The organism is Siccirubricoccus deserti, from assembly GCF_014283215.1.
Lineage (GTDB): Bacteria > Pseudomonadota > Alphaproteobacteria > Acetobacterales > Acetobacteraceae > Siccirubricoccus > Siccirubricoccus deserti.
On record NZ_JACOMF010000009.1, the window covers coordinates 56,887 to 113,646 of the forward strand.

48 protein-coding genes (1 of these 48 only partly in view) are annotated in these 56,760 nt (G+C 71.9%); 24 read left to right on the forward strand and 24 right to left on the reverse strand.

Going from position 1 to position 56,760, the window contains the following annotated elements; genetic code table 11:
* On the reverse strand, positions 1-152 hold the 5' end (the start) of the coding sequence (locus H7965_RS10105; protein WP_186770456.1) for an MFS transporter. Its footprint begins 1,135 nt before the window's first position; the window shows 152 of its 1,287 coding nt (coding positions 1-152); its start codon is at positions 150-152; its stop codon lies off the left edge, out of view.
* Between the two features lie 295 nt (positions 153-447).
* Between H7965_RS10105 and H7965_RS10110 the strand changes: the two genes are divergently transcribed.
* The 5 genes from H7965_RS10110 (at position 448) to H7965_RS30825 (ending at position 9,657) form a co-directional block, all read left to right on the forward strand.
* On the forward strand, positions 448-990 hold the full coding sequence (locus H7965_RS10110) for a transposase (RefSeq protein ID WP_261394142.1): 543 nt from the start codon (positions 448-450) through the stop codon (positions 988-990).
* Between the two features lie 104 nt (positions 991-1,094).
* Positions 1,095-2,447 (forward strand): diaminopimelate decarboxylase, encoded by a 1,353-nt coding sequence (gene lysA, locus H7965_RS10115; RefSeq protein ID WP_186770458.1) that lies wholly within the window; start codon positions 1,095-1,097, stop codon positions 2,445-2,447.
* The gene (locus tag H7965_RS10120; RefSeq protein ID WP_186770459.1) at positions 2,444-5,047 is read left to right on the forward strand and encodes a TIGR02302 family protein; all 2,604 of its coding nucleotides are present in this window, start codon (positions 2,444-2,446) and stop codon (positions 5,045-5,047) included. Before lysA ends, H7965_RS10120 begins: the two co-directional genes overlap by 4 nt.
* Before the next feature lie 2 nt (positions 5,048-5,049).
* The gene (locus tag H7965_RS10125; protein WP_186770460.1) at positions 5,050-5,424 is read left to right on the forward strand and encodes a VOC family protein; all 375 of its coding nucleotides are present in this window, start codon (positions 5,050-5,052) and stop codon (positions 5,422-5,424) included.
* A 93-nt stretch (positions 5,425-5,517) separates the two neighbouring features.
* Complete coding sequence (locus H7965_RS30825) at positions 5,518-9,657, forward strand: calcium-binding protein (protein WP_229682569.1); 4,140 nt, start codon at positions 5,518-5,520, stop codon at positions 9,655-9,657.
* 245 nt (positions 9,658-9,902) lie between these two features.
* On the opposite strand, the gene trxA is transcribed toward H7965_RS30825, so the two are convergent.
* The 6 genes from trxA to tsaE form a co-directional block, all read right to left on the reverse strand.
* Positions 9,903-10,232, reverse strand: coding sequence for a thioredoxin TrxA (gene trxA / locus H7965_RS10165; RefSeq protein WP_186770461.1), 330 nt, complete (start codon positions 10,230-10,232; stop codon positions 9,903-9,905).
* Positions 10,233-10,339: 107 nt separating this feature from the next.
* Positions 10,340-13,744, reverse strand: coding sequence for a double-strand break repair helicase AddA (gene addA / locus H7965_RS10170; RefSeq protein WP_186770462.1), 3,405 nt, complete (start codon positions 13,742-13,744; stop codon positions 10,340-10,342).
* A gap of 6 nt (positions 13,745-13,750) precedes the next feature.
* The gene (gene addB, locus H7965_RS10175; protein WP_186770463.1) at positions 13,751-16,825 is read right to left on the reverse strand and encodes a double-strand break repair protein AddB; all 3,075 of its coding nucleotides are present in this window, start codon (positions 16,823-16,825) and stop codon (positions 13,751-13,753) included.
* Between the two features lie 22 nt (positions 16,826-16,847).
* The gene (locus H7965_RS10180) at positions 16,848-17,576 is read right to left on the reverse strand and encodes a nucleotidyltransferase family protein (RefSeq protein ID WP_186770464.1); all 729 of its coding nucleotides are present in this window, start codon (positions 17,574-17,576) and stop codon (positions 16,848-16,850) included.
* Between the two features lie 70 nt (positions 17,577-17,646).
* Complete coding sequence (locus H7965_RS10185) at positions 17,647-18,624, reverse strand: aminoglycoside phosphotransferase family protein (protein ID WP_186770465.1); 978 nt, start codon at positions 18,622-18,624, stop codon at positions 17,647-17,649.
* Entirely contained in the window at positions 18,621-19,094 is a 474-nt protein-coding gene (tsaE, locus tag H7965_RS10190) for a tRNA (adenosine(37)-N6)-threonylcarbamoyltransferase complex ATPase subunit type 1 TsaE (RefSeq protein ID WP_186770466.1), read from the reverse strand. The genes H7965_RS10185 and tsaE overlap by 4 nt, the downstream gene beginning before the upstream one ends.
* 143 nt (positions 19,095-19,237) lie before the next feature.
* Between tsaE and H7965_RS10195 the strand changes: the two genes are divergently transcribed.
* Positions 19,238-20,281: an NAD(P)/FAD-dependent oxidoreductase gene (locus H7965_RS10195; RefSeq protein ID WP_186770467.1), complete on the forward strand. Its 1,044-nt coding sequence runs from the start codon at positions 19,238-19,240 to the stop codon at positions 20,279-20,281.
* A gap of 3 nt (positions 20,282-20,284) precedes the next feature.
* Here H7965_RS10195 and H7965_RS10200 read toward each other — a convergent pair whose 3' ends face one another.
* The 4 genes from H7965_RS10200 to groES form a co-directional block, all read right to left on the reverse strand.
* Complete coding sequence (locus H7965_RS10200; RefSeq protein ID WP_186770468.1) at positions 20,285-21,094, reverse strand: class I SAM-dependent methyltransferase; 810 nt, start codon at positions 21,092-21,094, stop codon at positions 20,285-20,287.
* A gap of 244 nt (positions 21,095-21,338) precedes the next feature.
* Positions 21,339-21,542: a cold-shock protein gene (locus tag H7965_RS10205; protein WP_186770469.1), complete on the reverse strand. Its 204-nt coding sequence runs from the start codon at positions 21,540-21,542 to the stop codon at positions 21,339-21,341.
* 314 nt (positions 21,543-21,856) lie between these two features.
* On the reverse strand, positions 21,857-23,500 hold the full coding sequence (gene groL / locus H7965_RS10210; protein WP_186770470.1) for a chaperonin GroEL: 1,644 nt from the start codon (positions 23,498-23,500) through the stop codon (positions 21,857-21,859).
* Between the two features lie 99 nt (positions 23,501-23,599).
* On the reverse strand, positions 23,600-23,911 hold the full coding sequence (gene groES, locus H7965_RS10215) for a co-chaperone GroES (RefSeq protein ID WP_186770471.1): 312 nt from the start codon (positions 23,909-23,911) through the stop codon (positions 23,600-23,602).
* Positions 23,912-24,206: 295 nt separating this feature from the next.
* Between groES and H7965_RS10220 the strand changes: the two genes are divergently transcribed.
* Positions 24,207-24,494, forward strand: coding sequence for an usg protein (locus H7965_RS10220; protein WP_268239713.1), 288 nt, complete (start codon positions 24,207-24,209; stop codon positions 24,492-24,494).
* Between the two features lie 155 nt (positions 24,495-24,649).
* On the opposite strand, the gene H7965_RS10225 is transcribed toward H7965_RS10220, so the two are convergent.
* Both H7965_RS10225 and H7965_RS10230 read right to left on the reverse strand, forming a co-directional pair.
* Complete coding sequence (locus H7965_RS10225) at positions 24,650-25,360, reverse strand: TVP38/TMEM64 family protein (protein ID WP_186770473.1); 711 nt, start codon at positions 25,358-25,360, stop codon at positions 24,650-24,652.
* Entirely contained in the window at positions 25,357-26,130 is a 774-nt protein-coding gene (locus tag H7965_RS10230; RefSeq protein WP_186770474.1) for a glycosyltransferase family 2 protein, read from the reverse strand. The genes H7965_RS10225 and H7965_RS10230 overlap by 4 nt, the downstream gene beginning before the upstream one ends.
* Positions 26,131-26,209: 79 nt before the next feature.
* Here H7965_RS10230 and H7965_RS10235 point away from each other — a divergent pair, with 79 nt between their 5' ends.
* From H7965_RS10235 to H7965_RS10250, 4 genes are read left to right on the forward strand one after another with little or no spacing between them, the layout of a single operon-like run.
* Positions 26,210-27,337 carry a COX15/CtaA family protein gene (locus tag H7965_RS10235; protein WP_186770475.1) on the forward strand — a complete coding sequence of 376 codons (1,128 nt, stop codon included), beginning with the start codon at positions 26,210-26,212 and terminating at the stop codon, positions 27,335-27,337.
* 1 nt (position 27,338) lies between these two features.
* The gene (locus H7965_RS10240) at positions 27,339-31,844 is read left to right on the forward strand and encodes a PAS-domain containing protein (RefSeq protein ID WP_186770476.1); all 4,506 of its coding nucleotides are present in this window, start codon (positions 27,339-27,341) and stop codon (positions 31,842-31,844) included.
* A gap of 19 nt (positions 31,845-31,863) precedes the next feature.
* Positions 31,864-33,300, forward strand: coding sequence for a metalloprotease TldD (gene tldD / locus H7965_RS10245; protein ID WP_186770477.1), 1,437 nt, complete (start codon positions 31,864-31,866; stop codon positions 33,298-33,300).
* Positions 33,297-33,740 carry a GNAT family N-acetyltransferase gene (locus tag H7965_RS10250; RefSeq protein WP_186770478.1) on the forward strand — a complete coding sequence of 148 codons (444 nt, stop codon included), beginning with the start codon at positions 33,297-33,299 and terminating at the stop codon, positions 33,738-33,740. The genes tldD and H7965_RS10250 overlap by 4 nt, the downstream gene beginning before the upstream one ends.
* A gap of 9 nt (positions 33,741-33,749) precedes the next feature.
* Here H7965_RS10250 and H7965_RS30830 read toward each other — a convergent pair whose 3' ends face one another.
* From H7965_RS30830 to H7965_RS10260, 3 genes are read right to left on the reverse strand one after another with little or no spacing between them, the layout of a single operon-like run.
* Complete coding sequence (locus H7965_RS30830; protein ID WP_261394143.1) at positions 33,750-33,881, reverse strand: hypothetical protein; 132 nt, start codon at positions 33,879-33,881, stop codon at positions 33,750-33,752.
* 50 nt (positions 33,882-33,931) lie between these two features.
* A complete protein-coding gene (locus H7965_RS10255; RefSeq protein ID WP_186770479.1) occupies positions 33,932-35,278 on the reverse strand; it encodes a glutamate--cysteine ligase in 1,347 nt (448 codons plus the stop codon).
* Between the two features lie 48 nt (positions 35,279-35,326).
* Positions 35,327-36,064, reverse strand: coding sequence for a 16S rRNA (uracil(1498)-N(3))-methyltransferase (locus H7965_RS10260; protein ID WP_186770480.1), 738 nt, complete (start codon positions 36,062-36,064; stop codon positions 35,327-35,329).
* A gap of 46 nt (positions 36,065-36,110) precedes the next feature.
* Between H7965_RS10260 and ubiA the strand changes: the two genes are divergently transcribed.
* Complete coding sequence (gene ubiA, locus H7965_RS10265; RefSeq protein WP_186770481.1) at positions 36,111-37,010, forward strand: 4-hydroxybenzoate octaprenyltransferase; 900 nt, start codon at positions 36,111-36,113, stop codon at positions 37,008-37,010.
* Entirely contained in the window at positions 37,007-37,669 is a 663-nt protein-coding gene (locus tag H7965_RS10270; RefSeq protein WP_186770482.1) for a class I SAM-dependent methyltransferase, read from the forward strand. The genes ubiA and H7965_RS10270 overlap by 4 nt, the downstream gene beginning before the upstream one ends.
* Before the next feature lie 176 nt (positions 37,670-37,845).
* On the opposite strand, the gene H7965_RS10275 is transcribed toward H7965_RS10270, so the two are convergent.
* Both H7965_RS10275 and H7965_RS10280 read right to left on the reverse strand, forming a co-directional pair.
* Positions 37,846-39,099, reverse strand: a complete 1,254-nt coding sequence (locus H7965_RS10275) for a hypothetical protein (RefSeq protein WP_186770483.1) — start codon at positions 39,097-39,099, stop codon at positions 37,846-37,848.
* Positions 39,080-39,829, reverse strand: coding sequence for an SDR family NAD(P)-dependent oxidoreductase (locus H7965_RS10280; protein ID WP_186770484.1), 750 nt, complete (start codon positions 39,827-39,829; stop codon positions 39,080-39,082). Before H7965_RS10280 ends, H7965_RS10275 begins: the two co-directional genes overlap by 20 nt.
* A gap of 151 nt (positions 39,830-39,980) precedes the next feature.
* Between H7965_RS10280 and H7965_RS10285 the strand changes: the two genes are divergently transcribed.
* Both H7965_RS10285 and H7965_RS10290 read left to right on the forward strand, forming a co-directional pair.
* Positions 39,981-40,964, forward strand: coding sequence for a cyclase family protein (locus H7965_RS10285; protein ID WP_186770485.1), 984 nt, complete (start codon positions 39,981-39,983; stop codon positions 40,962-40,964).
* Positions 40,965-41,037: 73 nt separating this feature from the next.
* Complete coding sequence (locus tag H7965_RS10290; RefSeq protein WP_186770486.1) at positions 41,038-42,045, forward strand: C-terminal binding protein; 1,008 nt, start codon at positions 41,038-41,040, stop codon at positions 42,043-42,045.
* Positions 42,046-42,144: 99 nt separating this feature from the next.
* Here H7965_RS10290 and H7965_RS10295 read toward each other — a convergent pair whose 3' ends face one another.
* From H7965_RS10295 to H7965_RS10305, 3 genes are all read right to left on the reverse strand, one after another.
* Positions 42,145-42,504 (reverse strand): hypothetical protein, encoded by a 360-nt coding sequence (locus tag H7965_RS10295; protein WP_186770487.1) that lies wholly within the window; start codon positions 42,502-42,504, stop codon positions 42,145-42,147.
* 237 nt (positions 42,505-42,741) lie between these two features.
* Entirely contained in the window at positions 42,742-43,035 is a 294-nt protein-coding gene (locus H7965_RS10300; RefSeq protein ID WP_186770488.1) for a GYD domain-containing protein, read from the reverse strand.
* Positions 43,036-43,399: 364 nt separating this feature from the next.
* Positions 43,400-44,842: an MATE family efflux transporter gene (locus tag H7965_RS10305; protein WP_229682570.1), complete on the reverse strand. Its 1,443-nt coding sequence runs from the start codon at positions 44,840-44,842 to the stop codon at positions 43,400-43,402.
* 95 nt (positions 44,843-44,937) lie between these two features.
* Between H7965_RS10305 and H7965_RS10310 the strand changes: the two genes are divergently transcribed.
* From H7965_RS10310 to H7965_RS10320, 3 genes are all read left to right on the forward strand, one after another.
* A complete protein-coding gene (locus tag H7965_RS10310; RefSeq protein ID WP_186770489.1) occupies positions 44,938-45,984 on the forward strand; it encodes an alpha/beta hydrolase in 1,047 nt (348 codons plus the stop codon).
* A 254-nt stretch (positions 45,985-46,238) separates the two neighbouring features.
* Positions 46,239-47,207, forward strand: a complete 969-nt coding sequence (locus H7965_RS10315; protein WP_186770490.1) for a tripartite tricarboxylate transporter substrate binding protein — start codon at positions 46,239-46,241, stop codon at positions 47,205-47,207.
* A gap of 111 nt (positions 47,208-47,318) precedes the next feature.
* The gene (locus tag H7965_RS10320) at positions 47,319-47,654 is read left to right on the forward strand and encodes a hypothetical protein (RefSeq protein ID WP_186770491.1); all 336 of its coding nucleotides are present in this window, start codon (positions 47,319-47,321) and stop codon (positions 47,652-47,654) included.
* A gap of 60 nt (positions 47,655-47,714) precedes the next feature.
* Here H7965_RS10320 and H7965_RS10325 read toward each other — a convergent pair whose 3' ends face one another.
* The gene (locus H7965_RS10325) at positions 47,715-48,476 is read right to left on the reverse strand and encodes an SDR family NAD(P)-dependent oxidoreductase (protein WP_186770492.1); all 762 of its coding nucleotides are present in this window, start codon (positions 48,474-48,476) and stop codon (positions 47,715-47,717) included.
* Positions 48,477-48,529: 53 nt separating this feature from the next.
* On the opposite strand from H7965_RS10325, the gene H7965_RS10330 reads away from it, so the two are divergent.
* Entirely contained in the window at positions 48,530-49,177 is a 648-nt protein-coding gene (locus H7965_RS10330; protein WP_186770493.1) for a TetR/AcrR family transcriptional regulator, read from the forward strand.
* Positions 49,178-49,191: 14 nt separating this feature from the next.
* On the opposite strand, the gene H7965_RS10335 is transcribed toward H7965_RS10330, so the two are convergent.
* Both H7965_RS10335 and H7965_RS10340 read right to left on the reverse strand, forming a co-directional pair.
* Positions 49,192-50,787: an ABC transporter substrate-binding protein gene (locus H7965_RS10335; RefSeq protein WP_186770494.1), complete on the reverse strand. Its 1,596-nt coding sequence runs from the start codon at positions 50,785-50,787 to the stop codon at positions 49,192-49,194.
* Complete coding sequence (locus tag H7965_RS10340; RefSeq protein WP_186770495.1) at positions 50,784-51,596, reverse strand: phytanoyl-CoA dioxygenase family protein; 813 nt, start codon at positions 51,594-51,596, stop codon at positions 50,784-50,786. Before H7965_RS10340 ends, H7965_RS10335 begins: the two co-directional genes overlap by 4 nt.
* Before the next feature lie 164 nt (positions 51,597-51,760).
* On the opposite strand from H7965_RS10340, the gene H7965_RS10345 reads away from it, so the two are divergent.
* The 5 genes from H7965_RS10345 (at position 51,761) to H7965_RS10365 (ending at position 56,657) form a co-directional block, all read left to right on the forward strand.
* A complete protein-coding gene (locus H7965_RS10345) occupies positions 51,761-53,557 on the forward strand; it encodes an IlvD/Edd family dehydratase (protein ID WP_261394145.1) in 1,797 nt (598 codons plus the stop codon).
* 293 nt (positions 53,558-53,850) lie between these two features.
* The gene (locus H7965_RS10350; RefSeq protein WP_186770497.1) at positions 53,851-54,141 is read left to right on the forward strand and encodes a hypothetical protein; all 291 of its coding nucleotides are present in this window, start codon (positions 53,851-53,853) and stop codon (positions 54,139-54,141) included.
* A 193-nt stretch (positions 54,142-54,334) separates the two neighbouring features.
* Complete coding sequence (locus tag H7965_RS10355; protein WP_186770498.1) at positions 54,335-55,084, forward strand: SDR family oxidoreductase; 750 nt, start codon at positions 54,335-54,337, stop codon at positions 55,082-55,084.
* 69 nt (positions 55,085-55,153) lie between these two features.
* Positions 55,154-56,005 carry a fumarylacetoacetate hydrolase family protein gene (locus H7965_RS10360; RefSeq protein ID WP_186770499.1) on the forward strand — a complete coding sequence of 284 codons (852 nt, stop codon included), beginning with the start codon at positions 55,154-55,156 and terminating at the stop codon, positions 56,003-56,005.
* Positions 56,006-56,108: 103 nt separating this feature from the next.
* Positions 56,109-56,657: a cysteine dioxygenase family protein gene (locus H7965_RS10365; protein ID WP_186770500.1), complete on the forward strand. Its 549-nt coding sequence runs from the start codon at positions 56,109-56,111 to the stop codon at positions 56,655-56,657.
* Positions 56,658-56,760 lie beyond the last annotated feature (103 nt).

A 56,760-nucleotide genomic window follows, 5' to 3' on the forward strand; every position in this document is an offset into this window, starting at 1 on the left:
GGCGCCAGCCCGAACTCGGCGGCGATGGCCGGGGCGAGGACGGGCAGGGTGAGAAAGGTGCCCATGCCGGCCAGATGCGTGCCGAGCAGCGCCAGCATCACCAGCCAGACGGAGGGGCCAGGGGGAAGGGCTGCGGCGGGTATGGGGGGCATGCGAGGGACATCCTGCCGCCGGTGCTGCGCTGCGGCAAGCCGCCGAACCTGAGTGTGCAATGCAGAATGGCCGGAGCGCACCTCTCCCGTCCTGGCCGGGCCTGCCTCCACCTTTCTCCGTCATGGCCGGGTCAGGCCCGTCATGGCGTGTGGGGCAAGGATGGCCGGCCGGGGGGCGATGGAGAGTGCATTGACTTCGCAATAATGTTCGTATTTTGTTCGGGTTTTGCGCGAGACCCCGGCCAATGCGCCACGTCACCCCCCGCCGCCCCTGGACCCCACTGACCGACGCCGAATGGGCCGCCCTCGCGCCGCACCTGCTGCGCGCCAATCCCTCCGCCCCGCGCGGCGCCGGACGGCCGATCGCGACCCGCGGGCGCGGATGGATGCCATGCTCTACGCCTGCGTCACCGGCTGTCCGTGGCATGACCTGCCGGAGACCGACGCCAGGCCCCTCAGCATCGCCCGGCAGTTCCGCCGCCTCGCCCATGCCGGGGTCTGGTCCGGGCTGCTGCGGGCGCTGGCGGCACCGGGGGCCCCGGCCATGCTGCGGGCGATGGAATACTGGATCTGCCGCCTCGCCCGCCGCGCCATGCGGCTGCTGGGGATGGCCGGCATCGGCCTCGCCCGCGGCCTTGGCCTGCTGAGCGCCCTGCCGATGCTGCCCTGGTTCATGCCGAACCGGGATTTGTCCCAGGCCCTGCATGCCTTCACCAATGCCGTGCTGGACCGCCTGCCGGAACAGCGGCCAAGACCGGGATTGCTCACGCTGCTCGGCAAATGCCTCCAGCACGCCGGCGGCCGCCCGGTCTGGTCGAAGAAGCTGGCCCCGCCATGAGGCAAGACCCGGAGAAAACAAAGGAGGCTCGGGGGAAGTGCCTTCCTCCGCTCTTGCTTCCATCCCGCTTGTCCCACCCCCCTTCGGCACCGCACAATAGGACAATGGTCACCCCCCTCCCCGTCCTCGACACCGACCCCGACCCCAGCTTCGCCGAGCTTCTCGCCGCGCGGCCGCACCTTGAGATGCATGCCTTCGACGGGCTGGTGATGGAGGATGTCCCCCTCGCCCGCATCGCCGAGGTCGCCGGCACCCCCACCTGGGTCTATTCCGCCGGCGCGCTGCGCCGCCGCGCCCGGGCGCTGAAGGCGGCGCTGGACGGTGCCGGGCTGCGGGCCAGCGTGCATTACGCGGTGAAGGCCAACAGCAACCTCGCGGTGCTACGGGTGCTGGCGGCCGAGGGCCTCGGCGCTGATGTGGTCTCGGAGGGCGAGCTGCGCGCCGCCCGCGCCGCCGGCATCCCCGCCTCCACCATCGTCTTCTCCGGCGTTGGCAAGACCGAGCGCGAGCTGCGCCTCGCCCTCGCCGAGGACATCCTGCAGATCAACATCGAGAGCGCCGAGGAAGCCGGGATGCTCTCGGCGCTGGCCGCCTCGCTCGGCCGCACCGCCCGGGTGGCGCTGCGGGTGAACCCCGACGTGGACGCCCGCACCCACGCCAAGATCACCACCGGCAAGAGCGAGAACAAATTCGGCGTCGCCATCGACGACGCGCCTGCCCTCTACGCCCGCCTCGCGACCCTGCCGGGGATCGAGCCGGTCGGCGTCGCCACCCACATCGGCAGCCAGATCACCAGCGGCATGGCCGCCTACCGCGCCGCCTATGCCTGCCTCGCCGAGCTGGTGCAGGCGCTGCGCGGCGCCGGGCTGCCGGTGAAGCATGTGGATTGCGGCGGCGGCCTCGGCATCCCCTACCGCGACGAGCCGGCGCCACTGCCGGAAGCCCTGGCCGGCGCCATCAAGACGACACTCGGCCCGCTCGGCCTGCCGGTGATGCTGGAACCGGGCCGCTGGATCGCCGGCCCGGCCGGGGTGCTGCTGGCCTCCGTCGTGCTGCAGAAGCAAGGCGCGGCGCGACGCTTCCTGGTGCTGGACGCGGCGATGAACGACCTGGTCCGACCGGCGATGTACGAGGCCTGGCACGGCATCCTGCCGGTCTCCCCGGTGGCGGCGGCCTCGCCGCTCACCCCCGCCGATGTGGTCGGTCCGGTCTGTGAGACCGGGGATACTTTCGCGCGGGGCCGGGCGTTGCCATCTCTGACACCCGGGGCGCTGGTCGCCTTCCTGGATGCGGGAGCCTATGGCGCGGCAATGAGCAGCACCTACAACATGCGGCCCCTGGCCGCCGAGGTCCTGGTCGATGGCGACCGTTTCGCGGTGGTGCGGGACCGCCAGGGCTTCGATGAGATGCTCGCCGGCCAGCGCCAGCCGGCCTGGCTCGGGAATCCGCAGCCGTGAGCGGGGGCGGGCCCGCCGGGCTGGCCGCGGCGCTCCGGCGCCGCCGCCGCCTCGCGCGGCTCGCCCTGGCCTGGGAAGGGGTCTGGCCGCGCGCCTGGCCGGTGCTCGGCATCGCCGGGCTGTTCGGCATTCTTGCCCTGCTCGATGTGCCGGCGCTGCTGCCGCCGAGGTTGCACCTGCTGCTGCTGCTGGGCTTCGCCGCGGCGCTTGGCTACGCCGCCTGGCGCGGCTTCCGCGGCTTCGCCCTACCCGGCGCGGCGGTGGCGGAACGCCGGCTGGAACGCGCCTCCGGCCTTCGCCATCGGCCGCTGGCGGCGCTGGCCGACCACCCGGCCGGCGACGACCCCGCCGCGCTGGCGCTGTGGCAGGTGCACCAGCAGCGCGCCGCGGCGCAGATCCGCCAACTCAAGGTCGGCACGCCGCACCCCGGCCTGCCGGCGCGCGACCCGGTCGCGCTGCGTGGCGCCCTGGCGCTCGGGCTGGTGGCGGCGCTGGTCATCGCCGGGGCCGAGGCGCCGGAACGCCTCCGCCGCGCCTTCTCCCCCGCCTTCGCCGGCCCTGCCCCGGTGCCGGCGCTGCGGCTGGAAGCCTGGGTGACGCCGCCGGGCTATACCGGCGCCGCGCCGGTCTTCCTCGACGCCGCCGGCGGCAGTGCCACGGTGCCGGCCGGCAGCCGGTTGCAGGTCTCGCTCTCCGGCGGCAGCCCGGCCGGGGGTTCCGCACCGGAGCTGGTAACGCCGGAGGGTACCACCGCCTTTCGCGCCCTGGACGGCAGCAGCTTCACCGCCGAGACGGCGCTGAACCAGGGGGTGCGCCTCGCGGTGCGGCGCGACGGCGCCGAGCTGGCGCAATGGAGCCTGGCGGTGCAGGCCGATGCGCCGCCGAGCGTCGAATTCGCCGAACCGCCCGCCCGCGCCGCCCGCGGCCTCGCCACGCGGCTGCCCTGGCAGGCGGAGGATGACTGGGGCCTCGCCACGCTGCGGGCCGAGTTGCTGCTGGTGGCGCGGCCCGATGCGCCGGCGATGGTCCTGGAACTGCCGCTGCCCGGCGGCCGGCCGAAGCAGGCCCGCGGCAACGCCCAGCCCGACCTTTCCGCCCATCCCTGGGCCGGGCTGGAGGTGGAGGCGCGGCTCTTCGCCCGCGACGGCGCGGAGCAGGAAGGCCGGTCGGAGCCGGCCCGGCTGGTGCTGCCGGAACGCAGCTTCAACCATGCGGTGGCGAAGCGGCTGATCGCGCTGCGCAAGCGGCTCTCGCTGGAGCCCGGCCAGCGCGGCCCGGCGCGGCGGGAGCTGGAGGCGCTGGCCGCCGCGCCGGACGCCTTCGAGCACGACACCGCGACCTATCTGGCGCTGCGCATCGCCCGTTCCCGCCTCGTCTTCGACCGCAAGCCGGAGGCGGTGGCCGAGGTGCAGGAGCTGCTGTGGGAGACTGCCCTGGCGCTGGAGGAAGGCCGCGACGGCCGCACGCTGCGCGCGCTGCAACAGGCGCGGGAGGCGCTGCGCCAGGCGCTCGACCAGGCCGAGCAGCTGCCGCGCGACGACCCGGCCCAGGCGGAGCAGCGGGCCGAGCTGGAACGCCGCATCCAGGAGTTGCGCGACGCCATCCGCCAGCACCTGGAAGCCCTGGCCGAGCGGCTGCAGCGGGAAAATGCCGAGGCCATCCCCTTCGACCCGCAATCCCGGCTGATGGACCAGCGGGAGATGGACCGCCGCACCCGCCGGATGGAGGAAGCCGCGCGCGAGGGCCGCACCGAGGACGCGAGGCGCGAGCTGGCCGAGCTGGAGGAGATGCTGAAGGCGCTGGAGGAAGGCCGCGCCCAGCGCGCCGAAAGCCCGGAACGCCGGCAGCGCCGGGAACGCGGCCAGCAGCAGATGGGCGTGGTGCAGGACATGGTGAAGCGCCAGTCCGAGATGCTCGACCGCAGCCACCAGCGGGCGGAGGAGGAGGAACGCGACCGGGCCCAGCGCAGCCGCCAGCAGCGCCAGCAGATGCCGGGCTTCCGCTGGCCGCCGGAGCCGCCCCAGGCGCAGCCCCAGCCGGGCCAGAGTCCGGAGGCCCAGGCCGAGCGCGACCAGGACGGCCGTCGCCAGCGCGCCCTGCGCCGCGCCCTCGGCGAGCTGATGCAGCAATTCGGTGACCTGACCGGAGAGGTGCCGGAAGGCCTCGGCCGCGCCGACCAGGCGATGCGGGAGGCCCAGGAGCACCTGCGCAACGGCGATGCGCGGGACGCCCAGCAGCGGGCGCTGCGCGCCCTGCAGGAAGGCGGCCGGCAGATGGCGCAATCCATGCAGCGGCAGTTCGGCCAGGGCCAGCAGGATGGCGAGGAGGATGGCGACCCGCAGGACATGGCGGGCGACCAGCAGCCGGGCGGCAATGGCCAGGACCAGGCGCAGGGCCAGGGCGAGGGGCGCGATCCGCTCGGCCGCCGCTCCCGCGACGTCAGCGGCACCGCCGACAATGGCGCCGACACAAGGGTGCCGGATGAGGCGGAGATGCTGCGCACCCGTCAGCTTCAGGAGGAGCTGCGCCGCCGCGGCGGCGAGCGCGAGCGCCCTGCCGAGGAGCTGGAATACATCGACCGCCTGCTGAAGCGGTTCTGAGGATGATCGACCACGCCTCCATCCCGGTCCGCGCGCTGGCGCCGGCCGGCGACTTCTACGACCGGGCGCTGGCGCCGCTCGGCCTGACCCGGCTGGTGGAGCGGCCGCGCCAGCTCGGCTACGGCAAGCGCTATCCGGAGCTGTGGCTGAACCTGCGGGAGGATCATGCGGCGCCCGAAGACCCGGGGCATCACCTCTGCCTGCGGGCGGCGGATGAGGCGGCGGTGCGGGCGTTCCACGCCGCCGCGCTGGCGGCCGGCGGTCGCAGCGACGGCGCCCCCGGACCACGCCCTGCGGCGATGACCGGCTACTTCGCGGCCTTCATCCGCGATCCGGACGGCAACCGGCTGGAGGCGGCGACCTTCCCGCGCGGGTGAGCGCGCGGCGCGGCTTCAGGCTTTCTCAACCGCCGCCCGGATAGGCTGGCCTCCCCGGCCCGCCGCGACATCCCCGGCGGCGGGTGGAGCTTCATGCCGACCGTCACGGGCACCGCCGGCCACAACCTGCTGCAAGGCACCGCCGGCGCCGATCTCATGCTCGGGCTGGCGGGCGACGACACGCTGCTGGCCGGAGCCGGGGGCGACAGGCTGGATGGCGGGGGGGGCCAGGACCGCGCGGTGGTGGATCGCTCCGCTGCCACCGCCGGGCTCACGGTCTTCGTGCTGGCGCCGCATCTGGTCAGCGACCTCGCCGGCACCAGTGCCACCGGCATCGAGGAGGTGTGGTTCACGGCCGGCAGCGGCGATGACAGCCTGATCGGCGGCGCCGGCGCGGATTCGCTGGCCGGCGGCGCCGGCAACGATGCGCTGCAGGGCGGCGCCGGGGCTGACACGCTGGGCGGTGGCGCAGGCGACGACACGCTGCTCGGCGGGGACGGCGTGGATCGGCTGAGCGGCGGCCTCGGCGCCGACCGCTTCGTGCTGCAGGGGATCGGCGCGGTCGGGAGCACCCTCGGCGCGATCGACCGCGTCACCGATTTCGCCGCGGCACAGGGCGACCTGCTGGTGCTGCGCGGCCAGGCGGTCGGCGGCGCCATCCTGCCGATCGCCACGCGCAGCTTCGCCGTCGCTGGCCAGCCACTGCTGCCGGTGGGCTTCGGCGGATCGCTGCCGGCGCGGGCGACACTGGCCGCCGGCATTCTGCTGCCGGATCGGACCGGCGGCCGCGCCTACACCCTCTACTGGCAGCCCGATACCACCGGTGGCTGGGTGCTGCTCGACGTCAACCGCGACGGCGTGCTCGGCGCCGGCGACCTGGTGATGCGCGTCGATACCACCGGCGGCGCGCCGATCACCGCGGCCAGCTTCATCGCCGGAACCTTCGCCACCACCGGCACCACTGGCGGCGACAGCCTGGTCGGCGGCAGTGATGCCGACAGCATCCTCGGCTTCGCCGGCGCCGACACCCTGGCCGGGCTCGATGGCAACGACACGCTGCTCGGCGGCGAGGGCGACGACAGCCTGGACGGCGGCGCCGGGCAGGACAGCCTGACCGGCGGCGAGGGCGCCGACTGGCTGGTCGGCGGCACCGGCAACGACACGCTGGACGGCGGCGGTGGCAACGACACCCTGTATGGCGGCACCGGGGATGATCTGCTGCTCGGCGGCGCCGGCGCCGATTTGCTGGAGGGCGGGGCAGGCGACGACAGCCTGGAGGGCGGCCTCGGCGCAGACAGGCTGACCGGCGGCGCCGGGGCCGACACGCTGCTGCTGCAGGCAATGGGTGAGGCCGCCTGGTCGACGCTGGGCACGATGGACAGCGTCATCGGCTTCAGCCGGGCGGAGGGCGACCGCATCCGCCTCAGCGACGGCTTCTGGGGCCTGGCGGATGGCCGCGGCGCCACCGCCGGCACCTATATGGGCGCCGATGGCATCGCCCGGCCGCTGGTGTTCAACGGCAGCACGCTGCGGCCGCAGGCGGCGCTGTCGGCCGGGATGGCGCTGCCGGCGCAGCCGCTCGGCGGGCTGGCGGCATATCAGCTCCACTGGATACCGGCGCTGGTGGCGGGCCAGCCGGCGGGTGGCTGGCTGGTGCTCGACCTCGACCGCAACGGCAGGCTGGATACCACCGACCTGGTGGTCCGCTTCGGCGGCGCCGGTGCCGATGTCACCATCGGCGCGGCGGATTTCTACGATGGCACGCTGCTGAGCCTCGCCGGTGGATATGCCGTCGCCGGCACCGCCGGGGACGACACGCTGACCGGCGGCAGCCTGGGCGAGAGCTTCATCGGCAGCGCCGGCAGCGATCTGATCCAGGGCGGCGCCGGCGCCGGCAATGCGCTGAGCTACGCCGGCTTCAGCGGCCCGCTAGCGGTCACCTTCACCGGCACCGGCGCCGGCACCACCGCCAAGCCCGGCGGCCGCGCCGACAGCTTCACCGATATCCACGCGCTGACCGGCACCGCCGGCAATGACACGCTCGACGCCAGCGCGGCCGTCAACGGCTTCTACGCGCTGACCCTGGAAGGCCGCGCCGGAAATGACCGGATCATCGGCAATGGTACCACTGGCGTGCAGCTCTCCTACGCCAACAGTCCGGCGGCGGTGGTGGTTGACCTCGCCCTCGGCACCGCGACGGATGGGTGGGGCGGCACCGATACCCTGCTCGGCATCCGCCGGGTGCTGCTGGCCAGCGCCTTCCACGATACCGTCAGCGGCTCGGCCTTCGACGATGTCTTCCTGTCCGGCCGGGACGGCAACCGCAGCATCGACGGCCGCGGCGGCATCAATGAATACCGCTACGCCGGCAGCGGCGCCGTCACCATCGTGCTGGCCCGCACCAGCCATGGCGGCATCCTCGAATCCGCCTATGCGCTGAAGCCCGGCGGCATCGACCGGCTGAGCAACATCCAGGCCGCCGTGGGCGGCGCCGGCGACGACAGCATCCTCGGCTCCACGGCGGATGAGCGGCTGGCCGGCGCCGCCGGCAACGACATGCTGGATGGCGCCGGCGGCCACGACATCGTCTTCTACGATGTGATCGCCCCCGGCTCGGCGTTGCCGGCTCAGGGCGTGGTGCTGAACCTGGCGACCGGCATCGCCACCGACCCCTGGGGCGGCACGGATACGCTACGGAACATCGAATCCGCCTGGGGCACGCAGCTTTCGGACGACATGACCGGCCGCGCCGTGCCGGGGATGACGACCTTCCTGCGCGGCATGGCCGGCAACGACATGCTGCGTGCGCCTTACGCCGGCACGCTGGTCGCCGCCGATTACGCCGGCGATCCCGCCGGCATCATCGCCGACCTCGGCACCGGCCAGGTGCAGGATGGCTGGGGCCGCATCGATACGCTGGTGCTGATCGGCCATCTGCGCGGCAGCGGCTTCGCCGACCGCATCACCGGCAATGCGGGCAACAATCTGGTCTTGGCCAATGAGGGCGACGACACCGTGCTGGGCGGCGCCGGCAACGACACCCTGCACGGCAATGCCGGCGCCGACAGGCTGGATGGCGGCAGCGGCAACGACAACCTATTCGGCGGTGAGGACGACGACACGCTACTCGGCCGCGAAGGCGACGATACGCTGTCCGGCGACGAGGGCGATGACAATATCGCCGCCGGCGCCGGCAATGACCATCTGTTCGGCGGCGAAGGTGACGATACGCTGCTCGGCAGCGAGGGCGCCGATGTGATCCAGGGCGAGGCCGGCGACGACCGCATTGAGGGCGGTGCCGGCAATGACTACCTGTTCGGCGGCGCAGGCGCTGACACGCTGCTCGGCGGCAACGGCGCCGATGTGATCCAGGGCGAGGCCGGCGACGACCGCATCGAGGGCGGTGCCGGCAATGACTACCTGTTCGGCGGCGCGGGCGCCGACGCGCTGCCCGGCGGCGACGGCGCCGATGTAATCCAGGGCGAGGCCGGCGACGACATCATCGAAGGCGGTGCCGGCCTCGACTACATCTATGGCGGCGAGGACAACGATATCCTGCGGGGCGGGGAAGGCGCCGATGCGCTGTATGGGGAGGAGGGCGACGACTCCCTCATCGGCGGCCCGGATTCCGTCTTCGACATGCTGGTCGGCGGGCCGGGGAAGGATACGCTGGACGGCGCCTCGGGCTTCGGCGAATACGACCACCTCTACGGCGGGCCGGGCGATGATGTATTTTACGTCGACACCCCGGCCGATCTGGTGTTCGAGCTTCCCGGCGAAGGCTACGACACGGTCTACGCCGACATTGTCGGTGCGGGCTATTACCTCTCCGCCAACATCGAGGCGGTGGTCCTGCTCGGCACCACGCCCTTTGGCATCGGCAACCAAGGCGACAATCTGCTGATCGGCAATGGCGTGGCGAATTGGCTGTTTGGTGGCGCCGGCAACGACACGCTGGACGGCCAGGGCGGCGACGACGTGCTGTTCGGCGAAGCCGGTGCCGACACCTTCATCATCAGTCGCGGCACCGGGCAGGGGGTGATCGGCGACTTCACCCCGGGCGTGGACCGCATCGAGCTGCGCGGCATGGGCGTCGCCGATTTCGCCGGGCTGCTGGCGCTGACGGTGCAGTACGGCCAGCACCTGCTGGTCAGCTTCGCTAGCGGTGATACGCTGACCTTGCAGGGTGTCGCCAAGGCGGCGCTGCAGCCCGGCGACTTCGTCTTCGGCTGAGCGGGCCTGGACAGGACCGCTGCCCAATGGGGACAGCGGTCCGCTCTGGCCTGGCAAGCTCCCGAAACCCCGGACGGTGTCCGGGACCGCCACCTCTCCGCCATGGCCGGGCTTGACCCAGCCACCGCCAACTATCTGGTCTTGCTGGACGTCCAGATGCGTGGGTCAGGCCCGCGCAGGGCGGGGTCGGGGGCGTATCGCTCCTTTTCGCAGCCTGCCAGGGCCGGGCCGTCGCCCCGGCTGGCTCAACCGATATTGCCGGCGATCCAGTCCTTCAGCGCGCCCTTCGGCAGGGCACCGACCTTGGTGTCCAGCAGCTTGCCGTCCTTGAACAGCAGCATGGTCGGAATGCCGCGCACCGCATACTCGTTCGGCGTCATCGGATTTTCGTCGATGTTCACCTTGGCGATGGTCAGCTTGCCCTCATACTCCTTGGCGATGTCGTCCAGGATCGGGCCCACCATCCGGCAGGGGCCGCACCATTCCGCCCAGAAATCGACCAGCACCGGGCCAGGGGCGGCCAGGACATCCTGCTTGAAGCTGTCGTCGGTGACGGCCTTGGTGAGTTCGCTCATCGATATGGCCTCGCTGCGGGGCGATGCGCCCCATTATCGCCGCAAAGTCGGGCGCCGGGGCGGCCGGGTCAAGGTTTGCGTGGGGGCGAAGCCGGCATGCGCCAGGGTCATGCCGTGGGCGCATGCCTATCGAGCAACCCCTCCGGCAATGGCATCAGCCGAGCGCCATAGGTCCAGACCAGGGCGCCATCGACCGACCGTCCGGGGAAGGCCTGGCGCAGCACCGCCCGGTAGGTCGCCATCTGCCGCAGGTAGAGCGGCGGCACATCCTCCGCCGTCGCCGGCGGCGGGCGGTTCGTCTTGTAATCCAGCACCAGCACCCGGTCCGACGTCACCACCAGCCGGTCCACCTGGCCGGCGATGAGCTGGCCACCCACTTGCCCGGCGATCGGCGCCTCCGCCAGGCTGCCGGGGGCGAAGGCGGCGGCGATGGCGGGGGTGTCCAGCAGCGCCAGCACCTCGGCCAGGGTCTCCGCCTGCTCCGCTTCGGTCAGCCCATGGCCGGGGCGGGCCAGGAAGCGCCGGGCGGCGGCGGCCCGCTCCCCTTCCGGCCGGTCGGGCAGGTGCTGCAGCAGCGCATGCACCACCCGGCCGCGGCGGAAGCGGCGCCCGCCGGGGTCGGCCGTGCCATGCGGCGCGGCGACCGGGGTCTGCTCCTCCCCAGGCAGGGCGGAGGGATTGATGGCCGCCTCGGCCGCCTCGGGCGGGGCGGGGCGGGTCACCCATTCGGGCAGCGGGCCGGTGTCCTCGGCGGCCTCCCCGGCGCGTTCCGCGGCGGCCGGCAGGATCTGCTGGCAGGCATGGCGCAGGGCCGGCAGGCCGGCGAAGTCGCAGGCGGCGGGGGCGCCGAAGGCGGCGGCGTCGAACGCCACCTCGGCGGCGCCGGCCAGCCGGCCGAAGCCCTGGGCGACCTGGGCGTACCAGCCCTTCGGCGCATCGCCCCAGCCGCAGACCAGCAGCCGGTCCTCGGCCCGGGTCAGGGCGACGTAGAGCAGGCGGTTCTCCTCCTCCTGCCGCCGCACCTCGTCGCGGGCGAGCACCTGGGCATAGGCCGCCGCGTGGAAGGTCTTGTTCGGCGCCCAGAGCGGCAGCTCCACGCCATCCAGCGCGCCCCAGCGGATCGCCTGCGGGCCCTTGCCGCTGCCGACATCGGGGAGGATCACCACCGGCGACTGCAACCCCTTGGCGCCATGCACCGTCATGATGCGGACGGCGTCGGCGGCGCCTTCAGCCTCCCGCTTGATCTCGGCGCCACCCTGGCGAAGCCAGTGAACGAAGCCCTGGAGGCTCGGCGGGTGCCGCGCCTCGAAGTCCAGCGCGGCGTTCAGCACCTCATCCAGCGGGTCGACCGCATCGGGGCCGAGCCGGGCCAGCAGCCGGGCCCGGCCGCCGGCCTCGCCCAGCACCGCAGCGAGCAGGGCGTGCGGGGTGACAAGATCGGCCCGGTCGGCAAAGCCCGCCAGCCAATCCGCCGCCGCGGCCAGCGCGCCGATGCCGCCGCGATGCCGCATCAGCGCGCCCCAAAGCGTGCCGGTGCGATCGTGCGCCAGGCCGAAGAGCTGGTCCTCGTCCAGGCCGAGCAGCGGGCTCTTCAGCAGCGCCGCCAATTGCAGATCGTCATCCGGCAGCAGCAGCACGTCGCAGAGGGCGAGCAGGTCCTGCACCGCGATCTGCTCGACGAGCTTCAGCCGGTCGACGCCGCCGACCGGTACCCCGCGTTCCTTCAGCGCCCGCACCAGCCGCTGCTGGAAGGCGGTGCGGCGGCGGACCAGCACCAGGATGTCGCCGGGGCGGATTGTCCGGCCGCGGGCCGGCAGATCCTCCCGCCCCACCATCGCGGCGATGCGGGCGGCCAGCGCCTCGGCCAGCAGGGTGGGCGCATCGGCAACGCGCTCCGGCGCCTCTGGCACCAGCCAGGCGGTGGGCTTGGGCTTCTCCGCCGGGCGCAGCAGCGGCCAGAGCTCGACCATGCCGGCCTGGCCCTCGCGGTCGGCGCGGTGGACGAGGGTGACGCCATCCTCGACGACGCCGGCGCGGGCGTCGCCCTCGGCGAAGACCGCATCGACAAGCGCCAGCACCGACGCGGTGGAGCGGAAGGAGACGTTCAGCTCCACCTTGCGGAAGCTGCTGCCCTGGGCGGTGATGCGGCGCTGGTAGCGGCTTTCCCAGGTGCCGAAGCCGGAGGCGTCGGCGCCCTGGAAGCCATAGATGGATTGCTTGATGTCGCCGACGGCGAAGATGGTGCGCAGGCGATCGCTGTCGCGCCTTGCGCCCTCCCCGGCGAAGAATTCCTCGGTCAGCGCCGCGGCGATGCCCCATTGCGCCGGGTTGCTGTCCTGCGCCTCGTCCAGCAGCACATGGTCGAGACCGCCATCCAGCTTGAACAGCACCCAGGCGCTGCCGGGGTCCTGCAGGACCCGCTGGGCGATGGCGATGAGGTCGTCATAGGCCAGCAGGCCGGAGGCGAGCTTCCGCGCCTCGAACTGCCCGAGCACCGGGCCGGCCAGGGCGAGCAGCGCCTCGGTCGCCTCCAGCAGGCGGCAGGCGGCGAGCTTCTGCTGCAACGCCAGAATGCGCTCCGCCTCGGCAGCCAGTACCGGCTCGTCCAGCAGGAATTTGCGCGGCTCGCCGGTCTTGGTGAGGAACAGGGCGCACCATTCCTGCGCGCGCAGCGCCCGTTCCTCATGACCGAGCGCCAGGAATTCGCGGACCCCGGCGCCGAGCTCGCGCGGCTGCTTGTTCTTGTGGTTCAGCAGCGCCGCCGCGGTTTGCGCCACGGAGTCCGGTACCAGGCAGAGCGTCGCGGTCACGCCGTCGCCGTCCTCGCCGTCCGCGAGGCCGAGCAGCTGCGCCAGCCGCAGCCGCAGCCCGGGCAGGCCGTTGCTGGCGCGCAGGCAAAGGCCCAGCCGCTCCCGCTCCCGCATCAGCGCGGCGATGGTCCTGGAGAAATCATCGGCGCTGACGAGGCCGGCGAGCAGCGCAAGCTGCGCCTCCGGCGCCTGGCCGGCCAGCACCGCCTCCCGCGCATCGGCCAGCAGGCTGGCGGCGTCCATGTCCTCCAGCACGCCGAATTGCGGCGGCAACCCGGCTTCCAGCGGGAATGCGTGCAGCAGCGACTGGCAGAAGGAATGGATGGTGCTGATGCGCATGCCGCCGGGCAGTTCCAGCACCTCGGCAAACAGGGTGCGGGCACGCCGGCGCAGCACCTCGCCCGGCTCGCAGCCGAGCGCCGCGAGCTGCGCATCCAGCACCGCATCATCCGCCACCGCCCAGTCGCCGAGCCGGCGGGCCAGGCGCGTCGCCATCTCCGCCGCCGCCGCCTTGGTGAAGGTCAGGCAGAGGATGCGGTTGGCGGCCTGGCCGTCCTGCAACAGCAGCCGCAGCACCCGGTCGGTCAGCACCTTGGTCTTGCCCGAGCCGGCGGAAGCGCCGACCCAGGCCGAGAGCCGGGGGTCGGAGGCGATGCGCTGGGCCAGCGCGGCCTGTTCGCGGGGAGCGAGGGCGGTGGTCATGCGGGCCTACCCCTCCGCCGCGTCTTCCGCGCCGGCCCATTCGGCGCGGCGCGAGAGATGGTCGTAATCATCGCCCGCCGGCTCCCGCCCCGGATGCGGCCAGGCGAGGAAGGGCGCCTCGCCAAGCAGGAAGCGCTGGGCGAGCGCCTGCACCTCCTCCAGCGCCGCCTCGGCCAGATCGGCGATCTCCTGGGCGTTGTCGCAGACGGTGGTGACCTCGCCAGGGGTCGGGCCGCCGGTCAGCCGCCAATAGTCGAGCCGTCCGGCATCGCCGGTGACGGTGGGGAAGCCGCCGCGCGCCACCATCGCCGCCTCCAGCACGAGTTGCGGCTTGTGGCCTTCCCGCACCTGCTTCGCGCTGGGCACCGAGCCGGTCTTGTAGTCGAGAATGGCAAGCTTGCCATTCGGCAGCACGTCGATCCGGTCGGCCCGTGCGGTCAGCCTTACCTGTCCGCCCAGCAGCTTCAGCTCGCCTTTCAGCTCCACTTGGCTTTTGGTGGTGACCTGCCGCAACTCGGCCTCCGCCGCCACCGCGAAGCTGCCGATGCGCGCGAGCCGCGGCCGCCAGAAGGCGGCGAGGCCGGGGCGGGCGCCGGCCGCCTCCAGCGCTGCCGTGGCTGCGTCCCGGAACAGCGCCGCGGCCGCCGCCTCGCCCGGCCAGACGCCGAGGCCCTGGATGAAACGGGCCATCGCCGCATGCACGAGGTTGCCGTAGTCGGCGGCGCCGACATCGGCATCGAGCGGATCGAGCGCGCGCAGCCCGAGCACCCGCCGGGCGTAGAAGGCATAGGGGTCGGCCAGCAGCGTCTCCACCTCGGTCACCGCGATGCTGCGCGGCCGGGCGGCGCGCGGCGGGCGCGGCGCCGGGCGGTCGCAGGGGGTGACGCGCGCCGGCCGGTCCAGCCGCGCCGCCCAGCCATGCGCCGGGCTGGCCGGCAGCGCCAAGCCTTGCGGCGTCGCTTCATCGGTCTGGCCGCGCAGGAAGGTCTCGATCCGGGTCAGCCAGCGGGCCGGCACGGTGGGGGCGCCGCCGCGCCGCCCAGCGCGGGACAGCACCGCCTCCGGCGCGGCGCAGGCGGCCAGCAGGAAATCGGCGCAGACCCGGCCGATGCGGGCCTCCGGCTCCGGCAGGCCAAAGTCGCGGCGCATCGGCCGGCTCATCCAGGGGCCGGGGTCGGTGGCCAGTGGCCAGACCGTCTCGTCCAGCGCGCCCAGCACCACCCGGTCGAAGGTCAGCAGCCGGGCTTCCAGCAGGCCGAGAATCTCGACCCGCGGATGCGGCCCATGGTCCCGGCCCCGGGTGCCGCGGATGCTGGGGGCGGCGGCGCCTTCCATCGTGGCGTCGAACAGCGCCGGCCAGGCGGCAGGCGCCATCGGCGGCAGCGCCGCCATCGCCGGGCCCAGCGAGGCGAGATGCCCGGCCAGCGCCTCCCCCTCCTCGCCGCCATAGAGGCGGAGCCCGCCGGGCCGCGTCTCGGTGCCGGCCAACGCCTCGGCCGCCGCCAGATGCGCCGCCAGCAGGTCGGCCGGCGGCCGGGCCGGGCTGTCCGGCAGGCGGGCGAAGCTGCCGAGCGCTTCGGTCAGCCGGTCGAGCAGCGCCGTCACCTCGGCCAGCACCGCGGCATCCCGCTCGCGGGAGAGGCCGGCCAGCGCCGCCTCGCGCAGCCCCTCCAGCCCCGCGGCCGGGCGCGGCCCACGCAGCGCCGCGTGCTCCAGCCGCCTGACCGCCGTCACCCAGCGGCCGCGCGGCCAGCCGCCGGCGCAGAGGGGGTGCTTCAGCGCGGCCAGCAGCGGCACCGGGGCGAATCCGGTCGCCACCATCCGCGCCAGCAGCCGGAGGAAGGCGCCAGCCGGGGTCTGGCCGAGCGGCTCGCCGGCCGAATCATCGGCGGCGACGCCGTGCCGGGCCAGCTCCGCGGTGACGCGGCGAGCCAAGTCGCGGTCCGGCGTCACCAGCGCGACATGCGCCTTCGGGTCCTCCAGCGCCTCGCGCAGCGAGAGGGCGATGGCGGCGGCCTCGGCCTGGGCATCCGGGGCGACCAGCAGGGAGAGGCCCTGCATCGCGGCCCGCCATTGCGCCGGGCGGCGGGATTGCCACGCCGGCAGGCCGGCGGCTGGGCGCAGCGCCATGCCCAGCAGTTCGGGCCGGCCTTCCGGCACGCCGGGCGCCGCCGCCGCGCAGCCCGGCCAGGGCCGCACATCCTCCCGTGTCGCGCCGAGCGACTGCAGCAGCCGCTGCTGGCCGCAATAGGGGTGGGTCGGGGCCTCGCGGATGGCGTCCCACACTGCCTCGGCCGAGAGCCGGTCGACGCCATGCAGCACCACGCAGCCCTGCGGCAGCAGGTGCGCGACCACCCGCAGCAGCCCCGCCGCCGCCGGGATGGTGCCGCCGACGCCGATGCCGGCGGCGATCACCGGATCCGCCGGTGGCGCGTCCTCCCAGGCGCGGGTCTGGGCCCGCAGCGCCTGGGCTCGGCGCATGCCGATGTCGAGCAGCCCCTCGGTCTCCAGCCATCCCTGCCAGGCGCCCATGACGCCGCGCAGGAAGGTCAGGGTAATCTGCCAGTGCTGCGCATGGGTCTCCGGCACCAACGCCTGGAGGCGTTCCAGCCAATGCTCGTTCAGCGCCTCCGGCGGGCTCTCGGCCAGCAGGTCGAGGTCCTTCTCCTCCAGCGCGATCTCGTCCAGCAGCGTCGCCAGCGCCCCGGCCAGGGACCAGGCCTGCTCCGGCGTCGCCGCCCCGCCGCGGTCGCGCGGCAGGCGCTGGACGAAGCCGGTGAGCACCGCCTGCCGGCGCAGCGGCTCCACCGCCGGCGGCAGGTCGAGCAGCGCCGGCAGGGCCAGCTCGTCGGCATCCTCGGTCGAGAGGCCGGCCAGCGCCCGCATCCGCGGCAGCAGCAGGGCCCTGCCATCGGCAGCGCGCAGGAAGGCAACCCGCAAGGCGCGGGCGGACCGGCGGGTGGGCAGCAGGATGGTGGTGCGGGAGAGGCGTTCCGGCGCATCGCCCGGTACCTGCCGCAGCACGCCATCGGCGAGGCAGTCGAGGAAGGGCAGATGGGCAGGGATGTCGTAGAGGCTCATGACCCTGGCCTGGCATGCCCCATCAGAACGGTGCCTTCACCAGCCCGGCCCGCATCGCCGCCTCGGCACGTTCCAGGTCAAGTGGGGTGGAGAGGTGGAACCAGACCCCATCGTGCACCAGGGCGAAGAGCCGGCCGGCCTCGATGGCGCGGTCGTACAGGCGGTTCAGGCTGAAGGCACCCTCCGGCGCATCATCGAACAGCGCCGGCGCCAGGACCTGCACCCCGGCGAAGACATAGGGCGCCAGCTCCAGCTCCTTCGGCCGGCGCAGCCGGCCGAGCGGGTCGAGCAGGAAATCGCCGCGGCCGATCTCGCCATCGACCTGGGCGCAGCGCACCAGCAGCAGCAGCCCGTCCATGCGCGCCGGGTCGAAGGCGGCGGCCATCCGGGCCAGCGCCGGGGTCGGGCCGTCCAGCCAGACGCTGTCGCCATTGGCAACGACGAAGGGCGCGCGGCCGAGCAGCGGCAGGGCGCGCGTCACGCCGCCGCCGGTCTCCAGCAAACTCGCCTCATGCTGCAGGGTGACGCGGGGCGCCTCGCGCCGCTCCACCGCCTCGGCCACCTGATCGGCGTGCCAATGGGCGTTGACCACGGCCTGCCCGATGCCGGCATCCCGCAGCCGGTCCAGCGCGCGGTCGAGCAGACTCCGGCCGTGCAGCACCAGCAGCGGCTTGGCGGTGGTTTCGGTCAGCGGCCGCATCCGGAGGCCGAGGCCGGCGGCCAGCACCATGGCATGGGTAGGGGTGATCATGGCCGGCTCCAACCGGTGGGGGATTGCAGGGCGCGGCGTGAATGGACGCGGAGGCGGGCGGCGGCGGGGCTCATCCGGACTCCGGATTGCGGCGCAGGGCATGAGGCACATGCGCATCCAGGAAGTCGCGCAGCGGGGCGCAGGCGGGTTGCGACAGGGCACGCTCCAGCAGGGCCCAGCAGCGCGGCCCGTGCTTCAGGTAATGCGGCTTGCCGTCGCGCCTGTCGAGCCTGACCCACAGCGCCGCGACCCGCAGGTGGCGTTGCGCCCCATGCGCCGCCATGGCGCCGAGGAAGGCGCCGCGGTCGAGGCCGGGGCGCGCCGCGAAATACCGGGCAATGGCGGCGCGCCGCACCTCCGGCGCCACATCGCGCCGGGCATCCTCGACCAGCGAGACCAAGTCATAGGCCGGGTGGCCGGTGGCGGCGTCCTGGAAGTCGAGGATACCGGTGCGGCGCGGCCCCTCGCGTCCCGGCAGGCGCATCAGATTCGCCGGGAAATAGTCGCGGTGGACGATGCCGCGGGCCTCGGCATAGGGGGCGAGCATGGCATGCAGCGCCGCCGCCAGTTCCTGCCGCACCGCGGCGCCCGGCGGGGCACCGAAGGCGGCGGGCCACCACCAGTCGAGGAAGGTCGCCGCCGTCGCCTTGGTCATGGCGGCGGCGTCCCAGGCCGGCAGGCCGGGCGGCACCGGCGCCGCATGCAGCGCCGCCAGCGCCTCGGCCGCCTCGGCGTAGAGCGGGATGGGGTCGGCGCCGGCGTCCAGCAGGGTGGCGTGGTTGGCTTCGCCGAAATCCTCGATCAGCAGGAAACCGGCGGCCTCGTCCTCGGCCAGGATCTCCGGCACCGAGAGGCCGGCCCGCCCGAGGTGACGGGCGAGATGGGTGAAGGGCCGCACATCCTCGGGCGGCGGCGCATCCATCAGCAGGGCCGGGCGCGGGCCGCCGAGGAGGCGGGTGTAGCGGCGCAGGCTGGCATCGGCCGGCAGCGGCTGGCGCGCCGCCCCAGCGTAGCCATGGGCGGCGAGGAAGGGGTCCGGGTGCCTCATGCCGAAAATCCCACCAGCAGCGAGGGCAGGCGGTCCGGCCAGCCGGAGATCGTGGCGATGCGGGCGTCCTCCTCGGCACCGGGTGCGAGGGTGATGCGCAGCGCGTCATCCGGCGCCAGCGGTCCCAGCCGGTCCGGCCATTCCACCAAGACGATGTCCTGCCGCGCCTCCTCCCAGCCCAGCTCGGCGATCTCGGCCGGGCCGGCGAGCCGGTAGAGGTCGTAATGATGCGCCTGGACACCGCCCGGCAGGTCGTAGCTCTGCACCAGGGTGAAACTCGGCGAGGGTACTTCCAGCCTCGGGTCGCCGGTGGCGGCGCGCAGGAAGGCGCGGGCGAAGGCGCTTTTCCCGGCGCCGAGCGGGCCGTCCAGCAGCAACGCGTCGCCCGGCCGGGCGGCAGGCGCCAGCCGGGCGGCGAGCCTGCCGGTGGCGGCAAGGTCGGGCAGCGCCAGGGTGATCGGGGTGGCCATGGGGGCGGCGAGAATCCTGCGACTCCGGGGAATGGGCGACCATTTGCCCAGCCGGGCCACCACGCTTCAAGCCTTGTGGTGGCGGGGCTTGGTCCGCCATGCCAACTCCTCTAGATGCAGCGGCTTCAGCGGGGAAGATACCCATGGCGGAACTGCCCGGCCTCGGCGCCTCCGGCGTGACGGTCGAGACGGATGTGGCGATCATCGGCGCCGGCCCGGTCGGGCTGTTCGCGGTGTTCGAATGTGGCATGCTGCGGATGCGCAGCGTCGTCATCGACGCGCTGGACGCGGTCGGCGGGCAATGCACCGCGCTCTATCCGGAAAAGCCGATCTTCGACATCCCGGCACATCCGGCGATCGACGGCGCGGCGCTGATCGAGAAACTCGAGGCCCAGGCGGCGCCGTTCAACCCGCTCTACCTGCTGGGACGGCGGGTGGAGCGGCTGCGCAGCCTGGACGATGAGTGGGAGCTCGGCACCAGCGCCGGCGACCGGGTGCGGGCCAAGGCGGTGATCATCGCCGCCGGCGCTGGCGCCTTCGGCCCGAACCGGCCGCCACTGGCCGGGCTGCCGGGCTACGAGGCCAGCGGCGCGGTGCGCTACCTGGTGGCGCGGCGGGAGGATTTCCGCGGCAAGCGGGTGGTCATCGCCGGCGGTGGCGACAGCGCCGTGGACTGGGCGCTGAGCCTGAAGGAGATCGCGGCGCATGTCGTCGTGGTCCACCGCCGGCCGAAATTCCGCGCCGCGCCGGAAAGCTGCGTCCGGCTGGAGGAGGCGGCGGCGCGGGGCGAGGTGGAGATGGCCATCCCCTACCAGCTCCACGGGCTGGAGGGCGACGGCACCCGCATGACCGGGGTGGTGCTGGCGACCCTGAAGGGCGAGACGAAGACCGTGCCGGCCGACCATCTGCTGCCCTTCTACGGGCTGTCGATGGAGCTGGGCCCGATCGCCGAATGGGGGCTGGGGCTGGAGCGCAGCCACGTCACCGTGGCGCCTTCGACCTGCATGACCAACCTCGACGGCATCCACGCCATCGGTGACATCGCCACCTATCCCGGCAAGCTGAAGCTGATCCTGCAGGGCTTCTCCGAGGCGGCGATGGCAGCGCACGCGATCCATCCCAGGGTCTTCCCCGGAGAAGCGCTGCATTTCGAGTACAGCACCAGCAAGGGCGTGCCGGTGGCGTAAGAGCTACGCCGGGCGGCCTGCCTCCACGACAAAAGCGGAGAGCTCCGCCTCGAAGGCGCCGCTGCCGTATTGCGCCGCGATCGCCGCCGCGGCGGCTTCAGTGGCGCGCGGCAGCCCGTCCGGGTCCAGCGCCTCAAGCTCCGTGCGCATCGGCGTGCCCTGGCAGAAGCCGGTCGCCAGCGCCTCAGCCGAGGCGACGGGGCCGCGGAGAGCGACGGCCTCGATCCGGCAGTCGGGAAAGCCGGCTGCGGCGAGATCGGCGCGGATCACCCCCGGATCCCTATAGCCATGCGGGATGCGCTCCATGAACCAGGAGCGGTGACGCGGATACAGCCGGGCCAGCGCGTCGATCGTGACCGCGACGACGGGGTTGTCGTCGATGCTGCCCCAGCAGTTGAACAGGAAGCGGCCGCCCGGCTTCAGGACGCGGCGCGCCTCGCGGAAGGCGGCGGGACGATCGGGGAAGAACATGACGCCGAACTGGCATAGCACCGCGTCGAAGCCCTGGTCGGCAAAGGGCAGGGCCAGCGCATCGGCCTGATGGAAGCGCACCTGGGCCAGCCCCGGCTTCGCCGCGGCATGGTCCAGCATCGGCTGGTTGAGGTCGGTGGCGGTAATCTCGACACCGGGCAAGGCGGCGAGGGCGGCGGTGAGGATGCCGGTGCCGGCGGCGACCTCCAGCAGCCGGCCGCTGCGCAACCCGGTCAGCCGGGCCGCGAGATCGGCGGCATAGGGCGCGAAGAGCGTGGGGCCGAGGTAGCGGTCATAAAGCTGCGGGATGGAGCCGGCAAAGACCGCATCAGTCCGGGGCATCGTCTGAAACTCCCGATCTGGCCGGCGCTTGCCGCCTGCCGGATGGCGCAGCCTGCTCCACGGCCGGGGCAGGACGCCACAGGTGTTTCAGCCGGACCGCGAAGGGCCCGCGTCAAATCGTCGCGCTGAAATCGCTTCGAAGCCGGGCGCAGGAGGAATGGCCGGCGGCCTTGCGCGAGCCGCCACGCCACCTATTCCCACGGCAAGCGGGGCGAAGCCCGGACGGGCCCCGCCCACGCCACGGCTACAACGGCTTGAGGTTGGCCGCGGCGGCCTTGCCGCGCTCCATCACCACGTCGTAGCTGACCTTCTGATTCTCATCGAGGCCCTGCAGCCCGGCCTTCTGCACGGCGGTGATGTGCACGAACACATCCTTGCCGCCATCCTGCGGGACGATGAAGCCGAAGCCCTTGGTTGCGTTGAACCACTTCACGGTGCCGGTCGCCATGCGACACACCCTCCTCTGCGCAATGGCGCGGACGCCGATCGTCCGCGCGGATTAGCAACCGCTGGATCGGCTTGAGGGCGCCCGGGGTTTCCGGGGAGGCACGGCAAGGCGGTCGAAGTACGGCTGGCGTTGAAATTGAGCCAGATCGGTCAGTTGAAGTCAACGATCACGGACGCGCGTTTCCGTGAGGCTCACGCCTGCAAAACGCGTATCAGTTGCAATCACCCGTGCGGCCGTCGAATGGTTCCGGGGCCATGAAAAAGGGGCGAGGCCTCGCGGCCCCGCCCCCCTGCTTCTGTGCGCCTCGCGGCGGATCAGAAGTCCATGCCGCCCATGCCGCCCATGTCGCCGCCACCGCCAGCCGGCGCGGCCTTCTTCTCCGGACGCTCGGCCACCATCGCTTCCGTGGTGATCAGCAGCGCCGCGACCGAGGCCGCATCCTGTAGCGCCGTGCGCACGACCTTGGTCGGGTCGATGATGCCGGCCGCGACCAGATCCTTGTACTCGCCGGTCTGGGCGTCGTAGCCGAACTCGTAGGTGGCGGTGCGCAGCACCTCACCCGCGACCACGGCGCCGTCCTGGCCGGCGTTCTCGGCGATCTGCCGCAGCGGCACCTGGATGGCGCGCTTGATGATGTCGATGCCGACCTGCTGGTCGTGGTTGTCGGCCTTCACCGAACCGAGGTTCTGCGAAGCGCGCACCAGCGCCACGCCGCCGCCCGGGACGATGCCTTCCTCAACTGCGGCGCGGGTCGCATGCAGCGCGTCGTCGACGCGATCCTTGCGCTCCTTCACCTCGACCTCGCTGCTGCCACCGACGCGGATGACGGCAACGCCACCGGCCAGCTTCGCCAGACGCTCCTGCAGCTTCTCACGGTCGTAGTCCGAGGTGGTCTCCTCGATCTGCGCCTTGATCTGCTCGACGCGGCCGTTGATCGCCTCCTTGGAGCCCGCACCATCGACGATGGTGGTGTTCTCCTTCTCGATCCGCACGGTCTTGGCGCGGCCGAGCTGGGCGAGGGTAACGTTCTCCAGCTTGATGCCGAGGTCTTCGCTGATGACCTCACCACCGGTCAGGATCGCGATGTCCTCGAGCATCGCCTTGCGGCGATCGCCGAAGCCCGGGGCCTTCACCGCCGCGACCTTCAGGCCGCCGCGCAGCTTGTTGACCACCAGGGTGGCCAGCGCCTCGCCCTCGACGTCCTCGGCGACGATGATCAGCGGACGGCCCGACTGCACCACGGCTTCGAGCAGCGGCAGCATCGGCTGGAGGCCGCTGAGCTTCTTCTCGAAGATGAGGATGTAGGGGTTGTCCATCTCGACGGTCATCTTCTCCGCATTCGTGATGAAATACGGGGAGACGTAGCCGCGATCGAACTGCATGCCCTCGACGACGTCGAGCTCGGTCTGGATCGACTTGGCTTCCTCGACGGTGATGACACCCTCGTTGCCAACCTTCTCCATCGCCTGCGCGATCATCTCGCCGATCTCGGTCTCGCCATTGGCGGAGATCGAGCCGACCTGCGCCACTTCGGCCGAGGTCGAGATCTTGCGGGTCTTGGACTGCAGCTCGGCGACGACCGAGGCCACGGCCTTGTCGATGCCGCGCTTCAGGTCCATCGGGTTCATGCCGGCAGCGACGGCCTTCACGCCCTCACGGACGATCGCCTGCGCCAGCACGGTCGCGGTGGTGGTGCCGTCGCCGGCCAGGTCGTTGGTCTTCGAGGCCACTTCGCGCACCATCTGCGCGCCCATGTTCTCGAACTTGTCGGAAAGCTCGATCTCCTTGGCGACGGTCACGCCGTCCTTGGTGATCCGCGGCGCGCCGAAGCTCTTGTCGAGCACGACATTGCGGCCCTTAGGGCCAAGGGTGACCTTCACCGCATCGGCCAGGATGTCGACGCCGCGCAGCATCCGATCACGCGCGTTGGCGCCGAACTTTACGTCCTTCGCTGCCATGTGTGTGTCCTTTTCGGTTAGGCGTTCACGCGTCGCCCGCGGCATCGGCCACGAGGATCTGCGGATCGCCGAAATTCGGGATCAGGCGAAGCCTGGGTCTCAGGCCGCCTTGGCGACGGAGGCGGTGTCCAGGATGCCGAGGATGTCGGACTCCTTCATGATCAGCAGCTCCTCGCCACCGAGCTTCACCTCGGTGCCGGACCACTTGCCGAACAGGATGCGGTCGCCGGCCTTGACGTCGAGCGCGCGGAGCTCGCCCTTGTCGTTCAGAGTGCCGGAGCCGACGGCGACGACCTCACCTTCCTGCGGCTTCTCCTTGGCGGTGTCGGGGATGATGATGCCGCCCGCGGTCTTCTCGTCTGCCGTGACGCGGCGAACGAGGACGCGGTCATGCAGGGGACGGAAGCTCATATGCGGTCCTCTCCTGATGCCATTTCCAGAGTTGGTTTGGCTTCGCTCCCGCGTGGCGCCCCCCGGACCGTAGCGGCCCGCTAGCACTCCCCCGCGAGGAGTGCCAGCGATCTAAGGGAGTTGCCGGCGCCCGTCAAGGGTTTGCAGCACTCTAGGAGTGCGAGTGCTAAAAGGCTGATACAAAAGGTTTTTCTTGCAAGGAACCCCAAGGCTCGTGGCAGAGTTTGTTCGGATAAGGGGAGGAACCCGCCGCACGACGGCGTCACAATCCGGTTCAGGGAAAGGAATCCTGCGCGTGCTGAACAGCCTTGAGCGTTTCGTTCGCAGTCCCGAATTGCGGTTTCCCGACTGGCGGCTGACCACCGCCGAGATCCTCTACCACATGCCGGACACTCCGGCAGTGCTGCAGACCTTCGTCTGGCAGAAGCTGGACCTTGCTCCGGAGTTTCCCGAGCTCTCCCGCTTCCTCGACTTCTGGAAGCGCGAGATTGAGGGACCGCTGCATTCGGTCCGCGTCGCCTCCGCCGCGCTGACCCGCCCGGCCGAGCTGCGCTACGCCAACGGGCAGTTCCTGCTGCACTAGAGTTCCCCGCGAGACCGCTGCGCGGCTTCCCGCTTCCCCGGGTGGTCGCCCCCGATCAGCGCCTCACAGGCCTTCCGCGGCGACGCCGCGGAAGGACGCCAGGCAGCGCTAGTCCGCGATCGTTGCTCCCAGGACGCGGCGCGAATGGCCGCCGCTCACTCCTCCTCCAGCGCCCGCCCGGCCCGCGCCCGACGCAGCAGCCACAGCCCGATGCCGATCGAGGCGGCGAACAGCACCGCCGACAGGCCAAGCTGCCACGCCCCATCCACCCGCACCCCCTTGCCGAGCAGAGCAAAGACCAGCGTCTGCGGCAGGTAGCCGAGCGCCGAGCCGGCCAGGAAGGGCAGCGGCGCGATGCCCGCCAGCCCGGCCAGCAGGTTCAGCGCCAGGTTGTTGCCGATCGGCAGCAGCCGCAGCGCGACGGTGGCGCCGAACGGATTCTCCGCCAGCACGTCCCGCACCGGCCGCAGCCGCCGGCCGAAGCGCCCGTCCAGCCGGCGCTCCGCCCAGGCCCGACCGACCAGCCGCGCCCAGCCGAGCGACAGCGCGGCCCCCAGCACCGTCGCCGCCAGCGTCAGCCCGCTGCCGGCCAACGCCCCGAAGGCATAGCCGCCGAGGAAGGCGACGCCCTGCCGCGGCACCCCTACCGCCGTGGCCGCGGCGCCCACGGCCAGGAACACTGCCTCCCCGGCCAGGCCCTGGCCGCGGACATGGCGGTCGACCCATTCGGTGCCCGGCACCGCGCCGATTACTCGCAGCAGCAGCCCGGCCAGCACCAGCCCGCCGGCCAGCAACAGCAGCTTGCCGACCGACCGCCAGCGCACCCCGCCAGAAGCGGACCCCAGGGCAGGCCCGCCGCCGCTCATCCTTCCGGCTCCACCTCCGGCCGGCGCCAGCGGCGCTGCAGCCAGACCATGCCGACCAGGTCGAACAGGCTGACCAGCAGCCGGTCGAGCGTGCCGTAGTTGGATTGCCCGCGGAGCCGCGGCCGGTGGTTCACCGGCTCGCTCACCACCCGCCCGCCCTGGCGCAGCACCAGCGCCGGCAGGAAGCGGTGCATGTGGTCGAAATGCGGCAGTTCGAGGAACAGGGCGCGGGGGAACACCTTTAGGCCGCAGCCGGTATCCGGCGTCGCATCGCCCAGCAGCCGCGCCCGCACCCGGTTGGCCACCCGGCTGCTGCGCCGCTTGACCCAGCTGTCACGCCGCGTCACCCGATGACCTGCGACCAGGATGGCGCCGCCCTCGGCCTGGGCGCGGGCCAGCAGCTTCGGGATGTCGGCCGGGTCGTTCTGGCCGTCGCCGTCCAGCGTGGCGATCCAGCGGCCGCGCGCCGCCTTCACCCCGGTGACCACCGCCGCCGACTGGCCGCAGCTGGCGCGGTGCCGGAGGTGGCGCAGCGGCGCCGCCGCGGCCGCCTTCCGCAACGCCATCGGCGTGTCGTCGGAGGAGCCGTCGTCGACATAGACGATCTCATGCGGGACGCCGGGAAGCGCCGCCTCGATCTCGGCCACCAGCGGGGCGATGTTCGGCGCCTCGTTGCGGACCGGCACGACGACGGAGAGGAGAGGCGCGGCGGGCGCGTCCGGCGGCGTGGACGCCCCGGCAGCCGGCACCGCTTGTGGGATGTGGGGCATCGCGGCGCCGCGGTAGCAGCCCGGCGGCAATGCGGCAAGCGCGGGAGGAAATCCGCGCGGCTGCGGTATATACCCTTCCATGCCCTTTGATGATCCCCGCCCCGCCCCGCCGCGGGCCACCCCCGCCGCGCCGCGCGCCACCAGGGACGCTCGCGCCATCGCCTTCTGGCTGCTCGGCGTCGCCGGCATGGTGTGGATCATGGTGGCGATCGGCGGCGCCACCCGCCTCACCGGCTCGGGGCTGTCCATCATGGAATGGGCGCCGCTCTCGGGCACGCTGCCGCCGCTGACCGAGCGGGAATGGAACCGACTCTACGATCTGTACCGCAGCATCCCGCAATACGAGCTGGTGAATCGCGGCTTCGGGCTGGAAGGATTCAAGCAGATCTTCTGGCTGGAGTGGATCCACCGCTTCTGGGGCCGGCTGATCGGCCTCGCCTATGCGCTGCCGCTGGCCTGGTTCTGGCTGCGCGGCCGCATCCCGGCAGGCCTCAAGCCGCGGCTGCTGCTGCTGCTCGGGCTCGGTGGCCTGCAAGGGGCGGTCGGCTGGTTCATGGTCGCCTCGGGGTTCGAGGCGGACCGCACCGCCGTCTCGCCCTATCGGCTGGTGGTGCATCTGGGCCTGGCACTCGGGCTCTATGCCGCGCTGCTGTGGACCGCGCTCGGCTTGCTGCGGCCGGTGCCGGCGGCGCTGCCGGAGCCTGCCCACGGCTCGGTGCGGCGGCAGGTCAAGGCGGCGGCCTGGCTGGTGGTGGCGACCTTGCTGGCGGGCGGCTTCGTCGCCGGTCTGCGCGCCGGGCTCGACTACAACACCTTCCCGCTGATGGACGGCCGGCTGGTGCCGGAGGGGTACTGGCGCCTGAGCCCGATCTGGCTGAACCTCACCGCCAATATCGCCGCGGTGCAATTCAACCATCGGCTGCTGGCGACCCTGGCCGGGCTGGCGGCGCTCGGGGCCTCCTTCGCCGCCTGGCGCCGCCTGCCCGCCGGGCCGGCACGCGCCGCCTGCATCGGGCTCGGCCTTTCCGTTTGCTTGCAATACGGACTTGGGGTGGCCACGCTGCTGCTGGTGGTGCCGGTCTGGCTGGGAACCTTGCACCAGGCGACGGCGGTGCTGGTGCTCACCGCGGCCCTGGCGGCGCTGCATGCGCTGCGCCCTGCTGCCGGAACCCGCACGGATCGCGAGCCGCGCGGAACGGGAGGATGAGATGACCGAGGCCATCGACCTGACCTCCGATCCCGTGACCGCCGCCCCGGGCCCCGTGCAGCTGATGCTGGACCACATGCGCCACGGCATCGCGCTGTACGATGCCAGGCAACGACTGGTGGCCTCCAACGCCCTTGCCCGGCGGCTGGCGGCCTCGCCGCCAGCCACGCCCGACACCCCGGGGGTGGCTGAGCGCGGCCCGGCGGTGGCACGGAACGAGCCGCGGCTGCGCATCGTCACCCAGCCCGACGGCACGGTGATCGAGCGGATGACTGAACCGACGCCGGATGGCGGCTATGTCGTCACCTTCAGCGACGTCACCGCCCGCGCCCAGGCCGAGGCGGCGGCGCGGGCCCAGGCGGCGCTGCTGCAGGCGACGCTCGACAACCTGCGCAATGGCGTCATGCTGTTCGGCCCCGATCACCGCCTGCGCCTGTCCAATGCGCTGGCCGCCGACCTCGCCGGCTTCTCGCCTGGGGTGCTGCAGCCCGGTGTCGCCGCCGCGACCTTGACCGAAGACCTGTGGCGCAACGGCGAGCTGGGACCCGAGCCGGAGGCATGCGAGCGGGCGCGGGACCGGCTGGCCGCCGACCGCACCATGCCGGCCCGCTTCGTGCGGACCAAACCCGATGGCCGGATGGTGGAAGTGCGCTCCGAGCCCATGCCGGATGGCGGCTTCCTCGTCACCCATACCGATGTGACGCCGCTCGCCCGGGCCGAGGCCGAGGCGCGGCAGCGCGCGACCATGCTGCAGGCGATGCAGGACAGCATCCGCCACGGGTTGGTGCTCTACGGCCCCGACCGTCGGCTGATCACCGCCAATCGGCTGGCCGCCCCCCTCTCGAACCTGCTGCCCGAGGAGCTGGTGCCGGGCACGAGCCTGGACACGCTGATCGAGCGGCAGTTGGAGCGCGGCAACTTCGGCACCGGCCCCGAGGCGGCGGCGGAGGCCGGCCACATCCGCGCCCTCGACCGGACGGTCCCGCACCGCTATCAGCGCGAGCTGCCGGATGGCCGGATCATCGAGATCAGCTCCGACCCGACGCCGGATGGCGGCTTCGTCATCAGCTATGTCGACATTACCGCCCAGGCGCGGGCGGAAGCCGCGGCACAGGCGCGCGCGTCGCTGCTGCAGACCATGCAGGACAACATGCGCCAGGGCATCGCGCTGTTCGATGCCGAGCGCCGGCTGATCACCGCCAACCGCCTGGCCGCCGAACTGGCCGGCGTGCCGCCGGAGGTGCTGGTACCCGGCACGACGCATGCCAGCATGGTCCAGCGCCAGCTCGCCGCCGGCGTCTTCGGCCGGGGCCCGGCCGCCGAAGCGGAAGCGGCGCGGGTCCTCATGCGCGACCGCCGCCAGCGCCTGCAGAGCCAGCGTGAGATGCCGGATGGCAAGGTGGTCGACAGCGCCTCGAACCCGATGCCGGATGGCGGCTTCGTCGTCACCTGGGTCGATGTAACCGCGCTGGTCTACGCCGAGCGGGCGGCCGAGCAGCGCGCCGCCACCCTGCAGGCGATGATCGAGAACATGCGCCATGGCGTCGCCCTGTTCGGCCCTGATCGCCGGCTGCAGGCGGCCAACCGGCTGGCGGCCGAACTCGGCCACTTCCCCCCCGGCACGCTGGCACCGGGACGGAGCTTTGACGCGCTGGTTGCGGTGCAGCGCGCCGTCGGCCTGACCGGCAGCGCCGAGCTCGACATCGATCTCGCCTCGCGCGGGATCGCTCAGGACCGCAGCCAACCGGTGCGCTACACTAGGCCCGGCCGCGGCGGGCGGGTCATCGAGGTCAGCTCGAACCCGATGCCGGACGGCGGCTTCGTCATCAGCCTGACCGACATCACCGCCCTTGCCCGCGCCGAGGCCGAGGCGAAGCGCCGGGCCGAGGTGCAGGCGGTGATGCTCGACACCATCCGGCACGGCATCACCTTCTTCGGCCCCGACCACCGGGTGATCGCCACCAACCGGCTCAGCCACGCCATCAGCGGCCGGCGGCCCGAGCATGCGCTGCCCGGCATGACCCTTGAGGAGGTGATCCGCGCCCAGCAGGCCGCCGGCGCCCTCGGTCCGGAGCCGGAAGCCGAGACCTGGGTGCAGCGGACGCTGGCGGTCGACCGCAGCCGGCATCACCGCTACCAGCGCCGCACCCCGGACGGCAGGCTGATCGAACTGGTGTCGGACCCGACGCCGGACGGCGGCTTCGCCGTCACCTTCTCCGACATCACTGCCCTGGCTGACGCCGAGGCCGCCGCTGCCTCCCGCGCCGCGATGCTGGAGGCGGCGCTCGACAACATGCGGCATGGTATCCAGCTGTTCGGGCCGGACCGGCGGCTGCTGGCGCACAACGATCTGTCGGTGACCTATTGCGGCCTGCAGCAGGGCGACATCTTCGACGGCATCACTTTCGACGAGGCGGTCAGGAAGATGCACCGGCGCGGCGTCTTCGGCCCGGAGCCCGGCGCCAGCCGGGCGATGCGGGAGCGGATCGAGCGCGACCGCAGCCAGGCCTATCGGTCGCAGCGGCTGGCGCCGGATGGCACCATGATCGAGGTGTTCTCGGATCCGACGCCGGATGGCGGCTTCGTCATCACCCTGACCGACGTCACCGCCCTCGCCCGCGCCGAGGCGGTGGCGCAGGAGCAGGCGGCGACCCTGCGGGCGGCGATCGACAGCACCCGGCACAGCATTGCACTCTACGGCCCGGACCGACGGCTGCGCATCGCCAACCGGCTGTCCGGCCCGGCCCATGGCCTGCCGGCGCTGGAGGAGCGGGTCGGCGCCCGGCTCGATGATCTGATCGCCGAGCAGCTCGCCCAGGGCACCTTCGGCGAGGGGGCGGAGGCGGCGCGCACCGCGGCGGAGCTGATCGCCGTGGATCGGAGCAAGCCGCTGCACTTCCAGCGCCGGATGCCGAACGGCCAGGTGCTCGACATCGCCTCCGACCCGACGCCGGACGGCGGCTTCGTCGTCACCCATTCCGACGTGACCGAGCTGGTCGAGGCCAGGGCCGATGCCTCGGCCCGCGCCGGCATCCTGCAGGTGATGCTCGACAACATCCGCCATGGCATCACCTACTATGGCGCCGATCGCCGGGTGATCTCCTCAAACGCGCTGGCCGACACACTCGGCGGCCATCCGCCCGGGACAGTGGTGCCCGGCCGTCTGCTCGACGAGCTGATCGAGGCGCAGCTGGCAACCAATGCCGTCAGCGGCGACACCGCCGGCATCGCCGAGATGGCGCGCAGCCTCGACCGATCGCGCCCCGCCCGCTACGTGCGGCAGAATGCCGATGGCCGGACCGTGGAGGTGACCACGGACCCGACACCGGACGGCGGCTTCGTCGCCACCATGACCGACATCACCGCCCTTGCCGAGGCCGAGGTGGCGGCCAGGCAGCGCGCCAGCATGCTGCAGGCGATGCTCGACAACATCCGCCACGGCATTGCGCTGTTCGACGCGGAAGGCCGGGTGCTGGCGGCGAATCCGGTGTTCCGCAGCATGCTCGACCTGCCCGCGGAGGTGATCGAGCCGGGCCGGCCGATGGCGGATTTCGTCCAGCTGATGCTGGAGCGCGGCGAGTACGGCGAGGGCGAGGCCGGCCTTGCCGCCGCCCAGGCGATGCTCGGCCGCGACCGCACCCGGCCGCTGCGCACCACCCGCACCCGGCCGAACGGCATGACGGTGGAGACCGTCTCCGACCCGATTCCAGGCGCCGGCTGGGTGATCACCTACACCGACGTCACCGAGGACCGCCGGGTTCGCGCCGAGCTGGAGCGCGCCAAGAATGCCGCCGAGGCGGCGAACACCGCGAAATCCCGCTTCCTGGCGACCATGAGCCACGAGCTGCGGACTCCGCTGAACGCGGTGATCGGCTTCTCCGAGGCGTATCTCGCCACCCCCGACCCGGCCCGCGGCCTCGACTACATGCGCTCGATCCACGAGGCCGGGCGGCATCTGCTGTCGCTGATCGACGACATCCTGGACGTGACCCGGGCGGAGACCTCCGGCTTCGCCATCACCGCCGGCAGGGTGGATGTGCGGGCGCTGGCCGAAGGCGCGGTGCGGGTGATGCGGGCGACCGCGGCCACCGCCAGGGTGACGCTGCAAGCGGTGCTGCCGCCGGCGCTGCCCTGGGTCCGCGCGGATGAGCTGCGGATGCGGCAGGTGCTGTTGAACCTGCTCTCCAACGCCGTGAAATTCACCCCAGCCGAAGGCATGGTGACCCTGGCCGGAGAACAGGAGGCGGGCGGCGACCTGGTGCTGCGGGTCACCGACACCGGCATCGGCATGCGGCCGGAGGACATCCCCCGCGCCTTCGAGCCCTTCACCCAGCTCGATTCATCCCTGGCCAGGCGCTTTCCTGGCTCCGGCCTCGGCCTATATCTGTCGAAGGCGCTGGCCGAGGCGCAGGGGGCCGCGCTGAGCCTGGAAAGCGCCCCCGGCCACGGCACCACCGCCGTGCTGCGCATTCCACAGGCGCTGCTGCTGGTGCCTGTCGCCATCTGACATTTCCCTGGAGAGCCCCATGCCGCTCGACACCCCGCTTTCGGTCACCGACCGCCTGTTCTTCGCGGAGCTGGACCGCGCCGCCGCGGAGCGCCGGGTGCAGGCGGCGCTGGCCGGCGCCGAGGATGGCGAGTTGTTCCTCGAATACCGCGAGAGCGAGATGATCTCGCTGGACGACGGCCGCATCCGCAGCGCCTCCTTCGACGCGACGCGCGGTTTCGGGCTGCGCGCCGTGGCTGGCGAGGCGGCCGGCTATGCCCATTCCGGCGAGCTTTCCGAGGCAGCGCTGGAGCGCGCTGCGGCAACGGTGCAGGCGGTACGCCAGGGCCATTCCGGCACCCTCGATATCGCCCCGCGGTCGACCAATGCTCGGCTATACGAGGATGCCAACCCGCTGGCGCTGCTGGATTTCGCCGCCAAGACCAAGCTGCTGGGCGAGATCGACGCCTTTGCCCGCGGCCGCGACCCGCGGGTGAAGCAGGTGATGGCCTCGCTGGCTGGCGAATGGCAGGCGGTGCAGATCCTGCGGCCGGATGGCACCAGGGTGGCCGACATCCGGCCGCTGGTGCGGCTGAACGTCGCGGTGGTGGTGGAGCAGGACGGGCGGCGGGAGACCGGCAGCCACGGCATGGGCGGCCGGTTCGACTACGGCCGCATCCTTGGCGAGCAAAGCTGGCAGGCGGCGGTGGATGAGGCGCTGCGCCAGGCGCTGGTCAACCTCGACAGCGTGCCGGCCCCGGCCGGGGAGATGGAGGTGGTGCTCGGCCCCGGCTGGCCCGGCATCCTGCTTCATGAGGCGATCGGCCATGGGCTGGAGGGCGATTTCAACCGCAAGAAGACCAGCGCCTTCGCCGGCCTGCTCGGCCAGCGCATCGCCGCACCGGGGGTCACGGTGGTGGATGACGGCACCATGCCGGACCGCCGCGGCAGCCTGACGGTGGATGACGAAGGCACCCCGACCAACCGCACCGTGCTGATCGAGGATGGCGTGCTGGTCGGTTTCCTGCAGGACCGGCAGAACGCCCGGCTGATGGGCGTGGCCCCCACCGGCAACGGCCGGCGCCAGAGCCATGCGCATATCCCGATGCCGCGGATGACCAATACGGTGATGCTGGGCGGGGCGCATGCGCCGGAGGAGATCCTGCGCAGCGTGAAGCGTGGACTCTATGCGGTGAATTTCGGCGGCGGGCAGGTGGACATCACTTCGGGCAAGTTCGTCTTCTCCGCCTCGGAAGCCTATCTGATCGAGGACGGCAGGATCGGCGCGCCGGTGAAGGGCGCGACCCTGATCGGCAACGGGCCGGACAGCCTGACCAAGGTGACGATGGTCGGCAACGACATGGCGCTCGATCCCGGCATCGGCACCTGCGGCAAGCAGGGCCAGGGGGTGCCGGTGGGCGTCGGGCAGCCGACCCTGAAGATGGCGGGGCTGACGGTGGGCGGGACAGCGGTGTGATCCGCCGGGCGCGAGCGGAGGAGGCGGCGCGGCTGGCCGCTCTCGTCGAGGCCGCCTACGCCCCCTGGGTACCCATCATCGGCCGCCGCCCAGGGCCGATGGATGACGACTACGCCGCCCGCATCGCCGCCGGCGAGGCATGGGTGCTAGAGGATGGCGGCGCGATCCACGGGCTGGTGGTGATCGAGACCCATGCCAGCCACCTGATGCTGGACAATATCGCCGTGGACCCTGCCCGCAAGGGCATGGGTGATGGCCGGGCGTTGCTGGATTTCGTCGAGGCGGAGGCGCGGCGGCGTGGGCTGGCGGAGGTGCGGCTCTACACTCATGCGCTGATGGCGGCGAACATTGCGCTTTACGCCAAGCGTGGCTACGCCGAGACGGAGCGGCGGGAGGAGAAGGGGTTCAGCCGGGTGTTCATGGCGAAGCGGGTGGGGTGAGGCGACGCCTCACTGCAAAAATGGAACAGCCTGCTCGATATCCCACAGCAAACGGATAGGATCTCCAGGCAAAGGCAGGCCCACACCATCTACCTTCATCACGCTGGTTCCGTGCAATTGCCTATTCAGTTCTATTTCCATCCTGCTTGCCGGGTATCTCGGCTGCATGAAAAAACGATGCTGCAGACATGTCACACCTCGGCGTGCAACAGCGCCCGGCCCGCATCGCCGCCCCAGGCACGCTCGTACAGGTGCAGCAGCCGGTCCGCCTGGGTCAGCCCGCTGGCGACGATTTCATCCAGCGGCGCCAGATAGACTTCCTCGCCCAGGCCCCGCGCCTTCAGCCCGTCGCGGGCAATGGCCAGCACATCCCGCGCCACGTCTTGCACGCTGCGGCCGCGGATCCTCGCCTGCAACGCATCCCGCGGCACCGCCGAACGCAGCGTGCGCATCTCCTCCACCGTCCAATCGCGCACCAGCGCCGCCGCGGCCTTCTGCGCCGCATCGTCGTAGAGCAGCCCGACCCAAAGCGCCGGCTGGGCGGTGATCATCGCCGCGCTGCCGACATCCGAGCCGCGCATCTCGAGGAAGCGCTTCAGCCGCACATCGGTGAAGGCGGTGGTCACATGGTCGGCGAAATCGCCCATCGTCGCCCGCTCGCCGGGCAGCACGTCCAGCCTGCCGTCGAGGAAGGCGCGGAAGCTCTTCCCCGCCGCATCCAGCCACTTGCCGTCGCGCATGACGAAATACATCGGCACGTCGAGCAGCCACTCGGCGAAGCGCTCGAAGCCGAAGCCCGGCTCGAACACCACCGCGGGGATACCGGTGCGGGCATTGTCGGTGTCGGTCCAGACCTGGGCCCGCATGCTGCGGAAGCCGTTCGGCCGGCCCTCGGTGAAGGGCGAATTGGCGAACAGCGCCGTCGCCACCGGCTGCAGCGCCAGCGAGATGCGCAGCTTCTCGACCATGTCGGCCTCGTCGCCGTAGTCGAGGTTGGCCTGCACCGTGCAGGTGCGGGTCATCATGTCGAGGCCGAGGCTACCCACCGTCGGCATGTAGCGCCGCATGATGGCGTAGCGGCCCTTCGGCATCCACGGCATCTGGTCCCGGCTGTGCAGCGGGTGGAAGCCGAGCGAGGCGAAGCCGACGCCCATCGGCCCGGTGATCTCATGCACCTCCCGCAAGTGCTCGCCCAGTTCGCGCCAGGTGGCGTGCAGGTCGGGCAGGATGGCGCCCGAAAGCTCGAACTGTCCGGCCGGCTCCAGGCTGATGGAGGCGCCGCCGCGCTTCAGCCCAATTGGATTGCCGCTGTCGAGGATCGGCGCCCAGCCCCTGGCCTGCAGCCCTTCCAGCAGCGCCCGGATGCCGCCCGTGCCGGTATAGGGCGGGGTGGCGAAGCCATCCCGGAAGAAGCCGAATTTCTCGTGCTCCGTGCCGACGCCCCAGGCCCCGCGCGGCTTGCTGCCGGCGGCGAACCATTCGGCAAGCTGCCGTGCGTCGGTGATCGGCGTCAGGTCGGCTTCGCCGGGATTCGACATCCTGCCCTTCCGTATGTCGGGGGCGCGGGCGGGGCGCCCGGCACACGATCAACTCTCGTTCCAGTCGCCCGCCAGCGCCTGCAGGATGGCAAGCCCGGCCACGGCCGCCGTCTCCGCCCGCAGGATGCGGGGCCCGAGGGCAACCGGCGAAACAAAGGCGCGCCGGCGCAGATCGTCAAGCTCCACCCGCTCGAACCCGCCTTCCGGCCCGACCAGCCAGGCCCGCGACAGGACCAAATCCGGCGGCAGGCCGGCCACCACGCGGGCGATCGGCGGCGCCGCTGCCCGCTCCGCCCCGACCAGCAATGGCGCGCCGTCCCAGCCGTCCAGCACGGCATGCAGCGGCAGGGCCGGGGCGATTCGTGGCAGGTCCAGGCGTTCGGACTGCTCGGCCGCCTCGCGGGCGATCAGTCCGAGCCGGGCGAGATTCACCCGGTCGGTCACGCTGCGCCGGGTCAGCACCGGCTGGATGCTGCCGACGCCAAGCTCGGTCGCCTTCTCCACCACCCATTCCATCGCCTCCCGCTTCAACGCCGCGACCAGCAGCCTGACGTCGCGCGGCGTGGTCTGCGGCCGGGTCTGCCGTTCCGGCATCAGGCTGCCGCGGTCCTTGCGCAGGCTGGCGATGCGGGCCGCCCATTCGCCATCGGCGCCGTTGAACGCCAGCACCGCATCGCCCGGGGCGCGGCGCATGACGCTGCCGAGGTAATGCGCCTGGCCGGGGGGCAGGGAAACCTCCCGCCCCTCCGCCAGGGGCTGGTCGAGGTAGAGGCGCGGGGTGGACATGCCGCCTTTTCGCTGGAACAGAGGCCCCAGGCAAGGCCCGGTACACATGCAAGGCTACACGGACATAGAGACGCGCGGCTGGGTCGGCCGGTTGCCGGCCAGCTGGCACCCCTACGCGCTGCTGGCGCGGCTGGACCGGCCGATCGGCTCCTGGCTGCTGTTCCTGCCGGGGCTCTGGGCCTTCGCCCTCACCGCCCCCTCCTGGGCGGAAGGGCTGCGGTTGACCTTGCTGTTCGGCATCGGCGCGGTCGCGATGCGGGGCGCCGGCTGCGTGGTGAACGACCTCTGGGATCGCGACATCGACCTAAGGGTGGAACGGACCCGTGGCCGGCCGCTGGCCGCCGGCACGGTCTCGCCGAAGCAGGCGCTGGGATTCCTGGCGGGGCTCTGCCTGATCGGCCTGCTGGTGCTGGTGCAGCTGAACCGCGCGGCGATCCTGCTCGGGCTGTGTGCCCTGCTGCCGATCCTGCTCTACCCGCTGGCCAAGCGGGTGACGAATTGGCCGCAGGCGATGCTGGGGCTGACCTTCTCCTGGGCGGCGCCGGAAGGGATTGCCGCCACCACCGGCCAGGTGGGCGCGCTGGCCCTGGTGCTCTGGGCCGCCGGCTTCCTCTGGATCCTCGGCTACGACACGATCTACGCCCATCAGGACCGCGAGGATGACGCGAAGGTCGGCATCGGCAGCACCGCACTGCGCTTCGGCGAGGACACCCGGCCTTTCCTCGCCGCCTGCTACGCCGGGATGCTGGCGCTGCTGGCGCTGGCCGGCGGGCTGGCCGGGCTGGAATGGCCCTATCTGCCGGCGCTGCTGCTGCCGGCGGTGCTGCTGGCGCGGCAGGTGGTGACGCTCGACATCCATGATCCGGCGGGGTGCCTCAGGCTGTTCAAATCCAACCGGGAGGTTGGGCTGGCGGTGGCGCTGGCCTTCCTGATCGGCCGGCTGTGAGCGGCAGCACCGGGGCCGGCGACGCCGAGGCGTTCCTCCGCGCCCATACCGCGCTTGCCCACCCGCCCCTGGTACCGGAGATCGCGCTCCACCTCGCCACCGAGATCACCCCGATCTGGCAGGCCACCGAGGCCTGGCTGGCGCAGGAGGGAATCGAGCCGCCCTTCTGGGCCTTCGCCTGGCCTGGCAGCGTCGCCACCGCCCGGCTGCTGCTGGACGAGCCCGAACGGGTGCGCGGCCGGCGGGTACTCGACTTCGCCGCCGGCTGCGGCCTGGCCGGTATCGCCGCCGCCCTGGCCGGGGCGGCGCGGGTGGAGGCGGCGGAGATCGATCCGCTGGCCATTGCCGCCACAAGGCTCAACGCCGCGCTGAACGGCGTGGCGGTGGAGACGCTGGCGGGCGATGTGGTCGGCCAGCCCTGCCGCTGGGACACGGTGCTGGCCGGCGACGTCTGCTACGAGGCGCCGATGACCCGCCATATCCTGCCCTGGCTGCGCGCCCTGGCGGCGGCGGGGGCGGAGGTGCTGCTGGCCGATCCCGGCCGCGCCTACCTGCCGCCGGACGGGCTGGTGCCGCTGTTGCGGATGGTCGTGCCGGTGACGCGGGAGCTGGAGGATCGCGACACGCGGGAGGTCACGCTCTACCGCCTGCTGCCCTGAGAACACCGTGCCGCGGTGCCCCCTGGAACCCCTGGAACCATTGTGGTCGAGGGGGCGGGCCGGTCAGGCCGTTCTTTTCGCGATGGAAGCGGATGCACGGATCAAGCCCGTGCATGACAGGCGGGGCGAGGCATGGTGCGTGGGACGGGGGCAATGCCACCCCACGGCGATCCGCCCTACCGCGTCGCCTGTTCCAGGAAGCGGATCAGCGCCTCCAGCTCCGCCGGATTGCCGAGCGTCTGCACCGGCATGCGGGTGCCCGGGGTCACCACATCCGGGCCGCGGGTGAAGAAGTCCGCCACCGTCTCCGGCGTCCAGATGATGTCGCCGCGCGCCAGCCGTTCCGAATAGGCGTAGCCGGGGACGCTGCCCATGCGGCGGCCGAACAGCCCGTGCAGATGCGGCCCGGCCATTGGGATGTCGCCGGGTTCCAGCGCATGGCAGGCGACACAGGGGCGGAAGGCCGGGGCGCTTCCGGCCACCGCCGCCGGCGCCGCCTCGGGCGGGCCGAGCGGCGCGCCGGTCGCCGCCGACCAGCGCCGCACCCTGCGGTCCTGCCCGCCGGTCCAGAGGCTCTGCCCATCCGCGGCGAAGCTCACCGACCAGACCGGCAGGCCGGGCCCGTCCAGCGTCGCCCGCAGTCGCCCTTCCGGCAGGTTCCAGAGGCTGACGGCGCCACCGAGCGAGGCGGCGGCCAGCAGCCGCCCATCCGGCGCCACCGCCAGCGCCACCACCGGGCGGCTGCCGGCTGCCAGTTCCCGCAACGTGCCATCGGCGGCCAGCAGCCGCACCGCGCCATCCGCCCCGGCGGCGGCGAGCGCCCCGCCGGGCAGCGCCGCCAGGGTATTCTGCGGCAGGCCGAGCTCGGCCAGGAGCCGGCCCTCGCCGTTGGGGGACCACTGCCGCAAGGTGCCGTCATAGCCGGCGCTGACCAGGGCGCCGGCGACCCAGGCCAGCCCGTTCACCGGGCCGCGGTGCCCCTCCATCACCCGCGCCGTGCCGTCCCGCGCCCAGAGCCGCACCATGCCGTCCCAGCCGGCCGAGGCGAGCCGCCCGTCCGGCGCCACCGCCAGCGCGGCGACCGGGGCGGTGTGGCCTTCCAGTACCTTCGCCGGCTGCTCCGCACCGCCGGGCGACCAGAGCGCGATGCGGCCATCCTCCCCGGCGCTGGCCAGCCCGCCATCCGGCATTGCGGTCAGGGCGTTCACCGCCCCGGCGTGCCAGCGCATCACCCGCCGCGCCCGGCCCTGCTCCGCATCCCAGAGGATGATCGCCTGGTCGAAGCCGGCCGAGGCCAGCGCATCGGGCAACACCGCCAGCGCCCGCACCGGCCCGCCATGCCCGGCCAGCTCCTGTGCCGCTGCCGGCGCAGCGAAGAGGAGAAGGAGCAGCAGCGCCGCGGCGCTGGCCCTAGACCGTGATCCCGCCATCCACATGCAGGCATTGCCCGGTGATGTAGCCCCCCGCCGGCGAGGCCAGGAAGGCGATCGCCGCCGCCACCTCGTCCGGCGTGCCGAGCCGGCGCAGCGGGATGCGGGCGATGCGCTCGTCGAAGGCGCGGGGGTCGAGCGCCGCATGGGCGCCAGGGTCCTTGCGGGTGAAGCCGGGGACCACGGCGTTCACCGTGATGCCCGGCGCCCATTCGATGGCCAGCGCCTTCACCAGCGCCTCCAGCGCCGCCTTGGCCGCGGCCGAGGCCGGGAAGACCGGGTGCTCCAGCCGGAACACATGGGCGACGAAGGAGGAAACGGCGACCAGCCGCGGCGCCCGCCCGCGCGCGAGATGCGGCTGCGCGGCGCGGGCCAGGCGCAGCAGGGCGAAGGTGATGGCGTCGTGGCTGGCGGCGAAGCCGGCATCGGTCAGCGCCGCCACCGGCGTGCGGTCGGCGAAGCCGGCGTTGGAGACCAGCACGTCCAGGCCGCCGAGCGCCTCCGTGGCCTGGCCCACCAGCCGTGCGGGGGCCTCCGGCTCGGCCAGGTCGGCCAGCAGCACCTGCGCCTCTCCGCCCCGGGCGCGGACCTCGGCGGCGACGCGCTCCGCGCCCTCGCGGTTCTTCCTGGTGTGAACCGCGATGGCGGCGCCGGGCGCGGCCAGGGCGCGGCAGGCGGCGGCGCCGATGCCGCTGGCCGCGCCGGTGATGAGGTAATGCCGCTCGGCCATGCCCCGGAATCCTACTGTGCTCTGGCCGGATCATGCGGCGGCGCGGGGGCGGCGGGAAGGCCGACGCTTCGGCGTGGCTTTGCCCGGCGGCGCCGTGCCAGCATCGCGGCGCGGACCCATCCGCCAAGCCGAACGACCAAGGGAGAACGCCATGCAAGCCTTGTCGCGCCGCGGCCTCTTCGGGGGGCTGGGCTGCCTCGCCTGTGGCGGGGCGCATCTCGGGCTCACCGCCACCCCCGTCCAGGCGCAGGGCTGGATGCCGCCGGATACCGCCCAGCGCTGCCCCAGCCGCTGGGGGCCGAACGACCGCCGTGGCGCCATGAACCTGATGACGCCGGACCGCGCCAAGCGTGCCGCCGGGCTGATCCGCACCGGCGAGATCGTCGAGCTCGGCCAGACCCTGTCGCAGCAGATGCCGTTCTTCGGCACCCGCCGCTTCGACCAGCACCTGAAGCGCAGCTTCATGAATCCCGAGGCCAACCGCCGCGGCTCCAACGAGGAAATCGTCCTCACCGAGATCGGCCAGGTCGGCACCCAACTCGACATGTTCCCGCACCAGACGATCGGCGAGGAGACCTACAACTGCGTCAAGGTCGCCGACATCGCCTCGCGCAGCGGCTTCACCGAAATGGGCGTCGATACCGTCGGCACCATCTTCACCCGCGGCGTATTGCTGGACATCGCCGCGCTGAAGGGCGTGCCGGTGCTGGGCGACAGCTATGAAATCACCGTCGCCGACATCGAGCAGGCGCAGCAGCGGCAGAACATCCGCATCGAGGAGGGCGACGCCGTCATCTTCCACACCGGCTGGGGCACGCTCTGGGCACTCGACAACGCCCGCTACGTGCGGTCCTGCCCGGGCATCGGCGTGGCGGCGGCGCAATACGTCATCGAGCGCAACCCGATCCTGATGGGCAGCGACAACTGGCCGGTGGAGGTCGCGCCCAACCCCGACCGCAACGTCAGCCTGCCGGTGCATCAGATCGCCCTGGTGGTGAACGGCGTGCACCTGCTGGAGAACATGAAGCTCGACGAGCTGGCACAGCGCCGGCCGAGCGAATTCGCGCTGATGGTCCAGCCGCTGAAGATCAAGGGTGGCACCGGCAGCACGGTGGCACCCTCCGCCCTGTTCTGAGCGGTGGCGGGGGGCTGTTCCGCAAGCGCTTCCGCCCCTACCCTCCCCCGCCAATACGGGGGAGGGCGTGCGCATGCTGACGGTGCTGGAGCCGGAAGGGCTCTATTCGGATACGGCGATCGAGCAGGCGATCCTCGGCCCCGGCGTCCGCATCCTGCAGGGCAACGCCAAATCGAGCCTGGCCGAGCTGCCGGACGAAATGCTCGCCGAGGTCGATGGGTTGATGACCCTGCGCATGGCGGTGCCGGCCGAACAGCTCGCCCGCTTCCCGAAGCTGAAGGCCGTGGTGCGGATGGGCGTCGGCTACGACCGGGTGGATCGCGCCGCCTGCGCCGCGCGCGGCATCCTCGTCGCCAACCTGCCGGATTACGGGACGCAGGAAGTGGCGGAGTTCGCCGTGCTGCTGGCGGTGGCGCTGCGCCGTGGCCTGACCCTCTACCACGACAGCCAGCGCGGCCCGGCGCCGGCGCCCTGGGCGGTGATGCCCTCCGCCATCGTGCGGCGGCAGGAGGTGCAGACCTTCGGCATCCTGGGCCTCGGCCGCATCGGCTCGGCGGCGGCGCTGCGGGCCAAGGCCTTCGGCTACAAGGTGGTGTTCTTCGACCCGTACCAGCCGAATGGCTGGGACCGCGCCCTGGGCATTTCCCGCGCCCGCACGCTGGAGGCGCTGCTGGAGCAATCCGACGTGCTCTCCATCCATTGTCCGCTGACCCGGACAACGCGCGGGCTGGTGGATGAGGCGGCGCTGCGGCGCCTGCCCAAGGGTGCGGTGGTGGTGAACACCGCGCGCGGCCCGATCCTCGACATCGAGGCGCTGGAGCGCTGCCTGCGCGACGGCCATCTCGCAGGGGCCGGGCTGGACGTGATCCCGGTGGAGCCACCGGTGGAGCCGATCCCCTCCTTGCTCCGCGCCTATCGCGCGCAGGAGGAATGGACGCGCGGCCGGCTGATCATCACCCCGCACATCGCCTTCCACTCGCCGGAGGCCTGGCAGGACATCCGGGTCAAGGGGGTGGAGACGATGCGGGACGTGCTGGTGGAGGGCAAGCGCACCAACGTCATCCCGCCGGAGAGCGATTGAGGGCGGTTGCGGCGTTCGGCCATCCTCCGCCCCCGGTGGGGGGCGGCGCCCTCCATCGTCGCCAACCGTCGACGAGGTCCGGGCCGTCCACCGCGCGAATCAGATGCCGCTGTCGGCCCAGGGAGCCGGAGAATGCCCGTCCTGCTCCTTCTCCGCCGCCTCCTCGCCGAAGGTCGCGGCATCGACCAGCATCGTGCCCATGACGACCTCCGGCGGGTCCGGGACGAGGTCAGCCATGTTGGCAACCACCCACTCGCGGGCACGCTCGTTGGCCGCCAGCGCTGTGGATCGGCTTGTCACGATACTGACCGAGACCGGGCGGCCGTCCTCGCCGACGAAGGCGTAGTAGGCACGAAATCCTGGCAGGTCCCGTAGCACCGGCACCAGCCCTTCGCCGACCCGCCGGGCGACCTCCTCCGCCTTCGCGCCCGCCGCATACCGCCGGATGACGACGTACATGGCCGTCCTCCCGATCCATCCCATGTCTCGCCCGGAGAGGCTGCGCCTTCGTGCATGGAATGGTCAACGGAACCCGCTGATGTGCTGCGCCTCCGGGCGATGCCGCCCTGCGGCGATCTGCTCCGGCAAGCGGCGGAAAGGGAGCGAACCAGTTGATCAGGGATGGCCGGGTCAAGCCCGGCCTTGACGGAGGGGGACGTTCCCGCCCCCCTGCCAGCGCTTTCCGTAGCCTGCCGGTCACGCGATGGAGGCAATGATCTGCCGGTATGCCGTCTCCGGAAATGCCTTCAGCGTTCTGGTCCGCACTGAGCCGAGCCGGTTGAGCATCAGTATGAACCGTGCGGCCACCGCATCGTCGGGCGTCTCATACACAAGCACCAGGTCGTGCTCGCCCATGGTCATCCAGAAGGCGATGAAGCGGCCACCCATCTCCTCAAGGTGCCGCTTGGCTTCATCGAGCCGTTGCGGCGACTCAGCAATCGCCTGCGCGCCCTGATCCGTCCAATCACCCAGCGCAATGTAGGTCGGCATGTCTCAATGTCCTCCCGATGCGGATGGTCAATGCGGATGGCCTGCCTGGACCACGGTGGCGAAAGCACCTCACCCGCCGAGGCGAATCAGAGCGGATCGCGGTGGGGCGCGAATGCCCTGGAGCGTGACGCCGCCCTACAAACGCTAGGCTACAGCGGATTGGCGTTCAGGCATGAACGCAATCCGCAGCACAGCGGTGCCGCATCATGAGTGCCGGCACCTGGGCATTGGCCGCCTCACTCGCAGACCGGGATCCGCTTCCACCCATGCGCGACACAATCGGGGCCGGCCGGGCGTATTCGCAGCCGGCCCGGAGAGGCGGAGCAGCGGATGGGCATGGCGGGTTCCTGCGGATCGCCGGCCCTCATACCGCCACCACCGCCACCGCCACCGCGTCACGCGAAGCCTGGGACAGCCGCCACCAGCGCCGCAGCATCAGTGCCGCCACCACCCCAAGCCCCGCCGCCAGCCCGACCCAGATGCCAAGCGGCCCGAAGCCGGCCCAGAGCGCCAGCCCTACTCCGACCGGCATGCCCAGCCCCCAATAGCCGAGCGCGGCCAGCAGCATCGGCACCCTGGTGTCCTTCAGCCCGCGCAGCGCCCCGGCGGCCACCGCCTGGACGCCATCGGCCAGCTGGAAGACGCCGGCGACGGTCAGCAGCACCGCCCCCAGCGCCGCCGCGGCAGCCGCATCCGGGTCGGCCGGGTCGAGGAAGCCCCAGGCAATCCGCTCCGCCCCCAGCACCAGCGCGACCGCGGTCGCCGCCATGAAGCCGGCGCCGAGGCCAATGGACACCCAACCCGCCCGCGCCGCCCCGGCGCCATCTCCGGCACCGGCCAGGATGCCGACCCTGGCCGTGGCCGCCTGGCCGATGCCCATCGGCACCATGAAGGTGCTGGCCGCCACCTGCAGCGCGATGGCATGCGCCGCCACCGCCACCGCGCCGAACCAGCCCATGGCGACGGCGGCGGCAGTGAAGACGCCGATCTCCAGCAGCATCGATCCGCTGATCGGCAGGCCGATCCGCCACACCTCGGCGATGCGCGCCGCATCCCAGCGCCAGAACCGCCCGAGCAGCCGGAACCGGCCGAGCCGCCGGTCCCGCGCCACCAGCGCCAGCAGGCCGAGCAGCATGAGGAGATCGGCGCAGACACTGGCCAGACCGGCCCCCGGCATGCCCATGCCGGCCCAACCGAACGCGCCGAACACCAGCAGCCAGCACAGCACCGCATTCAGCACCACCGCCGCGCCGGTGATCCACAAGGCCGGCCCCGGCCGCTCCATGGCGGCGAGGAAGCCGCGCAGCACGATGAAGCCGGCGAAGGGGACCAGCCCCCACATCATCGCCCGCAGGTAGCTGCCGGCCAATGCCGCCAGCGCCGGCTCCTGCCCCAGCGCCAGCAGCAGCGCCTCGCCATGCCACAGCACGAGGAGGCTCGGCACCAGCAGGATCAGCGAGGCGAGCAACGAAGCCCGCGCCCCCCGCCGCATCTCCCGCACCCAGCCACGGCCGGCGCCGCCGCGCAGTTGCCCATGCCCACGCGCCTGAGCCAGGATCGGCCCGGCTGCCAGCGCGGTGCCGAGCGAGGGCGCCATCAGCATCCAGTAGAGGTTGGCGCCAAGGGTGGCCGCCGCCAGCGCCTCGGTCGAGTGCCAGCCGAGGATCACCGCATTGGTCAGTGCCAGCAGATGCTGGCTGAGGTTGGTCAGCGCCAGCGGCCAGGCGAGCGCCAGCACCGCCCGCGCCTCCGGCCAGCGATCACGGCGCGCTGCACCGCGCCGGGCGAGGCCTGCGTTTCCCATCATCGGCAGCGGTGTAGCCCAGCGGCGGCGCGAGGGGAGGATGGAACCGCGCGGCTTCCGCGCTAGGTTGCCGCAAAACCACAGTCTGGAGTGACGCCATGCAACGCCGTGCGGTCCTCGCCGCCCCGCCGCTTCTCGCCGCCACCACGCTGCTGCCGGCCTCGGCCGGGGCGCAGGCGGCGCCGATCGCCACCGAGGAGCACATGGTGCCGTCCGGCGATGCCGGCATCGAGCTCTTCGTCCGCAACAAGCGGCAGGAGGGGGTGGCGGCACGGCCGGACCGCACCGTGCTGTTCGTGCATGGCGCGACCTATCCGGCGCATACCGCCTTCGACCTGCCGCTCGGCGGGCTGTCCTGGATGGACTACATCGCCGGCCGCGGCTTCGATGTCTGGTGCATGGATCTGCGCGGCTACGGCCGCAGCACCCGGCCGCCGGAGATGGCGCAGCCGCCGGAGGCCAATCCGCCGCTGGTGCGCGGCGAGACGGCGGTGGCCGACATCGCCAGCGTCGCCGCCTTCATCCGCCAGCGCCGCTCCCTGCCGAAGATCGTGCACATGGGCTGGTCCTGGGGCACCAGCCTGATGGCCCGCTTCGCCGCCGAGAATCCGAACCTCGTCGAGCGGCTCGTCCTCTACGCCCCGGAATGGCTGCGCGATGGGCCAAGCCTCGCCGCCGCCAGCACCGGCGCCACGCTCGGCGCCTACCGCCTGGTGACCCAGGCGCAGGCGCGGGAGCGCTGGCTGACCGGCGTGCCGGAGGCGAAGCGGGCGACGCTGATCCCGCCGGGCTGGTTCGAGCATTGGGCCGGCGTCACCTGGGCAACCGATCCGGAGGGCCAGCGCCGCAACCCGCCGGCGCTGCGGGCGCCGAACGGCGCGATGCTGGACGGGCGGGAATACTGGCAGGCCGGCAAGCCCTTCTACGACCCGGCGAAGATCACCGCGCCGGCCCTGCTGGTGGTCGGCGAATGGGACCGCGACACCCCGCCGGCGCTGGCCAACGCGCTGTTCCCGTTGCTGACGGCGAGCCCCGGCAAGCGGCTGGTGGTGCTGGGCGAGGGCACCCACACCATCCTGATGGAGCGCAACCGCGGCGCGCTGTTCCAGGCGGTGCAGGTCTTCCTGGAGGAAGCGATCGGGTAGCGGGTTCCTGCAGCGCCCGATCCCGGGCGTGAGCACCTCAAACCCGTCATGGCCGGGTCTGACCTGGCCATCCGCCCCTGTTTCCGACCAGAAACCAGATCCGCGGGTCAAGCCCGCGGATGATGGGAGGGGGACGCCCCTCGCTGCAGTACCAACCCCGTCGGGCGCTGGCGCATTCCGCTGTCATCCGCGGGCTTGACCGGCCCCCACCACCGGGCATCCTCCCCGCAACGACAAGACGAGGAGGAACGCCCATGCGCCGGCGCACGCTGCTGCACGCCCTGCCGACATTGCTTGCCGCCCCGGCGCTGGCCCAGCCCGCCTGGGCGCCGGATCGCCCGGTGCGGATCATCGTCGCCTTCCCGCCGGGTGGCTCCACCGATGTCGTCTCCCGGCTGATCGCCACGCCGCTGGCCGAGGCGCTGGGCCAGCCCGTGGTGGTGGAGAACCGCGGCGGCGCCTCCGGCATGATCGGCACGGAGGTCGCCGCCCGCGCCGCGCCCGATGGCCACACCCTGCTGATGACCGCCAGCGGGCCGCAAGCGATCAACCCCAGCCTGTTTCCCTCGGTGCCCTACGACCCGGTGCGCGGCTTCGCGCCGATCCTGCTGGTGGCGGTCTATCCGCTGCTGATGGTCACGCCGATAGACCGCGGGCCGCGCTCGGTGGCCGAGTTCGTCCGCCATGCCAAGGCCAGCGGCGGGCGGCTGAACTACTGCTCGATCGGCAGCGGCCAGCCCTCCCATCTGGCGGGGGAGCTGTTCAAATCCATGGCCGGCATCGAGATGACGCATATCCCCTATCGCGGCAGCGGCCCGGCCGTGATCGCCGCGGTGGCCGGCGAATGCGACGTGCTGTTCGACAGCGCGCTCTCCTCCGGCCCGCAGGTGCGCGGCGGCCGGCTGCGGGCACTGGCGGTGACCACCAGCAAGCGCCTGCCCTCCTGGCCCGACCTGCCCACGGTCGCCGAGGCCGGGCTGCCCGGCTACGATGCCTATACCTGGAACGCGCTGGTGGCGCCGGCCGGCACGCCGCCGGCGGCGGTGGCCCGGCTCAACGCCGAGGTCGGCCGCATCCTGGCGGCGCCGGCGCTGCGGACGCAGCTGGAGGCGCAGGGCGCGGTGCCGGGCGGCGGCAGCGCGGCCGAGATGGCGCGCTTCCTCGACAGCGAGATCAGCAAATGGGCGGAGGTGATCCGCGCCGGCGGGATCAAGCCTGACTGAGCGGAGGGTCGGGGAAGCGGCGCACCCGCATTAACCCGGTTCCACCCATGGCCATGCCAAAACCGCAATCGGCGCGCGAAACTGTTGCGCGCTTAGACAGAGGACTCACGCATGGCTTCCGCCCACCGCTTCCCGCCCCTTCTCGCCGCCGTCGGCCTGGCCTTCGCCGGCGCGGCGCAGGCGCAGGCGCAGTCCAACGACCCGTCCTTCCGCCTGACCAACAACAGCAGCTTGGCCCTCAACGAGATCTACGTCTCCTCCTCGGACGTGAATTCCTGGGGACCGGACCGGCTGGGCGACCGCACGCTGGGCTCGGGTGAAGCCTATGTCATCCGCCTGCCCCTCGGGCAGTGCATCAACGACATCCGCGTGGTCTACACCAATGGCCAGGCGAATGAACGGCGCCAGGTCAATACCTGCAACCTGACGGACATCGTCTTTCCCTGACCGCGCAAACCGGCCGGCGACGAGCGGGCGGCTGATCCGGCACGACCGGCCGCCCCAGGATCACCGGGCGACGTAGCCGCCGTCGACGCACCAGAGCTGGCCGGTGACGAAGCTGGCCCGCGCCGAGGCGAGGAACAGGATCACCTCGGCACTCTCCTCCGGCCGGCCGTAGCGGCCCATCGGAATGCCGCCGACCATCTCCGCGAAGATCGCCGGGTTGGCGCGGCTGACGGCGGTCATCGGCGTCTCGGTCGGGCCTGGGCCCACGGCGTTCAGCCGCACCCCGAGCGGCGCGTATTCCAGCGCGAGCGACCGGATCAGCCCGTTGATCCCGGATTTACTGGCGGCATAGGCGGCGCCGGCGCGGAAGCCGACGATGCCGAGCTGGCTGGAGACCACCACCGCCGCCGGCGCATTGGGCGAGTCCCGCAGCGCCGGCAGGGTCTGCCGCAGCACCCGGAAGCAGCCGGTCAGGTTGATTTCGATGAGCCGGTCCCAATCCGCGTCGGTCATTGCCTCGGCCGGGCTGCGCAGCATGACGCCGGCGCAGTAGACCACCGCATCGACGCCGCCGAGCCGGGCGATCAGCTCGCCCAGCACCGGCGCCACCTGGTCGCGCGCCCTGAGGTCGAGCGGCAGGGCGTGGATGTCGGGGAACTCCGCCCGGGTCGCCGTCGCCTCCGCCTCGTCGAGCACGGTGACGGCGAGGCTGGCGCCGCGGCTGGCGGCCAGCCGCGCCGTCGCCTGGCCGATGCCGGAGCCGGCGCCAATCACCAGGATGCGCCGCCCGGCGAGTTCGCCGGCCATGGTGGTTCCGCTCATATGCTTGCCTCTTTCCCTGATTGCTGACAGAGCAGCCCCCGGAGGACTGCCTAGTGTCACACGAAACCCTGCAGGCGGTGCCACGCCAGCGCGGCCGGCCGCGGCTGGAAGGCGCCGAGGACCAGGCGCTGGATGCCGTCGTCGAATTGCTCGAGCGCGCGCCACTGCGCGACATCACCATGGAACGCATCGCCGAGCGCGCCGGGGTGAGCAAGATTACCCTCTATCGCCGCTGGCCGTCCCGCCTGGCGCTGTTCGTCGACACGCTGCTGCGGCGCATGGCCGAGACCCAGCCGCTGGACGAGGAGGCACCGCCGCTCGCCGCCATCGCCACCCATCTGGTGCACATGGCCCGGCAGATGAACGGGCAGAGCGGGGCGCTGGCCCGCGCGGTGATCGGCGAATGCCTGGCCGATCCCGAGATGACGCATGTGCTGCGCGACCGCTATCTCGGCCACCGCCGCGCGACCGCCATCCGCATCATCGGCCGCGGGTTGCAAGACGGCAGCTTCCGCGCCGGTGGCGACGCCGAGGCGCGGCACGACATGCTCTACGGCGCCATCTGGTACCGAATCCTGTTCGGCACCGGCCGGTTCAACGATGCCGAAGCGCTCGCGTTGATGGAGAGCGTGCTGCAGCCGGCGCCGGGCTGGCGCCAGGGCTGGCAGCCGCCGGCCCAGGATGCGCCGGGCCGGCACTGAGCGCCGCGACGCGGTCAACGCCCCATCGTCACCGGCACAAGGTCCTGGAACCAGGATTGCGCCTGCACGAAGCCGCGCACCGAACGCGACATCGCCCGTGCATTGAGGTCATGGACGATGAATACCCAGGGCGCCTCATCGACCATGATCTCATGCGCTTGGCGCAGCGCATCCTCGGCGGTCTTCTGGTTCCTGGCGTTCTCCATCCGCTCCAGCAGCGCGTTGTAGCCCGGGTGCATGAAATGGGACCAGTTCACCCCGGCCGGGGCGGCGGAGGCGGCGGCAGTGTAGCGCACCACCTGGGCCGGGTCCGAGGTCGGCGGCGCGGTGTTGAGCGCGAGCGAGCCGCGCAGCCCCGCCGCATCCGGCGCCGAGCGCGTCAGCACCAGGACCGTGCCGAAATCGACCACCTCGAAGCTGACCTCGACACCGCAGCTTTCCCGCAGGTTGGCCTGCAGGAACTCGTTCATCGGCAGCGGCATCATGTGGCCGGAGCCGGAGGTGGAGATCAGCACCTTGAAGCGCAGCGGCTTGTCCGCCCCGTAGCCGGCCTCCCGCAGCAGCGCGCGGGCGAGCTGCGGGTCGTGGCGGTAGCGCTGCTGTGGTTCGCCGAAGGTCGAATCGGCGGTGCGGAACAGCCCGACCGCGGGCTCCGCCGTGCCGTTCAGCAGCGCCACCATGCCATCGCGGTCGACGCAGTAGTTCAGCGCCCGCCGCACCCTGATGTCGCCGAAGGGGGTGTTCGGCCCTGCCAGGCTCAGCAGCCAGCCCCAGGTGTGCGGATAGGGGTTGGTGACGATGTTGAAGCCGGCCTGGCGCAGCGAGGGGATGCTGTCCGGCGGCGGCGCCTCGATCCAATCCACCTGGCCGCTGCGCAGCGCGGCGACGCGGGTCAGCGCATCCGGGATCGGCATGAAGGAAATGCGATCGATCTTCGGCCGCCGCGCCACGTCCCAGTACTGCGGGTTGGGCACGATGTCGGCGGCGGTGCGCGGCGTGAGGCGCGCGAGGCGAAAGGGCCCGGTGCCGGCCGGCAGGGCCTGCGCCACCTTGGCCCAGTCCCGCCCGCCCTTGTCGAAGGACGCCGGCGAGGTCATCAGGATGTAGACCGCCATATAGGGGAAGTAGGACGCGGCGCGGCTGGTGCTGATCGCCACCGTGCGATCGTCGATCTTGCGGTAGCCGGCGACCAGCGTGGCGCGGCTGCGCACCACACCGGAGCCGGCCGGATCGAATTGCGGGCTGTCCTGCTTCCAGAAGCGGTCGAGGTTCCACATCACCGCATCGGCGTCGAAGGGCGTGCCGTCGTGGAAGGTGACGCCCTGGCGCAGGTGGAAGATCCAGGTCTTCGGATCCCCCGGATCCTGTTCCCAGCGCTCGGCAAGGCCAGGGCGCAGCCCGGCCCGCACATCGGAGCGCGACAGATCCCAGAGGGTCAGCGCCTCGAACACCGGATAGCCGAGGAAGCGCATCCCCTCGAAGCCATTGTCCGGCATGCCGCTGGTGGTCGGCACGTCGGACGCAGTCATGCCGATGCGCAGCACCTGCTGCGCCGCGGCTGGCTGCGTCAGCGCAACGAACAGGGCCGCAAGCCCGAGCCAATACTTCATGCGGCGATGCCAGCAAGCTGGACATAGAGGCCGCAGGCCCGGCGGTGCGCCGCTCTGGCTTCCGGCGACAGTTCCTGCCCAAGGCGCTGCTCCGGCTCGAAATGCCCGTAGCGGTCGGTGCCACGTACCAGCAATGCCGAAGGTCGGGTCTCGCTGGTCGGCCGGCAGCGCGTCGGCACATAGCTGAGGGTCAGGCCGATACGGCGGTCGTCGCTGTCGTTCGGGCCCGAGGAATGCAGCGTGTGGGTGTGGTGCAGCGACATCTCGCCGGCCTTTAGCGGCGCCAGCACCCCGTCCTTCGGGCCGAGGCCGTCCACGGTCATGCCGCGGCGGATGATGTTCTCCTCGCCCGGCTTGTCGAAATGCGAGATCGTGCCGCGCTTGTGGCTGCCCGGGATCATGCGCATGCAGCCCGACAGTTCCGAGGCTTCGGAAAGCGCCAGCCAGGCGGTCACCTGCTCGGCCGGCTCCAGCCGGAAATAGGCGTCGTCCTGGTGCCATTCCGCATAGGTCGCGCGATGCGCTTCCTTGGTCTGCAGGGTGAAGTGGAACAGCAGGATGTCGGGGCCGATGACATCCTCCACCGCATCCAGCACCGCCGGGTGGTGCACCAGCGCATCGGCCCAGTCGAACAGCAGGTGGCATTTCGACTTCTCGGGGAAGGCCAGCGGCTTGCCCTTGATGCCCTCATAGGCTTCGAGCGCGGCACGGTGCCGGCGGACCTCATCTTCCGTCAGGATCGGGACCGGGGCGGTGAAGCCCTGCTCGTGGTATTCGGCGACCTGGGCCTCGGTGAGCTTCAGCGGCATCGACCTCGCTCCTTTATGGTACGCAAGGCACATTAAAAGATGGCGCAGCAGCGGCTGTCAACGCCTTTGCTGTGCCGCAACGGGCCCTTGCCGCAGCGCAACTGGTCTCGCCACGGCGTTGACAGAGGGCGACGGCAGACCCAGCCTCTGACGATCGGGGAGTGATGCCCATGGCCGGTTCCGACCAGACGAAGAAGAGTTTCAAGCTCCGCAGCCAGCGCTGGTTCGATGATCCGGAAGACCCGGGCATGACCGCGCTCTATGTCGAGCGCTTCCTGAATTTCGGGATGACCCGGGGCGAGCTGCAGTCGGGCAAGCCGATCATCGGCATCGCCCAGACCGGCAGCGACATCGCCCCCTGCAACCGCCACCACATCGCCCTGGCGGATCGGGTGAAGGCCGGCATCCGCGACGCCGGCGGCATTCCGCTGGAATTCCCCATCCATCCGATCCAGGAGACGGGGAAGCGGCCGACCGCGGCGCTCGACCGCAACCTGGCCTATCTTTCGCTGGTCGAGGTGCTGCACGGCTACCCGATCGACGGCGTGGTGCTGACCACCGGCTGCGACAAGACCACCCCCGCCTGCCTGATGGGCGCGGCGACGATGAACATCCCGGCCATCGTGCTCTCCGGCGGGCCGATGCTGGACGGGCATTTCGGCGGCAGGCTCACCGGCAGCGGCACCATCGTCTGGGAAGCCCGCAAGATGCTGGCCGAGGGCAAGCTGGACTACAACGGCTTCATGGAGCTGGTGGCCAGCAGCAGCACCAGCGTCGGCCATTGCAACACCATGGGCACGGCGCTGTCGATGAACGCGCTCGCTGAGGCGCTGGGGATGTCGCTGCCCGGCTGCGCCGCCATCCCTGGCCCCTATCGGGAACGCGGGCAGATGGCGCATGCGACCGGCATGCGCATCGTCGATATGGTGCGGGAGAACCTGCGGCCTTCGGACATCATGACGCGCGCCGCCTTCGAGAACGCGATCGTCGCCGCCAGCGCCATCGGCGCCAGCACCAACTGCCCGCCGCACATCATCGCCATCGCCCGCCACATGGGCGTGGAGCTGAAGATCGAGGAGTGGGACAGCATCGGCCATGACATCCCGCTGCTGGTCGATTGCCAGCCGGCCGGCCGGTTCCTGGGGGAGGCCTTCCATCGCGCCGGCGGCGTGCCAGCGGTCATGCGGGAGCTGCTGTTCGCCGGCAAGATCCACGGCGATGCCATGACCGTCACCGGCCGCAGCATGGCCGCGAATGTCGAGGCGCTGCCGGAGCCGAACCGCGAGGTGATCCGCGCCTATGGCACGCCGATGAAGCCGCATGGCGGCTTCGCCATCCTGTCTGGCAACATCTTTGATAATGCGGTGATGAAGGTTTCGGTCATCGACCAGAAATTCCGCGACCGCTTCCTCAGCAACCCGCCTGGCATCTTCGAAGGCAAGGTCGTGGTCTTCGAGGGGCCGGAGGATTACCACGACCGGATCGAGGATCCCTCGCTCGGCATCGATGCGCATACCGTGCTGGTGATCCGCAACTGCGGCCCGGTCGGCTATCCCGGCAGCGCCGAGGTGGTGAACATGCAGCCACCGGCGGCGCTGATCCGCGCCGGCATCGACAGCCTGCCGACCATGGGCGACGGGCGGCAGAGCGGCACCTCCGCCAGCCCTTCCATCCTCAACGTCTCGCCCGAGGCGGCGGTGGGTGGCGGGCTTGCGCTGCTGAAATCCGGCGACCCGATCCGCATCGACCTCAACACCCGCAAGGTGGACGTCCTGATCCCGGAGGGGGAGCTGGCGGCGCGGCGCGCGGCCTGGAAGAAGCCGGACCTGCTGAACAGGACGCCCTGGGAGGAGATCCAGCGCAGCATGATCGGCCAGCTCGGGACCGGCGGCTGCCTGGAGCCGGCGACGCTCTACCTCAACATCCTGGAAAGCAGGGGCGAGAGCCGGCACAACCACTGAGCGCCGCTGGGCACCACCGGCCGGAACGCCCCGCAATACCGCTTCGCGGTTTTGCGGGGAGCCTCGATGATCCCTCGCAATTGGCGCTTTGGCACGCCTTCCGCGGCAAGGTTGCGCAAGGACGTCGACAAGCACCCGGCTTGATGGGCATGCCGAAGATCGCGTCCAGCGCCATCCGCCGGATGGATGGCACCCATCAATCCTTGGCATTGGCATGCCAGGGCGGAGATCCCTAATTTCCCGGCAAGTGACCGGCCCGAGGGCCGGTTTGCAGAGAAAACGAGGGACTTTCCATGCCGCGCATCGCCCTGCTCGCCGCCGCGCTGCTGCTCGGCGCCAGCCCGGCTTTCGCCCAGCCCGCCGCCAGCGACGAGGCGGCGCGGACCCTGGAGCAGAACCGCCGCGCCGTCTTCTCCGCCCCGCCGGCCGCCGTCCCCGCGCGGCAGGCCAGCGACATGCCGCCCGCCTCCCGGTCCGAGGTCGACCGCTCTCCCGCCGTGCGGCCCATGGTCGTCCACCCCAAGCCGGCACGCCCCACCGGCCTCGCCCTGGTGGAGGAGGCTAGCGGCGCCCTGGCCCGGTAGAGGGATCGCGGCGGGGCGGGGCCCGAGGCGTGAACCGCGCTGCGGACGACCGGCCATGGCGGTTGGCACCCGGACCTGACCGCGAGCCGCCGTAGCCTCGTACCCTGGCGGCCTGAAGCTGCTCTGGCGGCGGCAGTTGACGCCGCCGTCGCCGCCGTGATCATGGCAGCCTGAGGGATGGGAATCAGGCACCATGGCCGGCAGGCTTGCAGGCAAGCGATGCTTCGTGACGGCAGCGGGGCAGGGTATCGGCCGCGCCAGCGCGCTGGCCTTCGCCGCCGAGGGCGGCAGCGTCCTCGCCACCGACCGCGATGCGGCCAAGCTCGAAGGGCTGGCGGCGCAGGGCATCGAGACCGCCGCACTGGACGTGCTGGATGACGCGGCGGTGGCCGCGGCGATCGCCGCGGCCGGGCCGCTCGACGTGCTGTTCAACTGCGCCGGCTTCGTCCACCAGAACACCGTCGAGAGCTGCACCGATGCGGAATGGGATTTCGCCTTCGGGCTGAACGTCCGCAGCATGTGGCAGACCATCCGCGCCACGCTGCCAGGCATGATCGCCCGCGGCGGCGGCAGCATCGTCAACATGTCCTCCGCCTGCTCCAGCGTGAAGGGTGCGCCGAACCGCTTCCTCTACGGCACCACCAAGGCGGCGGTGATCGGGATGACGAAATCCGTCGCCACCGAATACGTGACCCGCGGCATCCGCTGCAATTGCCTCTGCCCCGGCACGGTGGACACGCCCTCGCTGGAGGAGCGCATCGCCGCCAACGCCGCCGCGGCGGGTGGGCTGGACCAGGCGCGCGCCGCCTTCGTCGCCCGCCAGGCGATGGGACGCCTGGCCACCGCCGAGGAGATGGCGGCGCTGGTCGTCTATCTCGCCGCGCCCGATAGCACTTTCGTCACCGGCCAGGCCATCGTCATCGACGGCGGCTGGACCTTGTAGTTTTCGCGCCGGCCCGGAGCCGCCATACCGACTCTTCGTGCCGGCACGCCTTTCTCAGGAGACCCACCCATGAAGCTGCTGCGCTACGGCCCCGTGGGCCAGGAGAAACCGGGGCTGCTCGACGCCTCCGGCACCATCCGCGACCTGTCGGGCGTGATCCCCGACCTGGCCGGCGCGGCGCTTTCCGCCGCCGGGCTGGCGAAGCTCGCCGCGCTCGATCCTGGCTCGCTGCCGGCAGTGCCGGGCTCGCCGCGGCTCGGGCCGCCGACCTCGGGGATGAAGAACCTCATCTGCATCGGCCTGAACTACGCCGACCACGCGGCCGAGACCGGCTCGCCGGTGCCGAAGGAGCCGATCGTCTTCCTCAAGTCGCTCGGCGCGCTCTGCGGCGCGAATGACGACGTGATCATCCCGAAGAACAGCGTGAAGACCGACTGGGAGGTCGAGCTCTGCATCATCATCGGGACCAAGGCGAAATGCGTCTCCGAGGCCGAGGCGCTGGAGCATGTCGCCGGCTATGCGGTGGGCAATGATGTCTCCGAGCGCGAGTGGCAGATCGAGCGCGGCGGCGCCTGGGACAAGGGCAAGGGCTGCGACACCTTCGGCCCGGTCGGCCCCTGGCTGGTGACGAAGGACGAGATCCCCGATCCGCAGAACCTGTCGATGTACTGCGACGTCGATGGCGTGCGGATGCAGGACGGCTCGACCCGCACCATGATCTTCGGGGTGAAGACGCTGGTCAGCTACGTCTCGCACATGATCACCCTGCATCCGGGCGACGTGATCTTCACCGGCACGCCGCCGGGTGTCGGCCTCGGCAAGAAGCCGGCGCCGATCTTCCTGAAGGCGGGCCAGGTGATGAAGCTCGGCATCCAGGGGCTGGGCGAGCAGACCCAGAAGACGGTGGCCTACGAAAGCTGAGCAACCACCGCGTGGGCCGGGCGGAGCGCCGCCCGGCTTGGCGGAGTTTTGCCGTGCCGTCGGCGTCCCGGCTGTTCTAGGCTTCCTCCGGGAGGCCAAATCCATGTTCGACCTGGACCGCTTCATCGAGGAGTGCCGCGCTGCCCTTGCGGAGGGCGAGGGCGGCCAGCGCCCCATCCGGGAACTCACCACCCGGGCGGTCCGCGACCCCGGCGCGGTGCTGGCGGGGCTGGGTGAGCCGCAGTGCGGCGGGCTGAACGTGCTGCACCGCTCGCCGGAGCTCACCGTGCTGAACGTCGTCTGGGCGCCGCGGATGACGCTGATGCCGCACAACCATGGCATGTGGGCGGTCATCGGCGTCTATACCGGCGGCGAGGACAACATCTTCTGGCGCCGCCTGCCGGACAGCCCCGCCGGCGCGGTGGAGGCGGCGGGGGCGCGGTCGCTGCGGGCCGGCGACTGCACGGTGCTCGGCCGCGACATCATCCATTCCGTGACGAACCCGCTGAGCCGGCTGACCGGGGCGATCCATGTCTACGGCGGCGATTTCTTCGCCGCCGGCCGCAGCGAGTGGGATGCCGAGACGCTGAGCGAGCAGCCCTACGATCTGGAGAAGGCGAGGCGGATGTTCGCGGAGGCGAATGCCGGCTGAGGCACCGTGCGGAGCCTCAGAATTTGGCGCTGAACGGCGGCTGCTTGCCGCGCTCCATCACCACCTGCCGCAGGCGCCGCAGCAGGTGGCGCTTCGCCCCGGT

Excerpts from the sequence above, each read along its gene's own strand:
- H7965_RS10360 (WP_186770499.1), top strand. The coding sequence starts at position 55,154 with ATGAAGCTGCTGCGCTACGGCCCCGTGGGCCAGGAGAAACCGGGGCTG.
- trxA (WP_186770461.1), bottom strand. The coding sequence starts at position 10,232 with ATGAGCGAACTCACCAAGGCCGTCACCGACGACAGCTTCAAGCAGGAT.
- tldD (WP_186770477.1), top strand. The coding sequence starts at position 31,864 with ATGCCGCTCGACACCCCGCTTTCGGTCACCGACCGCCTGTTCTTCGCG.
- H7965_RS10180 (WP_186770464.1), bottom strand. The coding sequence starts at position 17,576 with ATGATCACCCCTACCCATGCCATGGTGCTGGCCGCCGGCCTCGGCCTC.
- H7965_RS10350 (WP_186770497.1), top strand. The coding sequence starts at position 53,851 with ATGCCGCGCATCGCCCTGCTCGCCGCCGCGCTGCTGCTCGGCGCCAGC.
- H7965_RS10285 (WP_186770485.1), top strand. The coding sequence starts at position 39,981 with ATGCAAGCCTTGTCGCGCCGCGGCCTCTTCGGGGGGCTGGGCTGCCTC.
- addA (WP_186770462.1), bottom strand. The coding sequence starts at position 13,744 with ATGACCACCGCCCTCGCTCCCCGCGAACAGGCCGCGCTGGCCCAGCGC.
- H7965_RS10110 (WP_261394142.1), top strand. The coding sequence starts at position 448 with ATGGGCCGCCCTCGCGCCGCACCTGCTGCGCGCCAATCCCTCCGCCCC.
- H7965_RS10240 (WP_186770476.1), top strand. The coding sequence starts at position 27,339 with ATGACCGAGGCCATCGACCTGACCTCCGATCCCGTGACCGCCGCCCCG.
- H7965_RS10340 (WP_186770495.1), bottom strand. The coding sequence starts at position 51,596 with ATGCCGCTGAAGCTCACCGAGGCCCAGGTCGCCGAATACCACGAGCAG.
- H7965_RS10295 (WP_186770487.1), bottom strand. The coding sequence starts at position 42,504 with ATGTACGTCGTCATCCGGCGGTATGCGGCGGGCGCGAAGGCGGAGGAG.
- H7965_RS10255 (WP_186770479.1), bottom strand. The coding sequence starts at position 35,278 with ATGTCGAATCCCGGCGAAGCCGACCTGACGCCGATCACCGACGCACGG.
- ubiA (WP_186770481.1), top strand. The coding sequence starts at position 36,111 with ATGCAAGGCTACACGGACATAGAGACGCGCGGCTGGGTCGGCCGGTTG.
- H7965_RS10230 (WP_186770474.1), bottom strand. The coding sequence starts at position 26,130 with ATGCCCCACATCCCACAAGCGGTGCCGGCTGCCGGGGCGTCCACGCCG.
- H7965_RS10305 (WP_229682570.1), bottom strand. The coding sequence starts at position 44,842 with ATGATGGGAAACGCAGGCCTCGCCCGGCGCGGTGCAGCGCGCCGTGAT.
- H7965_RS10325 (WP_186770492.1), bottom strand. The coding sequence starts at position 48,476 with ATGAGCGGAACCACCATGGCCGGCGAACTCGCCGGGCGGCGCATCCTG.
- H7965_RS10355 (WP_186770498.1), top strand. The coding sequence starts at position 54,335 with ATGGCCGGCAGGCTTGCAGGCAAGCGATGCTTCGTGACGGCAGCGGGG.
- H7965_RS30830 (WP_261394143.1), bottom strand. The coding sequence starts at position 33,881 with ATGGAAATAGAACTGAATAGGCAATTGCACGGAACCAGCGTGATGAAG.
- H7965_RS10335 (WP_186770494.1), bottom strand. The coding sequence starts at position 50,787 with ATGAAGTATTGGCTCGGGCTTGCGGCCCTGTTCGTTGCGCTGACGCAG.
- H7965_RS10320 (WP_186770491.1), top strand. The coding sequence starts at position 47,319 with ATGGCTTCCGCCCACCGCTTCCCGCCCCTTCTCGCCGCCGTCGGCCTG.
- H7965_RS10315 (WP_186770490.1), top strand. The coding sequence starts at position 46,239 with ATGCGCCGGCGCACGCTGCTGCACGCCCTGCCGACATTGCTTGCCGCC.
- H7965_RS10290 (WP_186770486.1), top strand. The coding sequence starts at position 41,038 with ATGCTGACGGTGCTGGAGCCGGAAGGGCTCTATTCGGATACGGCGATC.
- H7965_RS10365 (WP_186770500.1), top strand. The coding sequence starts at position 56,109 with ATGTTCGACCTGGACCGCTTCATCGAGGAGTGCCGCGCTGCCCTTGCG.
- H7965_RS10125 (WP_186770460.1), top strand. The coding sequence starts at position 5,050 with ATGATCGACCACGCCTCCATCCCGGTCCGCGCGCTGGCGCCGGCCGGC.
- H7965_RS10185 (WP_186770465.1), bottom strand. The coding sequence starts at position 18,624 with ATGAGGCACCCGGACCCCTTCCTCGCCGCCCATGGCTACGCTGGGGCG.
- H7965_RS10205 (WP_186770469.1), bottom strand. The coding sequence starts at position 21,542 with ATGGCGACCGGCACCGTGAAGTGGTTCAACGCAACCAAGGGCTTCGGC.
- groL (WP_186770470.1), bottom strand. The coding sequence starts at position 23,500 with ATGGCAGCGAAGGACGTAAAGTTCGGCGCCAACGCGCGTGATCGGATG.
- tsaE (WP_186770466.1), bottom strand. The coding sequence starts at position 19,094 with ATGGCCACCCCGATCACCCTGGCGCTGCCCGACCTTGCCGCCACCGGC.
- H7965_RS10260 (WP_186770480.1), bottom strand. The coding sequence starts at position 36,064 with ATGTCCACCCCGCGCCTCTACCTCGACCAGCCCCTGGCGGAGGGGCGG.
- H7965_RS10310 (WP_186770489.1), top strand. The coding sequence starts at position 44,938 with ATGCAACGCCGTGCGGTCCTCGCCGCCCCGCCGCTTCTCGCCGCCACC.
- H7965_RS10345 (WP_261394145.1), top strand. The coding sequence starts at position 51,761 with ATGCCCATGGCCGGTTCCGACCAGACGAAGAAGAGTTTCAAGCTCCGC.
- H7965_RS30825 (WP_229682569.1), top strand. The coding sequence starts at position 5,518 with ATGCCGACCGTCACGGGCACCGCCGGCCACAACCTGCTGCAAGGCACC.
- H7965_RS10225 (WP_186770473.1), bottom strand. The coding sequence starts at position 25,360 with ATGAGCGGCGGCGGGCCTGCCCTGGGGTCCGCTTCTGGCGGGGTGCGC.
- H7965_RS10280 (WP_186770484.1), bottom strand. The coding sequence starts at position 39,829 with ATGGCCGAGCGGCATTACCTCATCACCGGCGCGGCCAGCGGCATCGGC.
- H7965_RS10300 (WP_186770488.1), bottom strand. The coding sequence starts at position 43,035 with ATGCCGACCTACATTGCGCTGGGTGATTGGACGGATCAGGGCGCGCAG.
- groES (WP_186770471.1), bottom strand. The coding sequence starts at position 23,911 with ATGAGCTTCCGTCCCCTGCATGACCGCGTCCTCGTTCGCCGCGTCACG.
- H7965_RS10275 (WP_186770483.1), bottom strand. The coding sequence starts at position 39,099 with ATGGCGGGATCACGGTCTAGGGCCAGCGCCGCGGCGCTGCTGCTCCTT.
- lysA (WP_186770458.1), top strand. The coding sequence starts at position 1,095 with ATGGTCACCCCCCTCCCCGTCCTCGACACCGACCCCGACCCCAGCTTC.
- addB (WP_186770463.1), bottom strand. The coding sequence starts at position 16,825 with ATGAGCCTCTACGACATCCCTGCCCATCTGCCCTTCCTCGACTGCCTC.
- H7965_RS10235 (WP_186770475.1), top strand. The coding sequence starts at position 26,210 with ATGCCCTTTGATGATCCCCGCCCCGCCCCGCCGCGGGCCACCCCCGCC.
- H7965_RS10195 (WP_186770467.1), top strand. The coding sequence starts at position 19,238 with ATGGCGGAACTGCCCGGCCTCGGCGCCTCCGGCGTGACGGTCGAGACG.
- H7965_RS10200 (WP_186770468.1), bottom strand. The coding sequence starts at position 21,094 with ATGCCCCGGACTGATGCGGTCTTTGCCGGCTCCATCCCGCAGCTTTAT.